The organism is Leisingera sp. ABD4_442, assembly GCF_056160905.1.
Genome location: NZ_JBSWYB010000023.1, coordinates 1 through 54,619, shown reverse-complemented (window position 1 = coordinate 54,619; position 54,619 = coordinate 1). Strand labels below are relative to the sequence as shown.

Annotated in this window: 57 protein-coding genes (1 of these 57 cut by a window edge); 30 read left to right on the top strand and 27 right to left on the bottom strand. The window is 65.2% G+C overall.

Translation table 11 applies throughout. The features are described from left to right. On the bottom strand, nucleotides 1-451 hold the 5' portion of the coding sequence (locus ACXAHG_RS16060; RefSeq protein WP_475058923.1) for a trypsin-like serine peptidase. It extends 260 nt beyond the left edge of the window; the window shows 451 of its 711 coding nt (coding positions 1-451); it begins with the start codon at nucleotides 449-451; its stop codon lies beyond the left edge, outside the window. A gap of 416 nt (nucleotides 452-867) precedes the next feature. Between ACXAHG_RS16060 and ACXAHG_RS16055 the strand changes: the two genes are divergently transcribed. Next, on the top strand, nucleotides 868-1,011 hold the full coding sequence (locus ACXAHG_RS16055) for a hypothetical protein (protein WP_475058920.1): 144 nt from the start codon (nucleotides 868-870) through the stop codon (nucleotides 1,009-1,011). Between the two features lie 63 nt (nucleotides 1,012-1,074). Here the strand turns inward: ACXAHG_RS16055 and arsH are convergent, their stop codons facing one another. Both arsH and ACXAHG_RS16045 read right to left on the bottom strand, forming a co-directional pair. Then, a complete protein-coding gene (gene arsH / locus ACXAHG_RS16050; RefSeq protein ID WP_475058917.1) occupies nucleotides 1,075-1,803 on the bottom strand; it encodes an arsenical resistance protein ArsH in 729 nt (242 codons plus the stop codon). Then, nucleotides 1,796-2,260 carry a hypothetical protein gene (locus ACXAHG_RS16045; protein ID WP_475030644.1) on the bottom strand — a complete coding sequence of 155 codons (465 nt, stop codon included), beginning with the start codon at nucleotides 2,258-2,260 and terminating at the stop codon, nucleotides 1,796-1,798. The genes arsH and ACXAHG_RS16045 overlap by 8 nt, the downstream gene beginning before the upstream one ends. A gap of 379 nt (nucleotides 2,261-2,639) precedes the next feature. Here ACXAHG_RS16045 and ACXAHG_RS16040 point away from each other — a divergent pair, with 379 nt between their 5' ends. Continuing rightward, entirely contained in the window at nucleotides 2,640-3,245 is a 606-nt protein-coding gene (locus ACXAHG_RS16040) for a thymidine kinase (protein ID WP_475058915.1), read from the top strand. Between the two features lie 72 nt (nucleotides 3,246-3,317). Here the strand turns inward: ACXAHG_RS16040 and ACXAHG_RS16035 are convergent, their stop codons facing one another. From ACXAHG_RS16035 to ACXAHG_RS16020, 4 genes are read right to left on the bottom strand one after another with little or no spacing between them, the layout of a single operon-like run. Then, nucleotides 3,318-4,271, bottom strand: a complete 954-nt coding sequence (locus tag ACXAHG_RS16035; protein ID WP_475058912.1) for a 2-hydroxyacid dehydrogenase — start codon at nucleotides 4,269-4,271, stop codon at nucleotides 3,318-3,320. 1 nt (nucleotide 4,272) lies between these two features. Then, complete coding sequence (locus tag ACXAHG_RS16030; protein ID WP_475058910.1) at nucleotides 4,273-4,611, bottom strand: tRNA-binding protein; 339 nt, start codon at nucleotides 4,609-4,611, stop codon at nucleotides 4,273-4,275. Continuing rightward, nucleotides 4,604-5,419, bottom strand: coding sequence for a pyrroline-5-carboxylate reductase (gene proC / locus ACXAHG_RS16025; protein ID WP_475058908.1), 816 nt, complete (start codon nucleotides 5,417-5,419; stop codon nucleotides 4,604-4,606). Before proC ends, ACXAHG_RS16030 begins: the two co-directional genes overlap by 8 nt. Before the next feature lie 39 nt (nucleotides 5,420-5,458). After that, a complete protein-coding gene (locus ACXAHG_RS16020) occupies nucleotides 5,459-5,959 on the bottom strand; it encodes a type III secretion system chaperone family protein (protein WP_475041954.1) in 501 nt (166 codons plus the stop codon). A 301-nt stretch (nucleotides 5,960-6,260) separates the two neighbouring features. Between ACXAHG_RS16020 and ACXAHG_RS16015 the strand changes: the two genes are divergently transcribed. Both ACXAHG_RS16015 and ACXAHG_RS16010 read left to right on the top strand, forming a co-directional pair. Further along, the gene (locus tag ACXAHG_RS16015; protein ID WP_475058905.1) at nucleotides 6,261-6,803 is read left to right on the top strand and encodes a sigma-70 family RNA polymerase sigma factor; all 543 of its coding nucleotides are present in this window, start codon (nucleotides 6,261-6,263) and stop codon (nucleotides 6,801-6,803) included. Nucleotides 6,804-6,870: 67 nt separating this feature from the next. Beyond that, entirely contained in the window at nucleotides 6,871-7,581 is a 711-nt protein-coding gene (locus ACXAHG_RS16010) for a glutathione S-transferase family protein (protein ID WP_475058902.1), read from the top strand. A gap of 116 nt (nucleotides 7,582-7,697) precedes the next feature. Here ACXAHG_RS16010 and ACXAHG_RS16005 read toward each other — a convergent pair whose 3' ends face one another. Continuing rightward, nucleotides 7,698-7,943, bottom strand: coding sequence for an accessory factor UbiK family protein (locus ACXAHG_RS16005; protein WP_019296037.1), 246 nt, complete (start codon nucleotides 7,941-7,943; stop codon nucleotides 7,698-7,700). Nucleotides 7,944-8,040: 97 nt separating this feature from the next. On the opposite strand from ACXAHG_RS16005, the gene lgt reads away from it, so the two are divergent. From lgt to ACXAHG_RS15980, 5 genes are all read left to right on the top strand, one after another. Next, nucleotides 8,041-8,940 carry a prolipoprotein diacylglyceryl transferase gene (gene lgt, locus ACXAHG_RS16000; protein WP_475041951.1) on the top strand — a complete coding sequence of 300 codons (900 nt, stop codon included), beginning with the start codon at nucleotides 8,041-8,043 and terminating at the stop codon, nucleotides 8,938-8,940. Then, on the top strand, nucleotides 8,937-10,004 hold the full coding sequence (locus ACXAHG_RS15995; protein ID WP_475041949.1) for a class I SAM-dependent methyltransferase: 1,068 nt from the start codon (nucleotides 8,937-8,939) through the stop codon (nucleotides 10,002-10,004). The genes lgt and ACXAHG_RS15995 overlap by 4 nt, the downstream gene beginning before the upstream one ends. Nucleotides 10,005-10,013: 9 nt before the next feature. Continuing rightward, a complete protein-coding gene (gene pgeF, locus ACXAHG_RS15990; RefSeq protein ID WP_475058899.1) occupies nucleotides 10,014-10,769 on the top strand; it encodes a peptidoglycan editing factor PgeF in 756 nt (251 codons plus the stop codon). A 289-nt stretch (nucleotides 10,770-11,058) separates the two neighbouring features. After that, nucleotides 11,059-11,193: a hypothetical protein gene (locus ACXAHG_RS15985; RefSeq protein WP_475041945.1), complete on the top strand. Its 135-nt coding sequence runs from the start codon at nucleotides 11,059-11,061 to the stop codon at nucleotides 11,191-11,193. A gap of 351 nt (nucleotides 11,194-11,544) precedes the next feature. Then, on the top strand, nucleotides 11,545-12,327 hold the full coding sequence (locus ACXAHG_RS15980) for a Hint domain-containing protein (protein WP_475058896.1): 783 nt from the start codon (nucleotides 11,545-11,547) through the stop codon (nucleotides 12,325-12,327). Nucleotides 12,328-12,418: 91 nt separating this feature from the next. Here ACXAHG_RS15980 and ACXAHG_RS15975 read toward each other — a convergent pair whose 3' ends face one another. Beyond that, a complete protein-coding gene (locus ACXAHG_RS15975) occupies nucleotides 12,419-12,919 on the bottom strand; it encodes an Lrp/AsnC family transcriptional regulator (protein WP_039129096.1) in 501 nt (166 codons plus the stop codon). A gap of 240 nt (nucleotides 12,920-13,159) precedes the next feature. Here ACXAHG_RS15975 and trxB point away from each other — a divergent pair, with 240 nt between their 5' ends. The 4 genes from trxB to ACXAHG_RS15955 all read left to right on the top strand — a co-directional run bounded on the left by trxB (nucleotide 13,160) and on the right by ACXAHG_RS15955 (nucleotide 18,518). Next, a complete protein-coding gene (gene trxB / locus ACXAHG_RS15970) occupies nucleotides 13,160-14,101 on the top strand; it encodes a thioredoxin-disulfide reductase (RefSeq protein ID WP_475041941.1) in 942 nt (313 codons plus the stop codon). A 5-nt stretch (nucleotides 14,102-14,106) separates the two neighbouring features. Beyond that, on the top strand, nucleotides 14,107-14,439 hold the full coding sequence (locus ACXAHG_RS15965) for a ribonuclease E inhibitor RraB (protein ID WP_475058893.1): 333 nt from the start codon (nucleotides 14,107-14,109) through the stop codon (nucleotides 14,437-14,439). A gap of 88 nt (nucleotides 14,440-14,527) precedes the next feature. Continuing rightward, nucleotides 14,528-16,207 carry an adenylate/guanylate cyclase domain-containing protein gene (locus tag ACXAHG_RS15960; protein ID WP_475041938.1) on the top strand — a complete coding sequence of 560 codons (1,680 nt, stop codon included), beginning with the start codon at nucleotides 14,528-14,530 and terminating at the stop codon, nucleotides 16,205-16,207. 235 nt (nucleotides 16,208-16,442) lie between these two features. After that, entirely contained in the window at nucleotides 16,443-18,518 is a 2,076-nt protein-coding gene (locus ACXAHG_RS15955; RefSeq protein WP_475041936.1) for a bifunctional sulfate adenylyltransferase/adenylylsulfate kinase, read from the top strand. A gap of 131 nt (nucleotides 18,519-18,649) precedes the next feature. On the opposite strand, the gene ACXAHG_RS15950 is transcribed toward ACXAHG_RS15955, so the two are convergent. From ACXAHG_RS15950 to ACXAHG_RS15930, 5 genes are all read right to left on the bottom strand, one after another. Next, nucleotides 18,650-19,861 (bottom strand): M10 family metallopeptidase, encoded by a 1,212-nt coding sequence (locus tag ACXAHG_RS15950; RefSeq protein ID WP_475041935.1) that lies wholly within the window; start codon nucleotides 19,859-19,861, stop codon nucleotides 18,650-18,652. 380 nt (nucleotides 19,862-20,241) lie between these two features. Next, nucleotides 20,242-21,492, bottom strand: coding sequence for a class I SAM-dependent methyltransferase (locus ACXAHG_RS15945; RefSeq protein ID WP_475058890.1), 1,251 nt, complete (start codon nucleotides 21,490-21,492; stop codon nucleotides 20,242-20,244). Nucleotides 21,493-21,625: 133 nt separating this feature from the next. Beyond that, nucleotides 21,626-22,510, bottom strand: coding sequence for a PhzF family phenazine biosynthesis protein (locus ACXAHG_RS15940; protein WP_475041932.1), 885 nt, complete (start codon nucleotides 22,508-22,510; stop codon nucleotides 21,626-21,628). Nucleotides 22,511-22,641: 131 nt separating this feature from the next. Next, nucleotides 22,642-22,866 carry a DUF1150 family protein gene (locus tag ACXAHG_RS15935; protein WP_475041930.1) on the bottom strand — a complete coding sequence of 75 codons (225 nt, stop codon included), beginning with the start codon at nucleotides 22,864-22,866 and terminating at the stop codon, nucleotides 22,642-22,644. Nucleotides 22,867-22,871: 5 nt separating this feature from the next. Then, the gene (locus tag ACXAHG_RS15930) at nucleotides 22,872-23,285 is read right to left on the bottom strand and encodes an Hsp20 family protein (RefSeq protein ID WP_027258134.1); all 414 of its coding nucleotides are present in this window, start codon (nucleotides 23,283-23,285) and stop codon (nucleotides 22,872-22,874) included. A 180-nt stretch (nucleotides 23,286-23,465) separates the two neighbouring features. Here ACXAHG_RS15930 and ACXAHG_RS15925 point away from each other — a divergent pair, with 180 nt between their 5' ends. Continuing rightward, nucleotides 23,466-23,690, top strand: a complete 225-nt coding sequence (locus tag ACXAHG_RS15925; protein ID WP_475041929.1) for a YdcH family protein — start codon at nucleotides 23,466-23,468, stop codon at nucleotides 23,688-23,690. Nucleotides 23,691-23,883: 193 nt separating this feature from the next. On the opposite strand, the gene ACXAHG_RS15920 is transcribed toward ACXAHG_RS15925, so the two are convergent. Continuing rightward, a complete protein-coding gene (locus ACXAHG_RS15920) occupies nucleotides 23,884-24,936 on the bottom strand; it encodes a helix-turn-helix domain-containing protein (protein ID WP_475041928.1) in 1,053 nt (350 codons plus the stop codon). A gap of 128 nt (nucleotides 24,937-25,064) precedes the next feature. On the opposite strand from ACXAHG_RS15920, the gene ACXAHG_RS15915 reads away from it, so the two are divergent. Continuing rightward, a complete protein-coding gene (locus ACXAHG_RS15915) occupies nucleotides 25,065-26,090 on the top strand; it encodes an alpha/beta hydrolase family protein (RefSeq protein ID WP_475058888.1) in 1,026 nt (341 codons plus the stop codon). Nucleotides 26,091-26,199: 109 nt separating this feature from the next. Here ACXAHG_RS15915 and ACXAHG_RS15910 read toward each other — a convergent pair whose 3' ends face one another. Continuing rightward, complete coding sequence (locus ACXAHG_RS15910; protein WP_475058886.1) at nucleotides 26,200-28,239, bottom strand: oxidoreductase; 2,040 nt, start codon at nucleotides 28,237-28,239, stop codon at nucleotides 26,200-26,202. 238 nt (nucleotides 28,240-28,477) lie between these two features. Here ACXAHG_RS15910 and ACXAHG_RS15905 point away from each other — a divergent pair, with 238 nt between their 5' ends. Together ACXAHG_RS15905 and ACXAHG_RS15900 are read left to right on the top strand one after the other, a co-directional pair. Further along, nucleotides 28,478-29,761, top strand: coding sequence for a uracil-xanthine permease family protein (locus tag ACXAHG_RS15905; protein WP_475058883.1), 1,284 nt, complete (start codon nucleotides 28,478-28,480; stop codon nucleotides 29,759-29,761). 209 nt (nucleotides 29,762-29,970) lie between these two features. Further along, entirely contained in the window at nucleotides 29,971-30,456 is a 486-nt protein-coding gene (locus ACXAHG_RS15900; protein WP_475058881.1) for a 2TM domain-containing protein, read from the top strand. Nucleotides 30,457-30,464: 8 nt separating this feature from the next. On the opposite strand, the gene ACXAHG_RS15895 is transcribed toward ACXAHG_RS15900, so the two are convergent. Further along, the gene (locus ACXAHG_RS15895) at nucleotides 30,465-30,779 is read right to left on the bottom strand and encodes a DUF1272 domain-containing protein (RefSeq protein WP_475058878.1); all 315 of its coding nucleotides are present in this window, start codon (nucleotides 30,777-30,779) and stop codon (nucleotides 30,465-30,467) included. Between the two features lie 281 nt (nucleotides 30,780-31,060). Here ACXAHG_RS15895 and purE point away from each other — a divergent pair, with 281 nt between their 5' ends. Continuing rightward, entirely contained in the window at nucleotides 31,061-31,549 is a 489-nt protein-coding gene (gene purE, locus ACXAHG_RS15890) for a 5-(carboxyamino)imidazole ribonucleotide mutase (protein ID WP_475058875.1), read from the top strand. Beyond that, nucleotides 31,542-32,618 carry a 5-(carboxyamino)imidazole ribonucleotide synthase gene (locus tag ACXAHG_RS15885; protein WP_475058872.1) on the top strand — a complete coding sequence of 359 codons (1,077 nt, stop codon included), beginning with the start codon at nucleotides 31,542-31,544 and terminating at the stop codon, nucleotides 32,616-32,618. The genes purE and ACXAHG_RS15885 overlap by 8 nt, the downstream gene beginning before the upstream one ends. A gap of 152 nt (nucleotides 32,619-32,770) precedes the next feature. On the opposite strand, the gene ACXAHG_RS15880 is transcribed toward ACXAHG_RS15885, so the two are convergent. The 8 genes from ACXAHG_RS15880 to ACXAHG_RS15845 all read right to left on the bottom strand — a co-directional run bounded on the left by ACXAHG_RS15880 (nucleotide 32,771) and on the right by ACXAHG_RS15845 (nucleotide 41,272). Next, the gene (locus ACXAHG_RS15880; protein ID WP_475058869.1) at nucleotides 32,771-33,919 is read right to left on the bottom strand and encodes an alpha-D-ribose 1-methylphosphonate 5-triphosphate diphosphatase; all 1,149 of its coding nucleotides are present in this window, start codon (nucleotides 33,917-33,919) and stop codon (nucleotides 32,771-32,773) included. After that, the gene (locus ACXAHG_RS15875; protein ID WP_475058866.1) at nucleotides 33,916-34,692 is read right to left on the bottom strand and encodes an esterase/lipase family protein; all 777 of its coding nucleotides are present in this window, start codon (nucleotides 34,690-34,692) and stop codon (nucleotides 33,916-33,918) included. Before ACXAHG_RS15875 ends, ACXAHG_RS15880 begins: the two co-directional genes overlap by 4 nt. A 46-nt stretch (nucleotides 34,693-34,738) precedes the next feature. Next, nucleotides 34,739-35,596 carry a DMT family transporter gene (locus ACXAHG_RS15870; protein ID WP_475058863.1) on the bottom strand — a complete coding sequence of 286 codons (858 nt, stop codon included), beginning with the start codon at nucleotides 35,594-35,596 and terminating at the stop codon, nucleotides 34,739-34,741. Between the two features lie 49 nt (nucleotides 35,597-35,645). Further along, nucleotides 35,646-36,959, bottom strand: a complete 1,314-nt coding sequence (locus ACXAHG_RS15865) for an alpha/beta hydrolase (protein WP_475058861.1) — start codon at nucleotides 36,957-36,959, stop codon at nucleotides 35,646-35,648. A 265-nt stretch (nucleotides 36,960-37,224) separates the two neighbouring features. Beyond that, a complete protein-coding gene (groL, locus tag ACXAHG_RS15860) occupies nucleotides 37,225-38,877 on the bottom strand; it encodes a chaperonin GroEL (protein WP_475058859.1) in 1,653 nt (550 codons plus the stop codon). A 65-nt stretch (nucleotides 38,878-38,942) separates the two neighbouring features. Beyond that, entirely contained in the window at nucleotides 38,943-39,230 is a 288-nt protein-coding gene (locus tag ACXAHG_RS15855; protein ID WP_475058856.1) for a co-chaperone GroES, read from the bottom strand. A 192-nt stretch (nucleotides 39,231-39,422) separates the two neighbouring features. Then, nucleotides 39,423-40,424, bottom strand: a complete 1,002-nt coding sequence (locus ACXAHG_RS15850; protein ID WP_475058853.1) for an isopenicillin N synthase family dioxygenase — start codon at nucleotides 40,422-40,424, stop codon at nucleotides 39,423-39,425. A gap of 176 nt (nucleotides 40,425-40,600) precedes the next feature. Further along, nucleotides 40,601-41,272: a DUF2161 domain-containing phosphodiesterase gene (locus tag ACXAHG_RS15845; RefSeq protein WP_475058850.1), complete on the bottom strand. Its 672-nt coding sequence runs from the start codon at nucleotides 41,270-41,272 to the stop codon at nucleotides 40,601-40,603. 174 nt (nucleotides 41,273-41,446) lie between these two features. On the opposite strand from ACXAHG_RS15845, the gene ACXAHG_RS15840 reads away from it, so the two are divergent. From ACXAHG_RS15840 to ACXAHG_RS15815, 6 genes are all read left to right on the top strand, one after another. Beyond that, nucleotides 41,447-42,430: a TraB/GumN family protein gene (locus tag ACXAHG_RS15840; RefSeq protein ID WP_475041902.1), complete on the top strand. Its 984-nt coding sequence runs from the start codon at nucleotides 41,447-41,449 to the stop codon at nucleotides 42,428-42,430. 35 nt (nucleotides 42,431-42,465) lie between these two features. Beyond that, a complete protein-coding gene (locus ACXAHG_RS15835; protein WP_475041900.1) occupies nucleotides 42,466-43,446 on the top strand; it encodes a TraB/GumN family protein in 981 nt (326 codons plus the stop codon). A 118-nt stretch (nucleotides 43,447-43,564) separates the two neighbouring features. Further along, nucleotides 43,565-44,485: a manganese-dependent inorganic pyrophosphatase gene (locus tag ACXAHG_RS15830; protein WP_475041899.1), complete on the top strand. Its 921-nt coding sequence runs from the start codon at nucleotides 43,565-43,567 to the stop codon at nucleotides 44,483-44,485. Between the two features lie 468 nt (nucleotides 44,486-44,953). Further along, entirely contained in the window at nucleotides 44,954-45,721 is a 768-nt protein-coding gene (locus ACXAHG_RS15825) for a helix-turn-helix transcriptional regulator (RefSeq protein ID WP_475058847.1), read from the top strand. Between the two features lie 52 nt (nucleotides 45,722-45,773). Further along, on the top strand, nucleotides 45,774-46,520 hold the full coding sequence (locus ACXAHG_RS15820; RefSeq protein WP_475058845.1) for a helix-turn-helix transcriptional regulator: 747 nt from the start codon (nucleotides 45,774-45,776) through the stop codon (nucleotides 46,518-46,520). 52 nt (nucleotides 46,521-46,572) lie between these two features. Continuing rightward, a complete protein-coding gene (locus ACXAHG_RS15815; protein WP_475058842.1) occupies nucleotides 46,573-47,319 on the top strand; it encodes a helix-turn-helix transcriptional regulator in 747 nt (248 codons plus the stop codon). Between the two features lie 130 nt (nucleotides 47,320-47,449). On the opposite strand, the gene ACXAHG_RS15810 is transcribed toward ACXAHG_RS15815, so the two are convergent. Then, nucleotides 47,450-49,387, bottom strand: coding sequence for a methyl-accepting chemotaxis protein (locus tag ACXAHG_RS15810; protein WP_475058840.1), 1,938 nt, complete (start codon nucleotides 49,385-49,387; stop codon nucleotides 47,450-47,452). Nucleotides 49,388-49,549: 162 nt separating this feature from the next. Here ACXAHG_RS15810 and ACXAHG_RS15805 point away from each other — a divergent pair, with 162 nt between their 5' ends. Together ACXAHG_RS15805 and ACXAHG_RS15800 are read left to right on the top strand one after the other, a co-directional pair. Continuing rightward, a complete protein-coding gene (locus tag ACXAHG_RS15805) occupies nucleotides 49,550-50,425 on the top strand; it encodes a TIGR01459 family HAD-type hydrolase (protein WP_475041893.1) in 876 nt (291 codons plus the stop codon). 200 nt (nucleotides 50,426-50,625) lie between these two features. After that, nucleotides 50,626-51,069 (top strand): MaoC family dehydratase, encoded by a 444-nt coding sequence (locus ACXAHG_RS15800; protein WP_475041892.1) that lies wholly within the window; start codon nucleotides 50,626-50,628, stop codon nucleotides 51,067-51,069. A gap of 473 nt (nucleotides 51,070-51,542) precedes the next feature. Here ACXAHG_RS15800 and ACXAHG_RS15795 read toward each other — a convergent pair whose 3' ends face one another. After that, complete coding sequence (locus ACXAHG_RS15795) at nucleotides 51,543-51,929, bottom strand: VOC family protein (RefSeq protein WP_475058837.1); 387 nt, start codon at nucleotides 51,927-51,929, stop codon at nucleotides 51,543-51,545. Nucleotides 51,930-52,053: 124 nt separating this feature from the next. Between ACXAHG_RS15795 and ACXAHG_RS15790 the strand changes: the two genes are divergently transcribed. Genes ACXAHG_RS15790 through ACXAHG_RS15780 form a run of 3 tightly spaced genes read left to right on the top strand, consistent with a single transcriptional unit; the run spans nucleotide 52,054 to nucleotide 54,521 of the window. Continuing rightward, nucleotides 52,054-52,986 (top strand): bifunctional riboflavin kinase/FAD synthetase, encoded by a 933-nt coding sequence (locus tag ACXAHG_RS15790; protein ID WP_475058834.1) that lies wholly within the window; start codon nucleotides 52,054-52,056, stop codon nucleotides 52,984-52,986. 5 nt (nucleotides 52,987-52,991) lie between these two features. Beyond that, nucleotides 52,992-53,462 (top strand): YcgN family cysteine cluster protein, encoded by a 471-nt coding sequence (locus ACXAHG_RS15785; protein WP_475058940.1) that lies wholly within the window; start codon nucleotides 52,992-52,994, stop codon nucleotides 53,460-53,462. A 24-nt stretch (nucleotides 53,463-53,486) separates the two neighbouring features. After that, nucleotides 53,487-54,521 carry a threonine aldolase family protein gene (locus ACXAHG_RS15780; RefSeq protein ID WP_475058831.1) on the top strand — a complete coding sequence of 345 codons (1,035 nt, stop codon included), beginning with the start codon at nucleotides 53,487-53,489 and terminating at the stop codon, nucleotides 54,519-54,521. Nucleotides 54,522-54,619 lie beyond the last annotated feature (98 nt).

Here is a 54,619-nt window from a genome sequence, read left to right as displayed (position 1 = left end):
TCACGTCAACCCGCGCACCGCGCTCCGGCGCGCCGGCCAGAGCCAGCGGGCGGATCACATCGCGGCTGATCGGCCGCTCCAGCCGCAGCACGGCAATATCGGTCCCGGCCTGGAACTGGCCGGTCTGCCCATGCCGGTAGCCCGGGTGGATCACCGCCTTGGCCACCCGGCGCGACGCCTTGGCCCGGCGGCCGTCCAGCCCGGCCTCAAACTTGATGCTTCGCGGGTTCACCGCCCGGCCGTCGCGGATCCCATACATACAATGCGCCGCCGTCAGCACAATATCCGGCCCGATCAGGGTGGCCGTGCACATGGCCTTGCCGCCGATGTTCAGACGGCCCACCGCCTCCCATCCCGGCACCGATTGCACCGGTGCGGGCTGCCCGGCGCTGACCGGCCCGGCGCTTGCGCTGATCAAAAGGGCGGCAGCAATTCCTAGCAATCGTCTCATAACCCACTCCATGTTCCCACTCCGCCAAACTGGGTGACGGCTGCGGCTGGAATGGGGCCTGCTGCGGTGCCGCGCTGGCAGAAAGATGGGCAGAATGAGACAGGATTAACAAAGGGTTAACGCAGCCTTTCCGGGTCAGGGCCAGACTGCGCAAACCCCTTATTTCCTTAACAGGCGCAAACAGGTTTCGGAAAAACCCGCTAAAAACACGGAAAAATCCTCCGTTCTTCGTTAGGAACCCGGTCCGGTTTTTCCCCGGTTTCCCGGCAAAAACAGCCCCCGGTGGTAACGTCACGGTGCAAATGAGGCGGAAATGAGCCTTAACAAATGCCTAAACAGCCGGAATCCGGCCGCCCAATTGCTTAACCGCCCCCTCCCCTTTTGCGGCAAAGGGCAAAAAGCCGCTCCCGCACCGCGTGTTATCTTGCGGCAGCGCTGCGGGCCGGGCAAGATCAGGCCATCGAGCAATCAACCCGGAGCCAATAATGCGCCTGCCCCTGTTTCTGACCGCCCTGCTGACCCTGGCGGCCTGCGACGTGCCGCTGATCCCGCTGATCTGAAACAACAAAGCCCCGGCAGCGCTGCCGGGGCTTTTTCTGATAAAGCTGAGGCGCCCGCCCCGCCTATTTCTGCGACACCCGCTTGTGGACCTCTTCCGCGCTTTCCACCCGTTCCGAGTAGCGGTCCACCAGATACTCCTTGCGGCCCCGCACCAGCCAGGTGAATTTCACCAGTTCCTCCATCACATCCACCAGACGGCGGTAGAACGGGCCGTCCGGCAGGCGGGCGCCCTCTTCGAACTCCAGCCAGGCTTTGGGGATTGAGCTTTGGTTGGGGATCGTCACCATCCGCATCCAGCGGCCCAGGATGCGCATCTGGTTGACCGCGTTAAAGCTTTGCGAGCCGCCCGAGACCTGCATCACCGCCAGGGTCTTTCCCTGGGTGGTGCGGATGCCGCCCTGCAGCGACAACGGCAGCCAGTCGATCTGCAGCTTCATGATACCGGTCATTGCGCCGTGGCGCTCCGGGCTGGACCAGACCATGCCCTCTGACCAGACTGCCAGCTCGCGCAGCTCTGCCACCTTGGGATGCTCCGCCGCACCCGCATCATCGGGCAGCGGCAGGCCGGATGGGTCGAAAATCCGCGTCTCGCAGCCCAAGGCGCGCAGCACCCGCGCCGCTTCCTCCGCCGCCTTGCGGGAATAGCTCACCTCGCGCAGGGACCCGTACAGCAGCAGGATCCGCGGCGGGTGGCGCGGGTCGCCGGGCGCGGCCAGCAAATCCACGTCGGCCGGGTGCAGCTGCCCCTCGGCAATTCCGGGCAGATCGCCCAGATCAACTGTCTCAGGCACTTTCTTCTTCCAGGTGCAGTTTCATGTCCAGCAGCACCTGCTGCAGCAGCACGGTTTCGCGCAGCAGCCGCTTGGCCTCATTGACAGTGATGATGCCGTCCTCGATCGCTTCCTGGTATTCGCTCATCAGCTGCGCAAAGCGCTGGCTCAGCGCGATCACATCCGCATTCACCCCGCCGCTGCGCCCGGTCTCCTCGGCGCTGCCGTTGCCATTATAGGACAAGGTGATGTTTTTCAGATCCGCCAGCGCGGAGGTGACATGCGGGTAAGACGCCGCGCCCTCCAGCTTGGCCACCGCATCCACCGGCATGAACCGGTCCGCGTGCTCGGCATTGTCCGAGTAATAGCGCCCCAGCGTCGCCTTGGATTTACCGGTGATCTGGCAGGCGGCCTCGATGCCGACATCCTTCACCAGCGCCTCGGTGTGTTTCTTCAGATACGTGCCGATTTCAGCCATATACGTCCTACCTGGCTTGACCGCCGCCCCCTGCCGGGGAACGAACTGGTTAATTTCCCATGTCCGAGTTGTAGAGGAATTGCGATACCTTATCCATCCCTTTGGTTTTCTGGGACTTAGCGAGTGGCATGGTGCAATTGGCATCTGTTGTCCAGTGCAAAGCGGGATGGGTGAGTGACGTTCCGCGTTTTGGGTAATTGGTCTGCCCGGAACTTGTGCTCTCCGGGGCGTTTGGCGCGGTTTTTAAACGGGGTTTGTTCCACCCTTGCCGCGCTGGCCCCGGTGAGCCTTCCTTTTCCCCTGCAAACCTGCCGCAAACCGGCAAATTCCGCGCGAATCCGGTTCCACCCGCGGCCCTGCCCGGATAAAACCCGGCGCCATGGCCAAGCTCTATTTCAACTATTCCACCATGAACGCGGGCAAGTCGACGGTGCTGTTGCAGGCGTCGCACAACTACCGCGAAAACCGCATGGACACTTATCTGCTGACCGCCCGGCTCGATGACCGCGCCGGCAAGGGCAGAATCGCTTCGCGCATCGGCATCGGCGAAGAGGCGGATATATTTGCCGCGGGCGACGATCTCTTTGCCCGCATCAAGACGCGCCTCTCCCGCGGGCCGGTGGCCGCGGTTTTCGTGGATGAGGCGCAGTTTCTGGAGCCGGATCAGGTCTGGCAGCTGGCCCGGGCGGTGGACGACCTGCGGGTGCCGGTGCTGGCCTACGGCTTGCGGGTGGATTTCCAGGGCAACCTCTTTCCCGGCTCCGCCACACTTTTGGCGCTGGCCGATGAGATGCGCGAGGTGCGCACCATCTGCCATTGCGGCAAAAAGGCCACCATGGTGGTGCGCCAGGACGATCAGGGCCGGGTCATGACCAAGGGCGATCAGGTGCAGATCGGCGGCAATGAGACCTATGTCTCGCTCTGCCGCCGCCATTGGCGCGAGGCCGTGGGAGACCTGCCCAAAAGCAAAACAGCAGCGGAATAATCCGCTGCCGCTTCTTTCTGGTTGAAAATACTCCTGGGGCCCGGGGCAGCGCCCCGGTTCCGAAGGCCGGCCTCAGACCCGGTTCGGCAGCTCTGTTCCGGCCAGATAGGCGGCGACATTGTCCAGCGCCATATGGCCCATGTTGCTGCGCACCTCCTCGGTGGCGGTGCCCAGATGCGGCAGCAGGGTGGCGTTATCCAGATCAATCAGCGCCTGCGGCACCTTGGGCTCGAACTCGTAGACATCCAGGCCCGCGCCGCCGATGCGGTTGTTCTGAAGCGCCTCGATCAGCGCCGCCTCCTCCACCACTTCACCGCGGGCGATGTTGATCAGATGCGCATGGGCCTGCATCGCGTTCAGCACCCCGGCGTTGATCAGGTGATAGGTCTCCGCCCCGCCCGGCACCGCCACCACCAGGAAATCCACTTCGCCAGCCATCGCAATCAGACTTTCGGCGCGGTCCGCCGGAAAGTCGAGCTGCTTTTCAGAACGGGCCACATAAGACACATCCATGCCAAAGCCGAAATGGCAGCGGCGCGCGATTGCCTGGCCGATGCGGCCCATGCCGGCAATGCCGACGCGTTTGCCGGTGGCGTGCAGCCCCAGCATCTGGGTCGGGTGCCAGCCCTGCCACGCGCCCTGGCGCAGCATCCGCTCACCCTCGGAGGCACGCCGCGCCGACATCAGGATCAGCGTCATCGCGATATCGGCGGTGGCATCGGTCACAGCACCGGGCGTGTTGGTCACCTCGACGCCCGCCGCGCGCGCGGCCTCCACGTCGATATGGTTGTAGCCAACCCCGAAGTTGGCCAAGAGCTTGCAGCGCGGGCTTCCCGCCTTGGCGAAGATCTCGGCTGAGAACTTGTCGCCCAGCGTCGGCACCACAATGTCGAACTCGGACAATGCCCGCAGCATCTCCGCCTCGCTCATCACCGCATTGGTCTCACGGATCTCCAGGTCGCCGAACGCCTCCCGCGCCCGGGCCTCCACCGCGGCCGTCATCGGCCGCGCAATCCAGATTTTCATTTCAGTGCATCCTCCCGCCCAGCGGGACCTGTCCATCGGGACCCGCCAGGAATATTTCTCCATCCTCATCCGGCAGGCCCAATACCAGGACTTCTGACATGAACGTGCCGATCTGCCGCGGCGGGAAGTTTACGACGGCCAGAACCTGCTTGCCCACCAGCGTTTCCGGCATGTAATGCGCCGTAATCTGCGCTGAGCTCTTTTTTACGCCAATATCCGGCCCAAAATCGACCCAGAGCTTGATTGCCGGCTTGCGCGCCTCGGGAAACGGCTCCGCGCGGACCACTTCGCCCACCCGGACATCGACCTTCAGGAAGTCGTCAAAGGAAATCTCAGCCACGCGACAGCTCCTTGGAGCGGCTTGTTGCCGCCGCCACTGCCCGGTTCAGCAGTGCAGGGAAGCCGTCGTCATCATCCATCAGCACTTCCAAAGCGGCCTGGGTAGTGCCATTGGGGCTGGTCACATTGATGCGCAACTGGCTGGGGCTCTCGTCCGCCGCCTCTGCCAGCGCGCCGGCGCCTGCCACGGTGGCCTTGGCCAGCTGCATCGCCAGCTCCGCAGGCAGCCCTTGCGCCTCGCCCGCAATAGCCAGGGTCTCGATCAGGTGGAACACATAAGCGGGGCCTGAGCCGCTGACGCCGGTAACGGCATCCATCTGACCCTCATTATCCAGCCGCACAACCTGCCCCACCGCCTGCAGCAGCCCTTCGGCGCGGTCCAGATCGGCGGCGCCGGTATGCTCATTGCCGATAATCGCGGTGATGCCGCGCCCCACCGCAGCCGGCGTGTTCGGCATCGCCCGCACGATTGGCGATTGCGCCCCCAAAACATCCTCAAAGGTTGCAATCGAAGTGCCGGCGGCCACGGAAATGAACAGGGTGGAGCCGTTGCCATAGCTTTGCAGCGTGGGCAGCGCTTCGCCCATCATCTGCGGCTTCACCGCAATCAGCACGATGCCCGGCGCCGCCGGCGGCTCTGCATTGATATGGACGCCGGTGCCCTGCAGCCACTCCGAAGGGCGCGGGTCGATCACCCAGACCGAAGAGGCGGGCAACCCGCCCTCCAGCCATCCGGCCAGCATCGCCGATCCCATCTTGCCGCAGCCCAGCAGTACCAGGCCGCGCGCGGCAATTTCCTGCATATCCATCTTTCGCCCCTCCCCAAATCTTAGGTTCAGGGCAAAGTCTTACGCCCGCCCGTAGGCCTCTGCAATGGCGACCTGCATCGCATCTTCCGGGCTGCGCTGGCCCCAGACCGCCAGCTGGATCGCCGGGTAATAGCGCTCCGCATTTGCGACGGCTGCATTGATCATCGCATCAATCTGCTGCGGGCTCGCCATCTGGCCGCCAGCCAGAACCAGCCCGTAGCGGAACAGCATCAGCTTGTGATCCGCCCAATAGGTAAAGGAGCCTTCCCAGCACTGGTCGTTCATCCGGTTGATCAGCTCATAAAGCCGCGGCAGCTCCGCCTCCGGCGGCTCCATCTCAAAGCTGCAGACCAGCCGCAGGCATTCCTCATAGCCCGACCAGGCCAGCGTCAGCGAATAGGTGCGCCACTGCCCTTCGACCGACATCGCGATCTGATCGTCACCGACCCGGTCGAAGTCCCAGTCGTGGTGCGACGCCAGATGCTCAACAATGTCGATCGGATGGACGTCTTCTTCCAGGTGAAGCTCGGATAGTGCCATGATGCCACCTCTCTTTTTGCCTAGCACACCAGGCACAAGGACGCCCTACAGCTAGGTTTTTCTGCTATGGGCCGGGGAGGCATCCCCGCTCCCATACTAGATATGGTGGAGCTGAAAAGGTGATCTGGCAACCCTTTATTTTGGGGATATCTGCAATAACTTGTGGATGAACTATCCACAGCCCCCTAAATGCCGGCTGCACGACTATGGGGCGGCGGCTGCCGCAGGTAAAGCCTGAATTGCCTGGCCGGCGTTGATTTCCTCACTCCCCGTCCCCATACCCTGCAAAGGAGGCATGCGCATGACGATCGAAGACATCTGGCCCAGGTACCAGGCCCGGCTGCGGGCCTTCCTGCGCGCCCGGGTGGCAAACCCGGAAGACGCCGAAGACCTGCTGCAGGACATTTCGATCAAGGTCTTCACCGGCCTGCCCGCGCTGCAGGACAGTGCCAAGCTGCAGCCCTGGCTGTTCCAGACCGCCCAGCGCACGATCATCGACCACTACCGCAAGAGGGGCCGCCAGGCGCCGCCGCACCCCGATGACCTGTGGTACGCCAAGGAGGATCCCGGGATCCGCCAGGATCTGGAAGCCTGCGTCGAGCCCTTCATCCAGTCGCTGCCGCCGGAAACCGCCCGCATCCTGATGGCCGTGGACCTCCAGGGGATCCCGCAGCGCGACTACGCGGCCGCGGCCGGCATCCCCTACTCGACCCTCAAATCCCGCGTGCAATCGGGCCGCGCAGAACTGCGCAAAGCCTTCGAGGCCTGCTGCGGCTTTACCCTGGACGCCCGCGGGGGCATCGCAGAATACCACCCGAAATCAGACAGTTGCAAAAAATGCTGAGCTAACGGCCGTCTTTTCCCCTTGCCGCGCGTCTTACAGGGCGAACCATCGGAAAAAGGAAAACACGATGATCCGGATAATCAGCTTCAAGATCTGCCCCTTTGTACAGCGGGTGACGGCCCTCCTGGAAGCCAAAGGCGTGCCCTACAGCATCGACTACATCAGCCTCAGCGACAAGCCGCAATGGTTCCTGAACCTCTCCCCCACCGGGCAGGTGCCGCTGCTGGTGGCTGAGGACGGAACCGCGCTGTTTGAGTCCGACGCCATCACCGAATACGTGGATGAAATCACCGCCCCGCTGCAGCCCGGCCTGACGCCCGAACAGCGCGCCCTCAACCGCGCCTGGAGCTATCAGGCCAGTAAGCACTACCTGGTGCAGTGCTCAGCCATGCAAAGCGCGGACAAGGCCATTCTGGACGAACGCATGGCCAAACTGAGCAAGGCTTTTGACAAGGCGGAAGAGCAGCTTGGCGACGGGCCCTATTTCTCCGGGGCGGAGCTTGGCAATGTGGACGTCGCCTGGCTGCCGCTGCTGCACCGCGCCGCACTCGTCCGGGCGCACAGCGGTTATGACATGCTGGCAGGCCGCCCCAAGCTGCAGGCCTGGCAGCAGGCGCTGCTGGACACCGGCATCGCGCAGAAATCGGTGCCGGAGGATTTCGGGCAGAAATTCGCGGAGTTCTACCTGGCGGAGCGCACCTGGCTCGGCCGGGGTGCCAATCTGAACGAGGCACCGGGCGAAGCGCCCGCAGCCGCCAAATCCGGCTGCTGCGGATAGAAATACAAATGCAAGGCAGGCAATTTGCCCGCCGCTGCCCTGGAACACCCGAAACAGAAAAAGCCCGCTGCAGCATCAAGCTGCAGCGGGCCTTGCATCCACCTGGGCAGCACCGCTTACTTCTGCGCCGCCTCCAGCGCGTCCAGACGGGCCTTCAATGCCTCGTTCTCCTCCCGCGCCTTCTGCGCCATCGCCCGCACCGCATCGAACTCCTCCCGGGTGACAAAATCGCGGTCGGCCAGCCAGCGGTCGATCATGCTTTTCAGCGCCGTGTCCGCCTCATCCTTGGCGCCCTGGGCCACGCCCATCGCATTGGTCATCAGCTGGGAAATATCGTCCAGGATCTTGTTGCGGGTCTGCATGTTCTTCTCCGTCTCGGGGTTGATCCCTATATGGGGAAGCGCGCGCGCGGCTGCAAGCCGTTGACTTCCCCCGAAGAGCAGAGGCATTCAGACGCACATGCAGGCCATGATCCAATTCCCCGACCTCTCGCCAGAGATTTTCTCGATCTCCATCGGCAGTTTCGAATTTGCCCTGCGCTGGTATGCGCTGGCCTATATCGCGGGCATCGTCATTGCCTGGCGCCTGGCCGTGGCCGCCCTGCGCCGCCCCGCGTTGTGGCCCGCAAATCAGCCGCCGATGCAGCCGCAGCAGGTGGAGGATCTGCTGACCTGGATCATCCTCGGCGTCATCCTGGGCGGGCGCCTGGGTTTCGTGCTGTTCTACCAGCCCGCCTATTACCTGGCGCACCCTGCGGAAATCCTGAAGATCTGGCAGGGCGGCATGGCCTTTCACGGCGGCCTCATTGGCGTAATCGCCGCCTCCTGGATCTATGCCGCGCGCCACGGCATCCCGCGCCTGCAAATGGCCGATCTGGTGGCCCATACCGTGGCCCCCGGCCTGCTGCTGGGGCGGCTCAGCAATTTCATCAACGCCGAACTTTGGGGCCGTCCGACCGGTCTGCCCTGGGGCGTGGCCTTCCCGGGCCAGGCGGCGCAGGACTGCGGCCAGGCGCTGGGAGAGATTTGCGCCCGCCATCCCTCGCAGCTTTACGAGGCACTGATGGAGGGGCTGATCCTCGGCGCGCTGCTCCTGTACCTTGCCTGGCGGCGGGGCGCCTTCCACACGCCGGGCCGCATCTTGGGCGTGTTCCTGGCGGGCTACGGCCTTGCCCGGTTCATTGTCGAGTTCTTCCGCCAGCCGGATGCCCAGTTCGTCACCCCCGGCAACCCGCTGGGGCTGGCCTGGCAGATTGACGGCATCGGCCTCACCCAGGGCCAGGCGCTGTCGCTGCCGATGATCGCCATCGGCCTCTGGTTCCTGATCCGCGCCCGCCACGCGGCCCGGAGCACCGCATGAGCCTGCTGGACCATCTCCACACACGCATCCGCGCCGATGGCCCGATGTCCGTGGCGGACTACATGGCCGACTGCCTGCTGCACCCGCAGTTCGGCTATTACACCACCCGCGACCCGCTGGGCGCCAAGGGCGATTTCACAACCGCGCCGGAGATCAGCCAGATGTTTGGCGAACTCCTCGGCCTCGCCCTCGCTCAGGCCTGGCTCGATCAGGGATCGCCTGCCCCCTTCACGCTCTCAGAACTGGGACCGGGCCGCGGCACCCTGATGGCGGACCTTTTGCGCGCCACCCGCGGCGTTCCGGGATTTCATGCGGCGATGCAAATCCGCCTGATCGAGGCCTCGCCCGCCCTGCGTGCGGCGCAAGCCAAAACGCTGCAGGGTTATGCGCCCGAATGGCTGGACAGCGTGGACGCCTTGCCGGACCAGCCGCTGTTCCTGGTGGCAAACGAGTTCTTCGACGCCCTGCCCATCCGCCAGTTCCTGCGCGCAGGTGATGGATGGAGCGAGAAACGCATCGGCCTCACGGACAACGCCCTCACCTTCGGCCTCAGCCCCGCCGCGCCGCAGCCTGCACTGGCGCACCGGCTGCAAGACACAAGGGACGGCGACCTGGTCGAGCTCTGCGAAGCCGCCGCCCCCGTCACCCAGGCCATCGCCGCCCGAATCGCTGCCCACGGCGGCGCCGCGCTGATCGTCGACTACGGCGACTGGCGGGCCCTGGGGGACACGCTGCAAGCCCTGCGCGCGCACAAACCCGCCGATCCGCTGCAGCACCCGGGCCAGGCCGACCTGACGGCGCATGTGGATTTCGAAGCCCTGGCATTGGCTGCAAAAACCGCAGGTTGCGCCCACAGCCGCCTCACCCCGCAAGGGGTCTTCCTGGAACGGCTCGGCATCACCGGCCGCGCCCGCGCCCTGGCCGCCCCCCTCCAGGGCGGAGGTCTGGAAACCCTGATCGCCGCACATCGGCGGTTGACGCACCCCGATGAAATGGGAAACCTGTTCAAAGTTCTCGGCCTCTATCCTTCGCAGGCCGCCCCTCCGCCAGGATTGAACCCATGATGGTTAACAATGACGCTTGAAATTCTCACGTCCGATCTGCTTGGCCCGGTGCGGCACGGGTTTTTCACCCGCAAGGGCGGCGCCTCCTCTGGCATCTACCACGGCCTGAACTGCGGCCTTGGCTCGACCGACCAGCGCGAGGCAGTGCAGATCAACCGCAACCGTGCCGCCGCCGCGATGGAGGTGCCGCCGGAGCACCTCAGCGCCGTGCATCAGGTCCACAGCGCCGATGTGCAGGTGGTCACCGAACCCTCACCGGAACGCCCCCGGGCCGACGCGATGGTCACCAATGTGCCAGGGCTGGCGCTGTCGATCCTGACCGCCGACTGCCAGCCGGTGCTGTTCTGCGACCCGGAGGCCAGCGTCATCGGCGCCGCCCATGCGGGCTGGCGCGGCACCCTGGACGGGGTGCTTGAGGCCACGCTGGAAGCCATGGAGAGCCTCGGCGCCAGCCGCGAGAACACCGCCGCGGTGATCGGCCCCACCATCTCCCAGCGCGCCTATGAGGTCGGCCCCGAGTTCTTTGACGACTTCATGACGCAGGACGACGGCTACGCCCGCTTCTTTGCCAATGGCGAAGGCGACCGCTACCTGTTCGACCTGCCGGGCCTCGGCCTGCACAAACTGCGCCAGGCCGGCATCGGCGCCGCGGAGTGGAGCCGCCACTGCACCTATTCGGATGCGGAGAAATTCTTCTCCTACCGCCGTGCCACCCACGCAAAAGAAGCCGACTACGGCCGCCTGATCTCCTGTATCCGGCTTTAAGCCCCTGTTAACCAGCGCAATTGTGGCGGATTTTAATGAATTGCGCCGCAATCTGGGCTTTCCCCTGGGTCAACTCCACGGCGAAGTCAAAAATTCCCACTAAATAACAACGTCCTGCAGCGATTTACTCCCGGCAGCCCTGCACGGTTCCGCGGCCCGGAACCACCGGCAAAATGCCCCCTGCCGGTCACATTCGCGGCGCAATGATTACCCATGATCAGGTCAGAACATAACAAACAGCAGCAGCCCGGCGCAGGGCGCAGCTGCCGGGCGAAGGACAGACCAGACCATGAAGATGAACAAGCGTTTCATTGCCTCCATCATCCGCTCCGCCAAGAGCGAAACCGTGATCCTGCCGTGGACCGCCGCACGCCGCCGGGCCAGCCAGGCACAGGCTGAAGCACCAAAACGGAAACTGGGTTAACGCCGGGGACGGGTGCCCGGGCAGCGGCTTACCCCTGGCGCAGCAGCGCCAGCCCGGCCGGCCGCTGCCTGGGCATCTGACCGGGGTTCCAGGGGTTCTGCGCCCCTTCCGAACACATCCTGAGCCGCCCCGTCCGGGCAATTGCGGCCGTTGGCCCTGCATCCTGCCAGGGCCGCGCGCCCGGCTTCAGGCCCCGGATTCAGACCCGCCTTCTGTTAACCAGTTTGCCTCAGTTTTTTTGACAATTCGAATTAAATCCCGCCTTATCCATCGCATACATATCGTTCAAGCGCGTCTGTGTTGCCGGTGGGGGCCGATGCAAACGGGCAGTTTGAAAGGAGAGGTCCGCCGATGACCATTCCCCAGTCGCTGCAAAGGGCAGCTGCCAATGCTGTTGAAGCCAACGCCTTCCTGCAGGATCCGGCGGAGCTGCGCAGCGCCAGCAAGCCGCAGCTGCGGCGCTATGAGGTTGCCAGCCTGCTGCCCAGCGGCGCCATTTCCGAAACCCGCCATATCGCCCCGGCGCTGCCGCTGTTCGAGGATGCCTTCTGCGCCTTCTCCCGCGGTTCGCTGGTGGAAACCGCCCAAGGGCCGATCGCGGTTGAGGACCTGCTGCCCGGCGATGAGATCCTGACCAGCGACGGCGGCAGCCAGCCGCTGATCTGGGTCGGCCGCACCAGCCTGCTGCCGTCCCGCCCGGACAGCCGCGGCCGCAGCCACCGGCTGACCAGCTTTATGGCCGACAGCCTGGGCCTGCAGAAACCTGCCTCCAGCCTGGTGGTGGGCCCCGCCGCCCGCCTGTTGCGCACGCCGCCGCAAATGCAGGGCGCCGCGGACGGGCCGCTGCTGACGCCGGCCGCGGAATTCCAGGACGGGATGAGCATCTTTGAAACCGCGCCGCCAACGCCGGTGGACATGTACCACCTCTGCCTGCCGCGCCATGCGGTGATCACCGTGGGCGGCCTGGCGTTTGAGACCTACCACCCGGGCCCTGACGCGCTGAAGCTGGCCAGCTATGCAATCAAGACGCTGTTTTTGAACCTGTTTGCCCATACCGACAGCATCCAGGGCTTTGGCCCCCTGGCGCATCCCCGGGCAGACAGCGGCACGGCGCCTGGGCCTGCGATTTTGTAAGATTGTGCTAACCGGCCAGCGGCGGGCGGAAACGCCCGCCTTGCTATGGCACGATCACAGGATCGGCAGTTGCGCCCGCCACTGCCGGCGCTCAGGCCTCGCGGGCCAGCCGCTCTTCCAGCACCTCAAACGGCACACCCGGCTCATCCTTGGCGCCGCGGATCACCAATGAGGTTTTCACACTGGCCACATTCGGGGTGGTCAGCAGCTCACCGGTCAGGAAGCTCTGGAAGGTGCTCAGATCAGGTGAGACGCATTTCAGGATGAAATCCACCTCGCCGTTCAGCATGTGGCACTCGCGCACCAACGGCCAGCTGCGGCATTTCTCCTCAAAGGCGCTCAGCTCCACCTCGGCCTGGCTTTCCAGGCCCACCATGGCAAAAACCTGCACCTCAAACCCCAGCTCGCGGGAATTCACATCCGCGTGGTAGCCGTGAATCAGCCCGGCCTCCTCCAGTGCCCGCACCCGGCGCAAACAGGGCGGCGCGGAAATCCCAACCCGCTTGGCCAGCTCCACATTGGTCATCCGCCCATCGGCCTGAAGCTCCGACAGAATCTTGCGATCAATCGGATCAAGACGGGTTGTGACCATGCCGGAAACTCCTGTGATTTTTGCGTTTCTTATAGCACTGCCGCCGGGCCGCGCAATAATCTTTCATCGCCGCGCAATATTCTTTGCGCCGCAAGGGCGCAAGACGCAATGCGCAGATCGCGGGCAAATTTGCATCCCGCCGCATACCGGGCCTAGGGGGTTTAAGCCTGCTGGCCCTGCCGCTATATGCATTGCCTGACGGCGGCACGCCCGCCAGGCTGCATTACGTGGGGAACACACATGAGCGAGACGCGCCACACCAAGGTTCTGATCATCGGCTCCGGGCCTGCCGGCTACACCGCGGGGGTCTACGCGGCCCGTGCCATGCTGGAACCCGTCCTGGTCCAGGGGATTGAGCCCGGCGGCCAGCTGACCACCACCACCGAGGTCGAGAACTACCCCGGCTTCACCGAGGTGCAGGGCCCCGACCTGATGATCAAGATGCAGGAGCACGCCCAGGCGATGGGCTGCGAAGTGATCGGCGACTACATCACCTCGCTTGACACCTCCGCCCGCCCCTTTGTGGCCAAGGCCGACAGCGGCACCACCTTCACCGCTGACGCGGTGATCCTGGCGACTGGCGCACGCGCCAAATGGCTGGGCCTGGAATCGGAAGAGAAGTTCAAGGGCTTCGGCGTCTCCGCCTGCGCCACCTGCGACGGCTTCTTCTACCGCGGCCAGGAGATCGTGGTGATCGGCGGCGGCAACACCGCTGTGGAAGAGGCGCTGTTCCTCACCAACTTCGCCTCCAAGGTGACCCTGATCCACCGCCGCGACGAGCTGCGTGCGGAAAAGATCCTGCAGGACCGCCTGATGAAGAACGAAAAGATCGAGACGCTGTGGTTCCACACCCTGGAAGAAGTTGTCGGCACCGACAACCCGCTGGGGGTTGAGGGCGTCGTGGTCAAGAACGTGCAGACCGGCGAAGTTAAGGAAATCCCCTGCAAGGGTGTCTTTGTCGCCATCGGCCACGCGCCGGCCAACGAGCTGGTCAAGGACGTGCTGGAGCTGCACAACGGCGGCTATGTAAAAGTGAAGCCCGGCTCCACCGAGACTTCGATCCCCGGCATCTATGCCGCGGGCGACCTCACCGACCATAAGTACCGCCAGGCGGTCACCTCGGCCGGCATGGGCTGCATGGCGGCGCTGGATGCGGAACGCTTCCTGGCAGAGCAGGAGTAAACCTGATGCCGCATGATTTCGAAACCCAGCGGGCTGAAACTGTTGCGGCATTCAACGACCTGCAGGCCAAGCACGGCCTGCCTGAGGTGGCGGACGTGGATTACTTCTTCGTCCCCGCCCGCGACGGCGCCGACTGGCGCCCGCTGGCCGAGGAACTGAGCAAGGAAGGCTTTTCCTGCGAGTTCTTCGAGGCCGAAGGGCAAGACCCGCCCTATCTGAGCGCCACCCTGCCGGAGCAGATCATCTCTGCCACCGGCATCTGGATCGGCGAGGAGCTGGCCACCCGCGCCGCCCTCTCCCACGGATTTGCACCCGACGGCTGGGGGCTGGAGGGCTGATCCCCCCCGCCCCGCCTGCAGCCGGCCATTGACCCGGGCCGCGCTGCCCCGCAGTCTGCACCCCAAAACCGCGAACAGGAGAACCGGGGTGGCAAGCGCGCTCTGGCAAGGCAACTGGATCACCCGCACCCGGATCATCACCGGGCTGGTGCTGCTGACCTTCGCCTTCTTTCATTTCCTCAATATCGGCCTCGGCCTGATCTCCCCCCAGTGGATGGACGAATTCCAGGACGCCCGCCAGGTGATCACCCGCAGTTTCCTGGGCAGCCTTATCCTGGGCACCTCGCTGCTCCTGCACGCAGGGCTTGCGCTGTGGAACCTGGCCCGCCGCCGCACCCTGAGGATGCGCTGGGGCGAGGCGCTGCAGACCGTGCTCGCCCTGCTGATCCCGCTGCAGCTCATCGCGCATCTGGTCTTCACCCGCTACTCGCACGAGGTCTACGGCACCAATGACGAGATGCCCTATCAGATCATCCTGATGTGGGCCTCGCCCGAGGTCTGGCAGCAAAGCCTCCTTTTGCTGGCGGTCTGGATCCACGGCTGCATGGGTCTGCACTACTGGCTGCGGCTCACCCGCTGGTGGCGCCCGCTGATCCCCTGGATGACCGGTGTCGCCGTCTTCATCCCCGGCTTCGCCTTTGCCGGCCTGTTGACAGAGGGCCGCCGCATCTACGGCCTGTTTGTCGAAGGCACCGAGCGCGCCGCGCTGATGGAGGATTTCAACTGGCCCAGCCGCGAGGCCTTTGCAGAGATGTTTGCGGTCGAACAGCTCTGGCTTTCGATCTTCTATGCCCTGCTGGGCCTCACTGCCGCCGCCTACCTGCTGCGCAAGCTGATCCGCCGCCGCCGCGCTGTCACCATCCGCTATGCCTTCGGCCCCGAAATCCGCGCCGAACGCGGCATGACGCTGTTGGAAATGTCGCGCGCGGGCGGCGTTCAGCACACCTCGCTTTGCGGCGGCAAGGGCCGCTGCACCACCTGCCGTGTGGTGGTGGACGAGGGCGGCGAGCATCTGCCGCCGCCAGAGCCGCCCGAGGCCCGCAGCCTGGAACGCGTCAAGGCGCCCGCCAACATGCGGCTGGCCTGCCAGATCCGCCCGCAGGCGCCGCTGACCGTGACCCGTCTTTTCCGTTCCGACGGCCAAATGGGCCGCGCCCACGCCAGCCAAGGCAGCGAGCAGCAGCTGGCTATCCTGTTCCTCGACATGCGCGGCTTCACCGCCCGCACCGCGGCCCAGCTGCCCTACGACGTGGTGTTCCTGCTGAACCGCTTCTTCGACGCCATCGTGCCCGCCATCACCGGGGCCGGCGGCACGGTGGACAAATACCTCGGCGACGGCCTGCTGGCCCTGTTCGAGGCCCCCTCCCCCGCCCTCTCCGCCCGTGCCGCACTGGAGGCCGCCGCCGCCGCCGGCGCTGCGCTGCAGGACTTCAATGCCCAGCTGGCCAGGGACGGCGAGCCGGAAATCCGCATCGGCATCGGTATCCACCTGGGAGAGCTGGTGCTGGGCGAGATCGGCAGCGCAGGCCACGCGCCCCGCACCATCATCGGCGGCAGCGTTAACACCGCCAGCCGCCTGGAGGCCAAGACCAAGGAACTGGGCGTCGAGCTGCTGATCTCCGCCCGCGTGCTGGAAGCTGCAGGCTATGATTCGGGCCATCTGCCGCTCGAAACCTTCCAGCTGCGCGGCGTCTCCCGCCCGCTGGCCGCCCTGCCAGTCGAACACGCCGCCGCCCTGCCGCGCACCCTGGCCGGAGAACAGCGTTAGGCGATCTGGCTGCCGCGCAAAACACCTGTTTCTCCCGCCGCCCATGCCGCACGCCGCCCATCCGGCCCGGCACGCAGCAGGAGAACAAGCCGCCCCGCCACCCGCACCCGTTGCAACACGGCAACGCAGCAGAAAATCGCCAATTCAAACCAGTTTGCTCTTTGCATTGCAGCCGAACCATGCAATGCGTTCACGCGTGAACACACTTTTGACCTGCTGACTGGCCTGCTGACCCGTGACCGAAACCCTGACTGCATCTACCCCGGACGGCGAAGACCTGCTCTTCCGGCTCCTGCGCCAGCTTGATGCGGCGCCGGATGCATCGCAGCGGGCCACCGCCGCGGCCCTGGGGATTTCGCTCGGGCGGCTCAACACTCAGCTGCGGCTGGCCGCAGACAGCGGCCTGATCACCATCAGCAGCCGCCCCGGCCCCGACAAACGCCAGCGGTTCGCCTACTCGCTGACCACCCGCGGCGCCGCGGAGAAAATGCGTCTCACCGATCAATTCCTCGCCCGCAAGCTCGCAGAATACAACGCGCTGCACGCGGAACTCACCGGCACCGCCAGCGGCCTGCCGCCCCTCAAACACAGGACCCATCCAATGCAAAGCAACCTGGCTCCGATCCCTGAGCTCTATGTCTCCTACGAAAGCGCCCAGAAACTGAAGGTCGAAGCGGCCGATCTGGTCAGCCACGACCTGACCCCGCGCCAGATCTGCGACCTGGAACTCTTGATGAACGGCGGCTTCAACCCGCTCAAGGGCTTCCTGTCCGAGGAAGACTACAACGGCGTCGTTGAAAACATGCGCCTGGCCGACGGCACCCTGTGGCCGATGCCGATCACCCTGGACGTCTCCGAAGATTTCGCAGGCTCGCTGGAAATCGGCCAGGACATTGCCCTGCGCGACCAGGAAGGCGTGATCCTCGCCACCATGACCGTGACCGACCGCTGGGAGCCGAACAAATCCCGCGAGGCCGAAAAGGTCTTTGGCGCCGATGACGACGCCCACCCGGCGGTGAACTACCTGCACAACAGCGCAGGCAAGATCTACCTGGGCGGCCCTGTCACCGGCATCCAGCAGCCCGTCCACTATGATTTCCGCGGCCGCCGCGACACCCCGAACGAGCTGCGTGCCTATTTCCGCAAGCTGGGCTGGCGCAAGATCGTCGCCTTCCAGACCCGCAACCCGCTGCACCGCGCCCACCAGGAGCTGACCTTCCGCGCCGCCCGCGAAGCCGAAGCCAACCTGCTGATCCACCCGGTGGTCGGCATGACCAAGCCGGGCGATGTCGACCACTTCACCCGCGTGCGCTGCTACGAGGCGGTGCTGGACAAATACCCGGCCGCCACCACCACCATGTCGCTGTTGAACCTGGCGATGCGCATGGCCGGCCCGCGCGAGGCGGTCTGGCACGGCCTGATCCGCAAGAATCACGGCTGCACCCATTTCATCGTCGGCCGCGACCATGCAGGCCCGGGCAAAAACTCCGCAGGCGAAGACTTCTACGGCCCTTACGACGCGCAGGAGCTGTTCCGCGCCCATGAGGACGAAATCGGCCTCAAGATGGTCGACTTCAAGCACATGGTCTATGTGCAGGAGCGCGCCCAGTACGAGCCCAACGACGAGATCGCCGACAAGGATAACGTCACCATCCTGAACATCTCCGGCACCGAACTGCGCCGCCGCCTGGCCGAGGGCCTGGAGATCCCGGAATGGTTCTCCTTCCCCGAGGTGGTCGCCGAGCTGCGCAAGACCAAGCCGCCGCGCTCCAAGCAGGGCTTCACCGTGTTCTTCACCGGCTTCTCCGGCTCCGGCAAGTCCACCATTGCAAACGCTCTGATGGTCAAGCTGATGGAAATGGGCGGCCGCCCGGTGACCCTGCTGGACGGTGACATCGTGCGTAAGAACCTGTCGTCTGAGCTGGGCTTCTCGAAAGAGCACCGCGACCTCAACATCCGCCGCATCGGCTATGTCGCGTCCGAGATCACCAAGAACGGCGGCATCGCCATCTGCGCCCCGATCGCGCCTTATGCCACCACCCGCCGCGCCGTGCGCGAGGACGTGGAACAGTTCGGCGCCTTTGTCGAAGTGCATGTCGCCACCTCGATCGAGGAATGCGAGCGCCGCGACCGCAAGGGCCTGTACAAACTGGCCCGCGAAGGCAAGATCAAGGAGTTCACCGGCATCTCCGACCCCTACGACGTGCCGCAGAACGCCGAGCTGGTGGTTGAGACCGAGAACGTCGACGTCGACAACTGCGCCCACCAGGTTCTGCTGAAGCTGGAAAGCATGGGCCTGATCACGGGCTGATCCGGACGGCAAAGTAAAACAAGGACGGCCCGCCATTGGCGGGCCGTTTTTTTACTTTGTTGCGCGAGCCTTTTGCGCATTTCCCACACGCCTTGCCAGTCAGAATAGCCGCCGCAACCCACCTGTGAAGCTCAGAACAGAAAGTTGTCAGCGTCCATCATCTCAGCCAGGCTGGTGTCCCGGATCAGCATATCCGCGCCGGCTGCTTTGATCACAACATTTTGCCCCGCTTTCCTGAACCCCAGGCCGTCAAAGTCCAGCCCAGTGCCGCTTAAGTCGATCCGGTCCTGCCCGATTCGGAAATCCTGCACCACATCCCGGCCCTTTGACTGCGAGAACACAAAAACGTCCGCCCCTTTGCCGCCGGTCAGCTTGTCCTTGCCGCCCCCGCCGTCCAGCCGGTCTGCACCGCCGCCGCCATCCAGCCGGTCCCGGCCATCGCCGCCGGACAGAAAGTCGCGGCCACCGTCACCATTCAGGCGATCGCCGTCACTGCCGCCGTAGAGCGTGTCCGCCCCCTTGCCGCCAAAAATCCGATCCCGCCCGCCGCCACCCAGAACCTGATCCGCACCGCCAGCAGCGCGGATAATGTTGTCGTGATGCGCACCGTCAATGGCGTCCCCCCGGCGCGTGCCTTCGATCTCAAGAGCAGACTTCCTTACGCTCCAGAACGCCTCAAGCGATGCGTCGCTGTTCCCGTACAGATAGGTCAGCGCCTCAACATCCGCCCAGCCCAGGCTGACTGCCGCAGCCGACCGGTTGTAAGCCATCACGGTCACTGACCCATTATTGCTTGCAGCCGGTATCAGCGGCTCCCCCTCAAATGGATGCTTGAACCCCAGTGCATGACCGATTTCGTGCAGAAGAATGGAATACCCCCGGACACCGGGTGCCAAAGATCCATCGCTGCCAGCAAAAAATCCGGCATGCATAAAAATATCCCCTCCCCATCCGTCATGTTCACTGTGCTGCACGCCCTCGCTGCTGAAGACCGCATCAGAGATCCAGGGAAGGTAGCCGAAACCACTTACCTGCCCCCCAACCGCGTTTGTGTACCCAGTCAGATCAACCATCGAAAAGCGGATATCCCCGACCGCGCTGTCCGGCACTTCGACAAAGGTGATCCCTGCCACCGCTTCCCAAGTGTCCAGCGCAGCGCGTACGTGTGCTTTTTGCGTATCGGAATAGGCCGTATAGCCAGTGTATCCGCCCTCAGCATAGTCCGCCTCCTCAGTGGCAAAACTATAGCTGATCACAACCGGCGTGCCTGGCTCCGCGTGCCCATTCCAACGGTTGTCCGGTGCGGTGCCGATCAATGATTGAGCTTCTGCTGAAAGCGCCATCTCAAACCCCATAAAATAAATTGCAGCAGCCGGGGCAGAGGCCCTGGCGTTTCTTATGAATCAGAACCTCACCTTAAGAATTAGGCAGCTCAAATCAACACCCGCATAACGGGCAAAACTAGAATAGCTGGCGAAATCTGCAAAGCATCGCTACCAGCCAAAGCGGCAGGCGTGCGGCAAACCCGCCGTGCTGCGCATCAGCACCAACCCCTTGACCGGCAGCCCCGCCCGCCAAGCCTGCTGAAGCTTCACAGCACGGATCTCTGAGCCTGACGGCAGCCAGGAACAGGAGCGGCGCGCCAATTGGCGCGCCGCATCCGTTTTCCGCGCCGGAAAAAAGAGCCGGAATTACCTTAAAATTCCAGCGCCAGCAGTCCGGGTTAGTGCAAAGATGGCATCTGCGGTGCCGCCCCTGCCTCTGCCGGGGTCCAGACCGCCTCTGCCGGTGTTTCCGCGTCCGGCAACGCCGCTGCCCCGCCGCGGCCGCGCAGATCGCCGCCGCCGCTCCAGGCCGGCGTCATCCACAGGGCAGCGGTGCCCGCAGCCTCAGCCGCCTGCGGCTGCAGCCCCTGCACCGCGAGGCTCAGATGCTCCGTATCATGCTGGGCGGTGAAGCGCAGACGGTCCCCCGCCGCCGCAGCCGCCGGCTGGTTCATCAGGAAGGCCGTGCGCCCCCAATGGCCGCCGGACTGCAGCCCGTTGGACACTCTGATGCCCGGTGCCAGCTCCATCGTGAAGCTCACCAGCACCGCATGAACAGCGCCCGCCGCGGCACAGGCCAGATCCTGCACAGCCCGCCCCGGGGTCAGCTCCGGCCGGGTGAAATCAAACCGGAACAGCTCTGCGGCCGGCCCCAGCGGCCGCATCCGGCAGGCGTCCAGATCGTTGGGCGTCAGCTGCGCCACCCGGGCAAAGCGGTGAAACGCACTCAGATCAAATCCTTCCGCCTCCTGCGGCCGCCACTGGTTCAGCAGGTCAGCGCTTTCTACTAGTTCCGCCAGCAGCCTGCCCGTTTCCGGCACCGCCCGCGCGCCCGACTTGGCCAGCGCCGCCATCGCATGGGTCAGCGTCGCCAGCGCTCCCTCGCCCAGCAGCACCGTGTCGACGATCTCCGAGATCACCACATCCGCCGGCTCCGGCATGTCCTGCCCGATCACAATCTCATGCGACCATTTGGGGATCACCGTGATCCGGCTGCTCAGCCCGTTTGCGGCAATCACCCGCTCCGCGGCCTGCGCAATCAGCGGCTGCTGCTCGCAGGTATAGACATGTTTGGCACCCGCCCGCGCCGCCAGCATCGCCGTCAGCCCGGCGCCGCAGCCGATATCCAGCACCACATCGCCCGGGCGCACCTTGGCGGCAATCGCTTTGGCATAGGCCCGGTTGCGCGCGGTATCCGCCAGCATCGGGAAATGCCAGCGCGGCACAAAAGCCTGATGCAGCCGCTCCTGCAGCAGCTGCGCCTGGTGATGGCAGGGGTCTTTCTCCAGCGCCGCCGCAAGCAGCTCTGCCGTCCGCAGGCCGCCATCGGCCAGGGATTGGGATTTTGCCTGCAGGACAAGCTGCTCCGCCTCCAGGCCAGCAGTATGAGACAGGTCTTGCGCGGGATCAGACGTCTGATTTTGAAGCAATTCTTACTTTCCCTTATTTTCCGAAAATGCGGTTTACCGGTATATTCACGGACCGCTTCTAAAATTCGGTAAAGGAAAGCCCTGCAAAAACGCCGCCAGGGCGGCCTGTGCCAGCCGCCGCCCCGCTCCCCGGCTACAGCGCGCCCGGCAAGTCCACCGTGCCGCGCATCAGCACAAAGCCCTCGCCGGCAACCCGCACGCCTTCAATCGCGTCCGGCGCGCCAACCCGCGCCACCCGCGCCTGGCCCGGGCGGCCCAGCCCATGGCCCTGCTCCGCGGTGAATTCCGCCTTCGCCATCAGGCCATGCTTCCACAGGTAAGAGGCCATTGCCCCGGTGGCCGACCCGGTAAAGGGATCCTCCGGCGGGCTCGGCGGCGCCATCAGCAGGCGCGAGAACGTGTCACCCGCCGCCGTCGCGCCCTCCAGCGTGACCAGGAACGGCTCCATCATGTCGATGCCATCGGCGCCCAGCGACTGGCCCAGACGCTCCAGCGCTGCCAGGTTCAGCACTGCCGCCTCCAGCGCCGCACGGTCGCGCAAAACGGTCACGCAAAACGGCAGCCCGGTGGACACCTTCTGCGGCTGCCCCACGATCGCCTCCGCCGGCAGCGACACCGCGGCCGCCACCAGTTCCCGGTCGGCAAAAGGACCGAACTCCGGCGCCACCTGGGTCATCTCGATCAGATCGCCGTCCAGCCGCACCGGCACGATCCCGGCGCCTGTTTCCAGGGTGATGCTTTCGCCCTGAAACAACCCCCGGTCCCGCATCGCCGCCACCGTGGCGATGGTCGGATGGCCGGCAAAGGGAATTTCGCGGCTGGCCAGGAAATAGCGCACCTTGACGTCCGCAACCTCAGACGGGCCGGTAAAAGTGCATTCCACCAGCGAAGTCTCCCGCACGTAAGCAGTGCAGACCGCTTCCGGCAGATGCGCAGCCCCATGCACCACGGCACAGCCGTTGCCGCCGAACGCGCGGTCCGAGAACGCGTCCACCCAGTCGAAATCATAGCGCGCCATTTGCATCTCCCGGCATTGAAAGCATCAAAAAAGGCGGGCCCGTGCCCGCCTTCCCAATACTGGCCGCCGCCAGCGCAGTGTCAATGCGCTGGCCTGCAAGGCGGCGGCGTTCTGGACTTAGGGCCAGGCCCTTAATGCACCGGCACCGGCGTCATGTCGTTCTGCCGCGCCAGCACAAAGGCCAGGCGCCGGTCCGCAACCAGCGCCAGCTGGCCGCCCTCGGCATCGTGAACTGCATAAAGCTGCTCATAGCCGTCCGCGCTTTGCTGCACGTCCTCGGGAAGATCTGCCACCGCGACCGCCTTCACATAGACGGTCCGGTCAGCGCCATCCTTGAAGTCAAACGGTGTATGCATTGCTCTTACCCCTTTTTGATGCTGATTGTCTGAACCACGGTTTCGGGCCGCGCACGGGTAAGATCCACATGCAAAAGCCCGTTTTCCATCACCGCCTCACCCACTTCGACGCCGTCGGCCAGCACGAACATGCGCTGGAACTGGCGCGCCGCGATGCCGCGGTGCAGGAACACCCGCCCCTCGCTGTCGTCGCGCTGGCGGCCGCGGATCACCAGCTGGCGGTCTTCGACGGTGATCGCCAGGTCCTCTTCGGCGAAACCGGCCACAGCCAGGGTGATGCGGTAGGAATGGTCTGATGTCTGTTCGATATTATAGGGGGGATAGCCCTCATTGCCCGACTTGGCCGAGCGTTCCAGGAGGCGTTCCAGCTGCTCGAACCCCAGCATATGCGGGTAGGAGCCCAAGGTTAGTTTCGACACGTTGTACGTCCTTTTGCCAAAGCGACGGATGCGCGCGGCCCCGGTCCCGGCAGCCGCTTCCAGAAGAATATGGGAAGTTCCTGCTGGATTCACAAGAGCATGTGCCCATAGGTCTAGCGGAAAAGCCGTTAACGAAGTATCTTCACCCTCACTTCATTCATCAGCCTGATTGAGTCGCCCATGAATGCACCCACTGATGTGTCGATGAAGACCGATGAGGTCCTGAAGGTTGAGCTGGAGGTTTTCCGCAGGCAGCACCGTGATCTGGACGAAGCGATTGGCGCGCTGGAAGAGCGCGGCACCGCCGACCAGCTGACCATCCGCCGCCTGAAGAAGCAAAAGCTCATCCTAAAGGACAAGATCGCCTTGATCGAAGACCGGCTGACGCCGGATATCATCGCCTGACACGGTAACCAGTTCCGGCACCGGACCGTTCCGGCACGCCGCCCGCTGCCAAAGCTGCAGCGGCCCCAGCTGCAGAAAGCAGCGTTTCACAAGTTCCCCGGGCACTCCCGCCCCTCCTCCGCGCAGGCCAGCTGCGCCGGACGGCGTTGGGCGTGGCAGCGCGCCTTGCGGCGCGCTGCGGGCCGGCACGCGGTCAGCCGCGGCTGGCGCCCTGCCCCGCGCGGGTTTTGCGGTATCCGGCCGGCGTCAGCCCATAGACCCGCTGGAACTCGCGGTAGAAATTGGACCGCGACAGAAAGCCTGACCGGGCGGCAATCTCCGTCACGCTGCCGCCGCTGCCCGCCAGCAGCTCTGCGGCATGGGTCAGGCGGAACCCGTTCACATATTGCGAGACATTTTTGCCCTGGGTCCGGTTCACCGCCGCCGACAGCTCCCGCGCGGGGACGTGCAGACGGCGGGCCAGCCGCTGCACGGACAGGTCTGGATCCAAATACAGCTGCTCCTTCAGCAGCAACTGCCGCAGCCGCGCTTCTGTTGCCGCAGCCGCCTCATCGCCGGGCGTTGCGGCTGCCAGCGGCCGCTGCCGCGCCGCAAACACCGCGGGCAGCACGCACAGCGCAGCCAGCAGCATGATCAGCAGCGGCACCGTCCCCGCCGCGATCAGCGCCGGAACATGAGCACCGCCGAAAAGCGCAAAATCGGCGGCAATCGCGGTGTCGAGCAGCAGCACAAAGACCAAAAGCCCAATCGCCCGCAGCATCCACCGGTGCAACGGGGCCGCGCGGTCCAGCCGCGCCTGCGCCAGCGCGTCAGGCCCCTTGCGCCACAGCCGGGCCAGGGCTGCGGCATAGGCCAGATAGCTGGCGCTGATCAGCCAATCCAAATACCGAAGGTCCGCAACCAGCAGCCAAAACAGGGCCAGCGCCGCAGCGGGCCCTGCCAGATGCAAGGCCGCCCGGCGTTGCAAAGACCACTCCCCCGGCGCCAGCGCTGCAAAGCCAAGGTACAGCAGTGGCCCGAAATACACCGGCAGGATGCGCTGCAGCGGGATCAGGCTGCTGATGCCGTAGCCGAACCGCAAGCCGACCAGCAGCGCGGACAGCGCGCACAGACCGAAAAAGGCGGCAAACAGCAGATTCGCCCGGCGGCAGCCAAGCTCCGCCCGCCAGATCAGCACCGCCAGCGCGCAGCACAGGGCCGCGGTCATCACCGGCAGCGGAAATGAAAGCACTGCGCCGCTGTCCATCTGTCCTCTATCCCTGCTGTCCTGTCCTGCATCAGGTTTCAGGACAGCTATAAGCCGCTGAGGCCATTGCTGCAATTACGCGCACCGCCCAGGGTCAGAGGTATCGGAAACACACCCCGGAGACCCTCATGAAATCTCTTCTTTTTGCCCTGGCCTTCATCTGCACCGCCACCGCCGCCACGGCGCAAGCCTACCTGCCCGGCCTGCAGGACCTGAAGATCCCCGCCACCGAAGACCACCGCCCGCTGGAAGGCCTGCTGTGGTACCCCGCAACAGGCGCGGCCCCGCTCACCCCGCTCTATGACAGCAAGGTTTGGGAAGCGCCGCTGGCAGCGCGGGACGCAGCGCCGGCCCCCGGCCCGTTCCCGCTGGCGGTGCTGTCGCATGGCCTGTACGGCAACGCCCTGAACCAGGCCTGGCTGGCGGAGGCGCTGGCCCGGCAGGGCTTTGCCGTGGCGGCCATCAGCCATCCCGGCACCTCCACCTGGTCGCGCGAGCCCGCGCTCAGCCGCCAGCTGTGGCAGCGCCCGCGCGATATCTCCCGCGTTATTGACCACCTGCTGACCGCGCCGGAGCTGGCCGGCCTTGCCGACCCGGACCGCATCTATATGGCCGGGCACTCGCTGGGCGGCTTCACTGCGGCGCTGCTGGCAGGGGCGCGCTATGATGCAGAGAGGGTTGCGCAAATCTGCAGCCAGCTGCCGGATGAACTGGTCTGCGGCGTCCTGAAAGGCTGGAAGATCGCTGAAACGCCTGAGGACCGCGCCCGCATGGAGGCGGATCTGTCCGATCCCCGGATCAAGGGTTTTGCCCTGTTCGACCTGGGCGGCACCCAGAGTTTTAACAAGGACAGCCTGGCCCGGATCACCCGCCCGATGCTGGTCTACGGCGCGCCAATCATGAACTCCGGCCTGACACTGGACATCGAATCCCGGGCACTGGCCCAGGCCCTGCCCGGCAGCAGCCTGCGCTACATCGAACCGCAGACGCTCTCGCATTTCGATTTTCTGGGCGTCTGCACTCCCGACGGTGAGGCCATCCTGGCAGCCGAAGAACCCGGCGACGAGATCATCTGCCGCGGCGGCGGGGCGGAGCGGGCAGCCAAGCACAGGCAGATCATCACGGAAGTTGCAGCCTTCTTCCGCGGCAACTGAACCACCAGCCGGGTCTCCCGCCCCCTGGCCGTGCAGCAAAGCTGCGCGGCCGAGGCGTTGGGCCTGGCAGCGCGCCTTGCGGCGCGCTGCGGGTCCGCTGTGCCGCAGGTTACAGATCCTTGCAGAGCCGCAGCGCGTCATAGACGGCGGCATGGATATTGCGCCCCGCCACCGCATCGCCCGCGCGGGCCAGCCAGTATTTCCCTGCCGGGTTCACCTCCGCAAAGGGGCTCCGGCCCGCAATCATCTCCTGATGATCCAGCTGCCCTAGGTTGCGCGATCCGGGCTTCAGCGCGTGATACAGGTCCTCAGCCGGCACCACCCCATGTTCCGAGACCACGTGATCCACGGTCCTTTCCTGCACCTCTCCGGTCAGCACATGACGCAGAGTGATGCATTTGCGGTTGCCCTCGGCAGCCACAGACACCGGTTCCAGCAAGCTCTCGAACACCACCCCCTGCCGCGCCAGATCGCGCAGGACCACGGCTGAATTGGTCGGCCCCAGATCATGCCCCGCCATCCGGTCCGGCGTTGCCAGCGTGACGCTGCAACCCGCGCGCGCCATCACATCCGCTGCCACCAGCGCCGCGTGGTCGCCGACCTCGTCCAGCAGCAGCACCTCACCCGCGACCCGCGCCTCACCGCCCAGCACCTCCCAGCTGGAGGTGATCAGATGCCCGCCGGGAATGTCCAAACCTTCCGGCCAGCCGCCGGTGGCCACGATCACCGCATCCGGGTTTTCCGCCAGCACATCTCCCGCCTCAGTGTAAGAATCGAGACGCACGTCCACACCCAGCCGCTCAACCTCCGAGATCAGCCAGTCCGCAACACCCCAGATCTGCCGCCGGGTCATGCCCTTGGCCGCCAGCGCAATCTGGCCGCCCAGGCGCCCGCTGGCCTCAAACAGCACCACCTGATGACCGCGCTCCGCCGCCACCCGCGCGGCCTCCAGCCCCGCCGGGCCGCCGCCGATCACCACTACTTTGCGCCGCACCTCTGCGGGCGCGATCACATGCGGCATCACCGCCTCGCGCCCCGTCGCCGCGTTATGGCCGCAGACCGCGGGCTTGCCCTGATTGACCCGGTCGACGCAATAGCCCAGCGCCACGCAGGGGCGGATGCGCTCCTCCTCCCCCTGCCGCAGCTTCTGCACCAGATAGGGATCGGCCATATGCGCCCGGGTCATGCCGATCATATCCGCCTGCCCCTCGCGGATGGCATGGCGGGCCGTGGCGATATCCGCCACGCCGCCGGCATGAAACACCGGCAGATCCACCGCCGCGCGGATTGCGCCTGCCACATTCAGATCCGGCGCCGCGGGCATCCCCATCGGCGCCACCCAGCCGGCCAGCCCCAGATCATCATAAGGCGCGCCCGCCAGCACGTTCAGGAAATCCACCGCGCCCGTCGCGGCTATCTTCTGCGCCGCCTCAATGCACTCGGCAGCACTGAGCCCGCCCTCCGCCAGCTCATCCCCGGTGACCCGCATCCCCAGGATCAGATCCGGCCCCACCGCCGCGCGCACCGCCTCCAGGACCTGCAGCGTCAGCCGTAACCGGTTGTCGAGCGAGCCACCGTAATCATCCTCCCGGCAGTTCACCAGGGGCGACAGGAACTGCCCCAAGAGATGCGAGTGCGACAGCAGCTCAATCCCGTCAAAGCCACCCTCCCGGCACCGTTCTGCCGCAGCCGCGAAATCCTTGATAACGCGGGAGATATCTTCCATCTCCATCACCTTGGGAAACGCCCGGTGCGCCCGCTCCCGCCGCCCTGACGGCCCCAGCACCGGCAGCCAATGGCCGTCGTCCCAGGCGGTGCGCCGCCCCATATGGGTGATCTGGCACATCACCGCCGCGCCATGCTTGCGCACCCCGTCCGTCAGCCGCTGGAACCACGGGATGATGCTGTCATCGCCTGCATAAAGCTGCCCGAACACAGACGGGCTGTCCGGCGCGATATTGGTCGAGCCGCCAATCATCGTCAGCGCAATGCCGCCCCGCGCCTTCTCCTCGTGATAGAGGCGATAGCGGTCGCGCGGATGCCCCCCTTCCTGGAACGAGGGCGCATGGGCCGTGCTCATGATCCGGTTGCGCAGGGTCAGATGGCCCAGCTGCAGGGGCTGGAGGAGCGGATCGGTTTGCTGGGTCATGGGAAGGCTTTCCGGGCATAATTTCCCCGCCAGCACAGCCGCCCGCCCCCCGCTTGGCTTGCAGAAAACCGGCATCTGCCTCCCCCTGTTGCGACACCCTGCCCACAGGCACAGAAAACGCGCCCTGACCGGATGGTCAAAGGAGGCTTTTCCGTTTAGGAGCACTGCAATTTTGCCCGCGGCGCCGGCAGCTGCCTGCCCCGGGCCGGAATGCAGACCAACGATACGAGCGAGAAGAATGACCGCCACAAGCGACCACACTGACGCGCCTGCCGCCCAGAGCGCCGACTACAAATTCACTCCGAAACAGGCCCTTATCGGCGCCCAGATGCTGTTTGTCGCCTTTGGTGCGCTGGTACTGGTGCCGCTCTTGACCGGCCTCGACCCCAGCGTGGCGCTGTTCACCGCAGGGCTTGGCACGCTGATCTTCCAGATCGTGACCCGCGGCCAGGTGCCGGTGTTCCTGGCCTCCTCCTTCGCCTTCATCGCGCCGATCATCTACGGCGTGCAGACCTGGGGCATGGCCGCCACCACCGGCGGCCTCGCTGCTGCGGGCCTGCTTTACGTGGCGCTCTCCTTCGCCATCCGCGCCTTTGGCTCCGGCTTCCTGCACCGGCTCCTGCCGCCTGTCGTGGTCGGCCCCGTGATCATGGTGATCGGCCTGTCGCTGGCGCCGGTGGCGGTCAACATGGCCACCGGCCTGGCGGGCGATACCCAGATAATGCCGCGCAATACCGCCCTGCTGCTGGCCGCCATCGCACTTGGCACCACCATGCTGACCGCCATCCTGGGCCGCGGCATCATGCGCATCGTGCCGATCCTGGCAGGCGTCGCCGCAGGCTATATCGCCGCCCTGGTGATCGGCGCCGTGACCGGCGAGAGCCTGATCAGCACCGCCGCCATCGCAGACGCCCCCTGGTTCAAGATCCCCGGCTTTGTCGCGCCCGAGTTCAACCTCGCCGCCATCCTGTTCATCCTGCCGGTCGCCATCGCCCCCGCGATTGAGCATTTCGGCGACATCCTGGCGATCTCCAACGTGACCAAGCGCGACTACATGGAGAAACCCGGCATCCAGAACACCATGCTGGGCGACGGCCTCGCCACTGCCGCCGCGGGCCTTTTGGGCGGACCGCCCAACACCACCTATTCCGAGGTCACCGGCGCCGTCACCCTGACCCGCGCCTTCAACCCGGCGATCATGACCTGGGCGGCGCTCTTTGCCATCGCGCTCTCTTTCGTGGGCAAGCTCTCAGGTGCGCTCTCGACCATCCCGATGCCGGTGATGGGCGGCATCATGATCCTCTTGTTCGGCATGGTCACCGTAGTTGGCCTCTCCGTGCTCGCCAAACTGGGCGAGGCCCTGTCCGAGGCGCGCAACATGGTGATTATCTCCACCGTGCTGATCATCGGCCTCGGCGGCCTCACGCTGCAATTCGGCGAAGGCTTCACCCTGGCAGGCATCGGCCTGTCGGGTGTTGCAGGCCTGGTCTTGAACCTGATCCTGCCGCAGCAGCGGGATTGATCACGAACCAGAGCGGAGCCGCCAGACCGGCGGCTCCGATTGCCTCTTCCCCCTTTGCCCCCTGCCGGCTGCCCTGCCATCGGCGCCCCAGCCGGAACCAGCCAGGATCACCCATGCCGCGTTATTGTCGGGCGCGTGTCAGGGAAGTGTCGTGGCCGGATCTTCGCTCCGGCGACACTGTCAGCATGTGAACAGCAGGATTACTTACAGTGATTGTCAGAAAGCTACGCCTCGAAAAAGGCCTGTCCCAGGAGCAGCTTGCCGGGATGGCAGGCATCAGCACCCGCACGCTGCAGCGTATCGAACGCGGCGCCAAGGCCAGCCCTGAAACCCTGAAGTGCATTGCCGCTGTTCTGGAAACGGAGTTCTCCAGTCTTCGAAAGGAACAGGACATGCAGACCACCCCAGCAGCAGCCGCGCCGGAACTGAGCCACGAGGAACAGGACGCCATGCAATACGTGCGCGACACCCGCGCCTTTTACACCCATGCCATCCAATACGCTGTGGTGATGGCCGGCCTCCTGGTGCTGAACCTGCTGACCAGCCCCGGGTATTTCTGGGTTGTCTGGCCCGCGCTCGGCTGGGGCATCGGCCTCGCCACGCACGGGCTCAGCGTCTATGAGGTGGTCGATCTGTTCGGCCAGGACTGGGAAAAGCGGCAGATCGCACGGCGCCTGAAATCCCGCCAGGGCTGAACGGCACCCTAGCGCTCTTCCGGCGGCAAGTGCCTGATCCGCGCCACATGGGCATCAATATCCGCGCGGCTGAACTTGGAATGCACCCGCCGGGTGGACGCCGGATGGTTCCCCAGCCCCAGCTTCAGCGCCTCCCGCCAGGCCCGCTTAGGCCGGATCGGCCGCGGCGCAAAACCGCCGCCGCAGGTCGGGCAGACATTGTGCAGCTCCCGCTCAACGCAGTCCGCGCAATAGGTGCACTCATAGCTGCAGATCCGCGCATCCGCAGCCTCCGCCGGCAGATCCTTATCGCACAGCTCGCAATTGGGGCGCAGCTCCAGCATCGCAGTCTCCCTGTTTCCGCCGCCACCCTGCCGCGCTGCCGCTGCCAGTGCAAGCCACCCGCGCCGCGCGCCAGCGCGGCGCCACGCCCAACGGCAAGGCGGTCCGGGCCTGCCCGCATCCCGCGCGGGCGGGAGCCCTCCCTTGCCCACAGGCCTGCGGCATAGCGCCAGCCCTTGCAAAACAGGGCAATTCCCGCCGTTTTCCAGCGCGGCCCGCATTGCGAAAACCGCAACTTTCCCTATAGTGCGCGCTCCACAAGCCGCGACAGGAGCCACCATCCATGGGTGACATCAAAGTGGGCATCATCATGGGCAGCCAATCCGACTGGCCCACCATGAAGGAAGCCGCCAATATCCTCGATGAACTGGGCGTTGAATACGAGGCCAGGATCGTCTCCGCCCACCGCACCCCGGACCGGCTGTGGAGCTACGGCAAATCCGCCGCAGACCGCGGCTTGCAGGTGATCATCGCAGGCGCCGGCGGGGCGGCCCACTTGCCCGGCATGGTCGCCTCCAAAACCCGCGTCCCCGTCGTGGGCGTGCCGGTCCAGACCCGGGCGCTGTCCGGCGTCGACTCGCTTTATTCCATAGTGCAGATGCCCAAGGGCTTCCCGGTTGCCACCATGGCGATCGGTTCCGCCGGTGCCGCCAACGCAGGCCTGATGGCAGCGGGCATCCTGGCGCTGCAGGACCCCGCCCTGGCCGAACGCCTGGACGCCTGGCGCGAGGCCCTCTCCGCCTCCATCCCTGAGGAACCCTCCGATGACTGATGTGCTCGCCCCCGGTTCCACCATCGGCATCCTCGGCGGCGGCCAGCTGGGCCGGATGCTCTCGGTTGCAGCCTCCCGCCTCGGCTTCAAGACCCATATCTTCGAACCGGGCGCCAACCCGCCCGCAGGCCATGTCGCCGACCGCGTGACAACCGCCGGCTATGAGGACGCAGAGGCACTGGCCGCCTTTGCAGCCTCTGTCGATGTGATCACCTATGAGTTTGAGAACATCCCGACCTCCGCGCTGGACCTCTTGGAATCGCAAAAGCCGATCCGCCCGGGCCGCGAGGCGCTGCGGATCAGCCAGGACCGCCTGACGGAAAAGACCTTCCTGCAGGACCTCGGCCTGCAAACCGCGCCTTTTGCCGACATCACCGACCAGGCCAGCCTCGACGCGGCGCTCGCAGACATCGGCGCGCCCTCGATCCTGAAAACCCGCCGTTTCGGCTATGACGGCAAGGGCCAGGCCCGCATCAAGGCGGCTGAGGACGCAGGCGAGGCGCTCGCCGCCATGGCAGGCGCCCCCTCGATCCTGGAAGGCTTCGTCAATTTCAGCCACGAGGTCTCGGTCATTGCCGCCCGCGGCACCACTGGCGAGATCGCCTGTTTCGACCCCGGCGAAAACGTCCACCGCGACGGCATCCTGCACACCACCACCGCGCCGGCAAAGCTGAGCACCGGCCAGCGTATGGACGCAGTACTGATGGCGGGCAAGATCCTGAACGCGCTGGAATATGTCGGCGTCCTGGGGGTTGAGCTGTTTGTCACACCCCAGGGCCTGATCGTCAACGAGATCGCGCCCCGGGTGCACAATTCCGGCCACTGGACCCAAAACGGCTGCACCGTGGATCAGTTCGAACAGCACATCCGCGCCGTGGCGGGATGGCCGCTGGGCGACGGCCAGCGCCATTCCGACGTGGTGATGGAAAACCTGATCGGCGACGACGTGGACCGCATCCCGGAACTGGCCAAAGAGGCGGACTGCGCCATCCACCTCTATGGCAAGGCCGAGGCCAAGCCGGGCCGCAAGATGGGCCATGTGAACCGGGTGGTTCGGACGGAAGGCTGACGGTTTGGGGCGCAGCCCCAAACCCATCCTCGACTTGGGGCTCTGCCCCAAAGCCCGGGATATTTCCAGCCAGAAGAAACAAGCCCGGTGAAAGCGGCCCCGCCGGTTTAACGCGCCGCAAGGATGGCATTTTGGCCTGACGCGCGGCGCAGCTACCCCAGGAACCTGGACGCAACCTCGCCGGACAAATAGCTCACACGCCCGCCGGACAGTGTCGCCGCAACCCGCAGGCTCTCCTTGTCCAGCACCACGATATCCGCCCGTTTGCCTGCCTCCAGCCTGCCGCGGTCCGCCAGCCCCAGCACCTGCGCAGGGCCCTCTGACACCAGCCGCCAGGCCCCCGCCAGATCCAGCAGGCCGGAACGTTCCAGCATCAGCGCCGCACGGCGCGGGCTGGGGTAGTGATAATCCGAGGCCAGCGCATCGCACAGCCCCATGGCGATCAGCTCCACGGCAGAGGCGTTGCCCTTGTGCGAGCCGCCCCGCACCACATTGGGTGAGCCAAGGATCACCGGGTCACCTGCCCCCCGCGCAGCTTCCGCCGCCTCCAGCGTCTCGGGGAATTCGGCAATCCGCGCCCCGCGTTCGCGCCAGACGGCACGGTCCTCAGACGTCTGGTCGTCATGGCTGCCCAGCCGCACATCCAGCGCCGCCAGCTCTGCGCACAGCGCATCCAGCCTGCCCGGCACCTCATCCCGGCGCGCGTGCATGTCCTTCAGCATCTGCCAGTGCACCTCCGGATTGCGCCCCGCCTTCAGCGCCTGGCCGGTCAGCCGCGGCGGCTTCTTGCCCTCCGCCAGCCGCTCATGCGGCAGGTGGTCGTTGAACACCACATAAGGCACCTGCCACGCCGCCACTTTCGCAGCCAGCCCGGCGTAATCCTCTAGCATATGGATCTCGAACCGCAGCTGCGGCATCAGATCAGTCACGACAGAGCCGCGCACCGCCTGGATGCCCTCAAACACCTGCGCCGCAAACTCAGGGCCGCGCAGGCCGCCCTCCCAGGAGTAGAACTGCGCCAGCACCGCAGTGGTGATGCCGTTGGCCGCCAGCTCAGCCTCCGCAGCCACAATGCCCTCGCCCATCTGCTTCATAGCGCCGCGGCGCGGTGCCAGGTGGCGTTCAAACCCGTCGCCATGCGCATCCACGATCCCCGGCAGCACCAGATAGCCCGAAAGGTCCACCACACGCCCCGCAGGCGCATCCGCCACCAAACCACCGGCAATAGCGATCCCGCCGCAGCGCTCCAGCCCGCCGGGGCGCAGCACATCACCGCCCTGCAGGGTCAGTTCCAACGTCATTGTTCCGCCTCATCGCAGCCGCCATTCAGCTGGCAGGCCTCGCTGATAATTTCTTCCACCGCCGCCAGCCAGCCCAGGCTTGGCTCGAACCGGCCTTCCTCCAGGAAATGCAGCGCCTGCGCCATCACTTGGGGATTGTTCATCATGTAGGTATGGGTGACCGGCAGCGTCAAATGCGCCGCCATGCCCGCAACCTTGGTGCTCTCGACCGAGACCTTGCCATCATCCGCCCCTGGAATGAGCGCAGAGAACAGCGGGTTCAGCGTCTCGCTGCCCGCAATCACCCCCAGCTCGAACGCCACCGGAGGCAGCTGCTTGGGCAAGCTGTTCTCACCTGTGCCCAGCTGCAGCCCGGCGGGGCCGTTCAGATAGCCGAAGACCTCCCAGCCGCCCAGCTCATCCACCAGCTCGCTGCCCTGGTTCGGCGGGCCCATCATCACCACCCGCCCCAGGTTTTGCGGCTGGTTGTCCTGCAGCCAATGCCGCAGCAGAATGCCGCCCATCGAGTGGGTCACCACATGCGCTGTCTCCCCGCCGCAGGCAGCAAAGGCCGCGGGCAGCGTCTCATCAGCCAGCACCTCCACTGGCTCCTCCGTCGAGGGATAGCCCGGCCGCACCACAGAGTATCCGCGCGACTGCAAGACCTCCTCCATCACCGCAAATGACGTCTCGGAACGCGCCAGCCCATGCAGCAGGATCACGCAATCGGCTGCCGCAGGCAGCGGCAGCAGCACCGCAGCGGCGGCAAGGAGGGGTTTCAGAACATCACGCATGAGGCCCAGATAAGCGCAAGCGGCGGCACAGGGAAGCCCCCGGTTCCTACTTCGCCGCCTGAACCTTGCGCGCAGGCGCCCGCAGCACCACCAGCGCAATGCCGCCCAGCACCGCCGCGCTGCCAAAGACCAGCCGCAGGCCGATGCTTTCCCCCAGCAGGGCAGCCCCGGCGAGGATCGCAATCACCGGCACGCTCAGCTGCACGGTGGCCGCCACCGCGGGAAGGATCTGCGGCAGCAGCCGGTACCACAGCGCATAGCCCATGCCTGAGGTCACCGCGCCCGACACGACCGCCAGAGACGCGCCGTAAACGCTCACCGTGCTGCCGCCGATCCACAGCGCAACCGGCAGGAACATCGCGGTGGACCACAGGAAATTCACCGCCGTTGCCGCCAGCGGCTGCACCGCGCCGCGCCCCAGGATGCTGTAGATCCCCCAGCCCAGGCCTGCCGCCGCCATCAGCAGCGACGCGCCCAGCGGCACCGCACCGGAGCCATCGGGCCAGACCACATAGGCCAGCCCCAGAAAGGCCAGCACCGCCCCCGCCACCTGGCCGCCGCTGACGGGCGTGCCCCGCAGCGCGCCCCACAGGAACATCGACACCTGCACCACCCCGAACAGCACCAGCGCGCCAAGCCCCGCATCAAGTCGCTGATAAGCCAGTGAAAACCCGGCAATGTACAGCGTCAGCGCCGCCCCGCCCTTCAGGCTTGCCCCCAGGCCCTGGCGCACCGCCAGCCCCTGCATCCGGCACAGAAGCACCAGCACCGCCGCGCCTGAGGCCAGCCGCAGCAGGCCAAAGCTGCCCGCATCCATATGCCCGGCACCAATCGCCATCCGGCTGAGGATGGAGTTCGCGGCAAAGGCCGCCATGGTCAGGGAGACAAGCAGAAACAGGCGCATGGCACAGGGCTACCGCGCCGCGCCGCAAGGGGCCAGCGCAAACCGCATGTCAGCGCCCCTCTCTGGCGTATTCCAGATCCAGGTCCGGCAGCCGCTCCAGCGGGTAATCGGGGTGCAGCGTCCAGATGTTGTCCTGGTCCAGCTCCAGCGGCCGCAGGGTGCCGCCGGGGAACGCCCGCGTGCGCAACGCCAGCGCGATATCCGACATCGCACCCGGATTGTCGCGGAAATAGGAATGCCCGGCCCCGCCCGCCCCCTCGACGCGGATGAAATGCACCAGCCCCACCTTCTTCAGCGAAGCCAGCTCTCCGGGCGCAAAATCCTCTGCATCCAGCCGTCCGAACCGCGCCTCCCGCGTCAGGATCGAGGCAAAGGCCAGCGCCTGGTCGTCCGGGTTGATATAGACATTGACCTGCTCGAAGGCCGCAAAGACCCGCTCGCTCATCAGCCGCTGCCGCACGATGCCCACATCCAGGTCCGGCGCCGCCAGGATAAGCGTGCCCGTTTTCAAGGTCAGTTTCGGCTGCCGGCCCCGGCCGCGCTCGCGGATCACCAGTTCGCGCAGGGCGGTGGTGGCCAGGTCCGAGCCGCGGGAATGGGCCACGATGTCGATATCCTCCACCTCCGGCACCGAGGCCAGAAGGTCCAGCGTCTCCTTCAGGTGAAACACCGAGAAATCCCCCGCCTCCCGGTCGCGGAAATACTTCAGCAGCCCGGGATTGCCCGCAGGCCAGGAAAACGCCATCGGCACCGACCGCCGCCCGGCGTAGTGCCAGATATTGGCCAGCGTGGTCAGCGCCTCCTCGAAATCATTGTTGAACCCATGCACGAACAGCAGGATGCGCCCGGATCCTGCCCGCCGCACCTCTGCCGCCACCGCGCTGCGGAAGGCCGCCGCATGGGCAGCGTAATCCCGCGCCGCCTGCGCCTCCGTCACCACCCGGCCATCGCGGCGCTCTGCCGCCAGCGGCGTCTTGGCAAACCGGATGCTGTCGCGAAATCCCGCCACCTTCAGCCGCGGCAGCCGCCCGCCGCTGCCCGCATGGGTCAGCGCCACCAGCTCCGGCCAGTCCGCAACCCTTGTGAACTGCACCTCGGCGGTGCCGAACCCCATGGAATCCGACCGTTCGGACAGATAATTCACTGTGCCGTCCCCGTTCAGCCGCTGCGAGCGGTTGGTGACATAGAGCAAACGCGGCGCAACGGTGCGCTGCGCCGGCGGCACCCGCTCCGCCTGGTAGTTCTGCCCGGTTGAATAGAGGTTCGGCGGCTTGGCCAGCCGGTCCACCGGCGACACCGCACAGCCCGCAACCAGCAGCGCAAGCAGCAGCCGGGCCAGCCTCCGCCCTGCCGGTTTTGCCATCTGCCGGACCCTCCCTGTTGCGCGTCCCCTAACAGCTAGCGCGCAACCGCCTGTCCAGCCAATGAAAACTTCGTGTCAGCAGATGCCCCCCGCTGCACAGGGGAGAACGCCGCACAGCACTGCCGCTTTCCTAACCCCCCGCTTCTTTCTGGTCCAAAATACTCCCGCCGGAGGCAGGCCCGCAAGGCGGGCCACCCTTACCGAAAAACGAAAAGGGGCCGCCTTTGCAGGCAGCCCCAAAGTCATCCGGATGGATGGCTGATGATTACATCATGCCGCCCATGCCGCCCATGCCGCCCATGTCGGGCATGCCGCCGGCTGCGCCTGCGCCTTCTTTGGCGGGCTTGTCGGCAACCATGGCTTCGGTGGTGATCAGCAGGCCTGCAACCGATGCCGCGTCTTCCAGCGCGGTACGGGTCACTTTTGCCGGGTCGATCACGCCGAAGGAGAACATGTCGCCATATTCATCGGTCTGCGCGTTGTAGCCAAAGGCGCTGTCTGCGGATTCGCGGATCTTGCCCGCAACAACCGCACCGTCGACACCTGCGTTTTCAGCGATCTGGCGCAGCGGCGCTTCGATGGCCTTGCGCACGATGGCGATGCCTGCGTTCTGGTCGGAGTTTGCACCCTCGATGCCTTCCAGCGCCTTGCCGGCCTGAACCAGGGCAACACCGCCGCCAACGATCACGCCTTCCTGCACAGCTGCGCGGGTTGCGTTCAGCGCATCGTCCACACGGTCCTTGCGCTCTTTCACTTCCACTTCGGTCATGCCGCCGACGCGGATCACGGCAACACCGCCTGCCAGTTTGGCAACGCGTTCCTGCAGCTTCTCACGGTCGTAGTCGGAAGAGGTCTCTTCGATCTGGGTGCGGATCTGGGCAACACGTGCTTCGATCTCGGCCTTCTCGCCAGCACCGTCGACGATGGTGGTTTCGTCTTTGGTGATTTCGATCTTCTTGGCGGTGCCCAGCATGTCCATGGTCACGGACTCGAGCTTCATGCCCAGATCTTCGGAGATCACCTGGCCGCCGGTCAGGATCGCGATGTCCTGCAGCATGGCCTTGCGGCGGTCGCCGAAGCCCGGTGCCTTGACAGCAGCAATTTTCAGGCCGCCGCGCAGTTTGTTGACAACCAGGGTTGCCAGCGCTTCGCCTTCAACGTCTTCGGCGATGATCAGCAGCGGCTTCTGCGACTGGATCACCTGCTCCAGCAGCGGAACCATCGGCTGCAGCGAGGACAGTTTCTTCTCGTGCAGCAGGATCATGCAGTCTTCCAGATCTGCAATCATCTTGTCCGGGTTGGTCACGAAGTAGGGGGACAGGTAGCCGCGGTCGAACTGCATGCCTTCCACAACGTCGGTCTCGGTGTCGAGGCCTTTGTTTTCCTCAACGGTGATGACGCCTTCGTTGCCGACTTTCTGCATCGCGTCTGCGATCTGACGGCCGATTTCGGCTTCGCCGTTGGCAGAGATGGTGCCAACCTGCGCAACTTCGTCGCTGTCTTTCACGTCACGGGCAGAGGCCTTGATGGCTTCGACAACTTTCGAGGTCGCCAGGTCGATGCCGCGCTTCAGGTCCATCGGGTTCAGGCCGGCAGCAACCTGCTTCAGGCCTTCTTTGACGATGGCTTGCGCCAGAACGGTTGCGGTGGTGGTGCCGTCACCGGCTTCGTCGTTGGTGCGGGAAGCAACTTCCTTCACCATCTGGGCGCCCATGTTCTCGAACTTGTCTTCCAGTTCGATTTCCTTCGCCACGGACACGCCGTCCTTGGTGATGCGCGGTGCGCCAAAGGATTTGTCCAGAACCACGTTACGGCCTTTCGGGCCCAGGGTCACTTTCACGGCGTCGGCCAGAATGTTGACGCCTTTCAGCATGCGGTTGCGGGCATCGGTGTCGAATTTGACGTCCTTAGCAGCCATTTTTCACTCTCCTAGAGAAATTCTGTGTAATTCAGCGATATGGGGGATCAGAGAAGCCGGGCGGCTTACTCGATGATGCCCATGATGTCGCTTTCCTTCATCATCAGCAGCTCTTCGCCGTCGACGGTCACTTCGGTGCCGGACCACTTGCCGAACAGGATGCGGTCGTCAGCTTTCACCGCCATTGCGATCAGCTCGCCGCTGTCCTTGCGCGCGCCTTCGCCGGTGGCGACAACAACGCCTTCGCTCGGCTTTTCCTTGGCGGAATCGGGGATGATCAGGCCGCCCGCGGTTTTTTCTTCGCTTTCGGTGCGGCGCACCAGCACACGGTCATGAAGCGGTTTCAATGCCATCTTTGCAGCTCCTTAAAGGCTCAAAGGTTGTTATCTCATTCCGCCCCCGCTCCCTGGCAGGGGCCGTTATCACTCACACCCGGCGAGTGATAACGAGGGGAAGCTAGGAATGCCCCGCGGCCTTGTCAACAGGGGAATCGGCAAAAAATGAGGGGCGCCGCAGCGCCCCCTGTTTTTCCTTGATTTACCGGCTCAGGCCGCCTTGTCTTTAAGGTGCGGAAAGCTGTCCTTGAAGCGGCCGAACTTGTGCACGCCGCAGGTCACCGGCTGATAGCGCGCAGGGTTCTCTGCACTGACGCAGCTGTCCAGCGGCTGGAACACCGCATCCGCATCCGCATCGATAAAGAACGGAATCGAATAGCGCTCCCGGCCCGAGGCATTCACCACCCGGTGCAGGTTCGCCAGATACAGATCATTGGTCAGCCGCTGGATCAAATCGCCGATATTGATCACAAAAGTGCCGGCAATCGGCGGCCCCTCGATCCATTGGCCGTCGCGGTTCATCACCTGCAGCCCGCCCACATCATCCTGCGCCAGGATGGTCAGGCTGCCGTAATCCGTATGGGCGCCGATCCCCATCACGCTCTCGTCGATCTGCCCTTCCTGCGGCGGGTAGTGCAGCAGCCGCTGGATGGTGATCGGATCCTGCATCCTGGGCGCAAAGAAATCCGCCTCCAGATCCAGGCTGACCGCAATCGCCCGCATCAAGCGCTGCGCCAGGCCTTTCATCTCCTCATGGTAGCCATAGACCGCCTGCTGGAATTGCGGCCGCGCCGAGGGCCACAGGTTGGGGCCAAAGAACGGCGTGCTGCCCGCCGGGCATTCCGGCCCGATATCAAAGCATTCCTTCAGGTCCTTGGTCTTCTTCGGATCGGTGTTCTCGCCGAAGATCTCGATATAGCCGCGCAGGGCCATCCCGGATTTCGAGATATGCAGGTCCATCTTGTCCTGCAACGGCAGGTCAAAGAACGCCCGGGTCTCGTCAAAGGCGCCATTCACAACCGCCTCCGGCACCCCGTGGTTCTTGACGTAAAAGAACCCGACGTTGGTCAGCGCCCAGCGGATTTCCCTGGCCACCTCAAACAGGCTGCCGCCCGTGTTCAGCGCGCCGATGTCGATCACCGGGATCTTGTCGAAAGAGACCCGCTGTGCCCGCAAGCGGTCCTGAAGCCGGTCGATGTCCTGAGTTGCCATTGCTGTCTCCCCTCGTGCAAAGCTGGCGCAGTCATCGGCGCAGACCCGCTATTGCTCAACAGGAAAAAAATGCAATTCGCATGAGCTGAATTAAACCGAAACTTATGAACCCTTATAAAAACAAGGTGATCCCTCCAGCGTACACATTAGCACACCAAAGGCGCATCCGCAGATCATCATTCCGCCTCCCAGCTCTCTGCCCAATGCACCAGCCCCTCGCGGCCCGCCTCGGTCAGCTGGTAGACGCCGGTCTCCACCCTCTCGAACCAGCCGTAATGGTTCTTGGCCATCAGCTGGGTGGCCCGCGCCACGCCAGTGGCCTTGGCCACATGCGCGCCCTTGCTGGCGCCCGCCCCGGCCAGATGCGCCGCACAGGCCAGCGCGTCCTGGCGGTATGCGGTGACAATCCCGTGCCGGGTGGCGCCGCCCGCGTTCGGGTCGCCGCGCAAGGCCTGAAACTCGCGCAGCAGCCGCGCCTGCTTTTTCTTCGACTTGCGCGGGGCATAGGGGCCGGGATCGCAATGCACCTCTGCCCGCCCGTCCGCCAAGACCGTGATCAGCCCCAGCCCCAGCCGCCGGCACATCGCCAGATTGTCCTTCATCATCCGCCGCGCCTGCCGCCCCCCGGGCCGCGGCACCGCGATATAGACATGATCGGTGATGGCCAGCCGCGCAATCGCCTGATGAAACAGCGACAGCGAAAACTTCAGCTTCAGCTCGACAATCACCGGCGGCTCCTGGCCGCGCACGGCCACCACATCGGCCGCCCCCACCTCGCCCTTGACGGCATAGCCCTGGGCTTCCAGCAGCGCCTTCACCGGCGCATAAAGCTGATCCTCGCGTTCCATGCCCCATGACTGGCAGGAAGCGCGCGCCTTGGCAACTCAGCACCGCGCGCCGCAGGGTTTTGGCCGGGCCCGGGGCGTTTGCCATTGCCGCGCCCCCTGCCCCGCCCTAGGGTCATATGTTCAGGCCGCAGTTTGCTCAGGCCTGCGTTCCGGAACCCGGGGAAAGGGCATTAGATGAAATCCATTGCACTGGCACTTGCCCTGGCCCTGCAGGCCTCTGCAGCGCTGGCCGCGTGCCGCGGCATCGACTACCGCGACCACCTGCCCGCCGCCACCCAGGAACGGCTGGAGCGCGAAATGGCCGCCACCCCGTTTTCCCGCGGCAACCACTGGGTCGCCACCAAGGGCCCCCGCACCATTCATGTGATCGGCACCATGCACGGCGGCGACGCCCGCATGGCCAAGGTGATGCGCACCCTGCGCCCGGCGCTGGCCGCGGCCCAGGCAATCTATCTGGAAACCGCAAACGAGGATCTGGAACGCCTTGAAACCATGCCCGCCGCGATGACCCGCAGCTTCCTGCTGCCCAAGGGCCAGGAGCTGCGCCACCTGCTGCGCCCCCAGGCCTGGGAGCGCTTCATCCTCACCGCCCAGGTGGCCGGGGCCAATCCGGAAACCATGAACCGGATGCAGCCCTGGGCGATTTCCATGTTCCTGGTGCAAAGCGGCTGCCGCCCCTACGGTTTTGGCCTGCGCCGCGGCCTGGACGACCGGATCGCCGGCTTCGCCCAGCGCAAGCGGATCCCGCTGGGGGCGCTGGAAACGCCGGAGCAGGCGCTGAAGGCCATCGCCAGCCTGCCGCTCAGCGACCAGGCCCGGATGCTGGAGCTGGAACTGGAGCTGGTGCAGTCGGACAAGCCCGAAGACGCCACCCCGGTCGAGGCTTATTTCGACCAGAGCGTCTGGACCTCCTTCATCCTCGCCCCCTGGATCAGCGCCCAGTACAGCAGCTTTTCCGGGGCCGAAACCGCGCGGCTGTGGCGCCAGTACAACCGCCGCCTGCTGGATGACCGCAACCGGCGCTGGATGGCGCCGATTCTGGCGGCACAGCAGGACCGCATTGTGGTCGCCGTCGGCGCCGCCCATCTGCCGGGCAAAAACGGCGTTTTGAACCTGCTCAAATCCAAGGGCTTCAGCCTCTCCCCGGCGCCGTGGTAGGCAGGCCTTCCCGGCAAATTCAGGACCAGACAATCATGCGGCTCATTTTTTACGTGTTTTTTCTGCTGCTGCCCGCCGCGCTGTGGGCGGGCTGCACCGGCACCGATCTGCGCACCACGCTGAGCGCCCCGGAGCGCGCCCGGATCGAAGCCCTTACCGCGGCCGCGCCCTTTGCCGAGGGCAACCACTGGATCGCCCGGCGCGGCGCCCGCACGGTGCATGTGATTGGCACCCTGCATATCAATGACCCGCGGATGGAGGCCCTGGCCGCCCGGCTGGCGCCTGTGGTCCGGCAGGCAGACGTGCTGCTGATGGAGGCCAGCCCCAAGGACAAGGCCGCGTTTGAGGTCGAACTGGGCCGCACGCCCTCGCTGGTGCTGATCACCGAAGGCCCCAGCCTGATCGACCGGCTGCCCGCCGCCGAATGGGAGGATCTGGCCGCCAGGGTCCGCAGCCAGGGCATCGCCCCCTGGATGGCGGCCAAGATGCGGCCCTGGTTCCTGGCAATGTCGATGGCCTTTCCGCCCTGCCTGCGCCAGGACAAGGACGTCAAGCGCGGCCTTGATCTGCGGCTGGGCGTGCTGGCCGAAGACGCCGGCGTGCCGGTGCAGTCGCTGGAAGACCCGATGAGCGTTATCAGGATGATGGACGCCGACCCGCTGGAAGAACAGGTCCGCCAGCTGCGCGCCTTTACCGCCCTGCTGGGCAGCGGCACCGACGGGTTCATCACCACGGTCGAATCCTATTTCGACCAGCAGTCGCTGTCCGCCCTCCTTGTCAGCGAAAGGGACTTCCTGAACAGCGGCGCCCTGACCCGCGCCGAACGCGAGACCCTGTGGGCTGAGGCGATGGACGGGCTGATCGACCAGCGCAACCGCGCCTGGATCCCGGTGATCGAGGCCGCCCGCGGCAACCGCATCGTGGTCGCCGCCGGCGCCCTGCACCTGCCTGGCGAGGCCGGCATTCTGAACCTGTTGCAGCAGCAGGGCTACAGCCTGGAACGGGCCCCGTTCTGACCCCTGCCCTGAACACAGTGCCGCATTGCAGCATCAGCGGGGTGACAAGCCTGCGCGCCAGCCCTATAAGGCGCGCAAATCCCGCATTTCCGACCTTATGCATGAACAGGACAGCCCCATGACCATCCAAGTTTTCGGCCACAAATCCCCCGACACCGATTCCACCGGCTCCCCCATTGTCTGGGCCTGGTACCTGAACGAGGTGAAAGGCGTGGCCGCCGCCCCGAAACTGCTGGGCGAACCGAACACCGAAGCCGCCTTCATGCTGCAGCGCTGGGGCCTGGAGAAACCGGAAATCATCGCCGACGTGGCCGATGATGCGGCGGTTGTCATCGTCGACACCAACAACCCGGCAGAGCTGCCCGCCAACATCAACGGCGCTGACGTGCAGGCGATCATCGACCACCACAAGCTGGTCGGCGGCCTGGAAACCAAAGGCCCGATCGACATCACCATCCGCCCGCTGGCCTGCACCGCCACCATCATGCACGACCTGATGGGCGACGATGCTGCCAAGATGCCGGAAGCCATCAAGGGCGCGGCGCTGACCTGCATTCTGTCCGACACGCTGGAGTTCCGCTCCCCCACCACCACCGCCCATGACAAGGCCGTGGCCGAGAAGCTGGCCGCGGATCTGGGCATCAACATCTCCGAATACGCGGCTGAGATGTTTGCCGCCAAGTCCGACGTCTCCTCGTTCTCCGATGCAGAGCTGATCCGCATGGATTCCAAGGAATACGAAGTCGACGGCACCAAGTTCCGCGTCTCCGTGCTGGAAACCACCGCGCCGGGCGTGGTGCTGGACCGCAAGGCCTCGCTGATGGAGTCGATGGTCTCGGTTGCGGCTGAGGACGGCGTCGATCAGGTGCTGCTGTTCGTGGTCGACATCCTGAACGAGGAAGCCACCCTGCTGGTGCCGAACGACCTGGTGAAAACCGTGGCCGCCAAATCCTTTGGCGCCGATGCCGTCGGCGACACCGTGGTGCTGCCGGGCATCATGTCCCGCAAAAAGCAGATCATCCCGAACCTGAAAGTCTGAGCCCGCTTGGACCGGACAGTAAAAGGCGCCCCGAGGGGCGCCTTTTTTCTTGTCAGGAGAGTCTTGGTCCGCTCTCGAAACCGCTGCCCGGCTGCCCCGGCCAAAGACGGGCAGCCGTGTAATACAGGCCGCAGCTTTGCAGCAGCGGCCCGGCGGGAAAATACCGGTGCCTGCCGCCGAAAATGGTTCCCGGCAAGTGCGCAGCCAGAACCCGCCCTTCGCCAGGCCCGGGATCATCTGTAGCCCCGTCAATAAGGGGCTGCCACCACTCACTCAAAACTCGCGCACCCGCCGGAAACGCTGGTCCGGGCCAATAGCCGGACGCGAAAAAGACATTGCCTGATCGCCTTTGACGGGCCAACCTAGGGATATTCATAGGGCTATGAATTCTTCTAAGGCTGGACGCCGCACCGGCCTGCCCGGTTAAATTGCGGTAGATTTTTGGTTGGTGCCCTTATGAAAAACGCCTTGATTGATGCTTTGGACAAGCTGCTGCATCCGCAGGATCCCGGCGCGCGCTGGCAGGCGGCGCAGGATCTGGCCGGGCAGATGGGGGTAAAAAGCATCCTGGTGGCGGAGATCAACGGCACGCTCAAGGAAATCGGCTGGATGAACACCGATATGCCCAGCGCCTGGATGGACGAATACCTGAGCCAGGACTACGTCAGGGTGGACCCTTTTGTCCAAGGCCTGGCGGACCGGCCAGGCAGCATGCAGCTGGACTGCGGCGTGCTGCGCCGGGATCAGGCGGGCAGTGTCCGGGAATGGGCGCTGAACCACGGCATGAAGGACGCGGGCTTTGGCGGTATGCATTGCGCGCGCTACGGCGGGGCGGACAGTACGGTGGACAGCGCGGCAGACGGGGCAGCAGGCATTGCGGGCGGGACCGGGAAATTTGTAACCCTCGCCTTTGAGGACAGCACCGCAGGCGCCAAGGCGGCCTCGCCGCTGGAGATGCAGCTGTTTTCCGCCCTGCTTGCCAGCACCATCGGACAGGATGCGCCGCCGCCTGCGGAACGCTATGGCGGGGGGCCTGCGCCGCTGCTGACCACCCGCCAGCGCGAGGTGCTGTCTTTGCTGGCCGAGGGCATGATGACCGCCCGCATCGCCGAGAAACTGGGCCTGTCGGAGGCCGCGGTCTCGCTGCATTTTTCCAATGCCCGCAAGGCATTGGGGGCCACGACCCGCGAACACGCTCTGGCCCTGGCGCTGAAACAGGGGCTGGTGCCGCTCTAGCCAGAGAGACGGGCGCACAGAGCAAGGCGCAAGCATTAAGGGGCTGAAAGTGATGAAAAATGCTCTGATCGATACATTGGACACCCTGCTTTGCCCGCAGGATGGCCAGGGCCGCTGGCAGGCGGCGCAAAACCTGGCACGGCAGATGGGCATCAACAGCCTCCTGGTGGCCGAGGTCAACGGTACTTTGAAGGACATCAGCTGGATCAGCACCGACATGCCGGACAGCTGGATGGAGGAATACCTGTGCGAGGGCTATATCGAGGTGGACCCGCTGGTCGAGGACCTGGCGCAACGCTCCGGCAGCATGGTTCTGGAATGCGGCGCGCTGCGGCGCGGCGCGGAGGTCGCGGACGAGGTCGCGGACAAGGCCCGGGCCTATACCCACGGGCTTAAGGCTGCCGGGTTCACCACCCTGCATTGCACCCGCTTCGGCCCGCCGGGCGGCGCCGGAAAATATGTCACGCTGGGCTATGAGGCGGATTTCCGCACCGCCAGCAGCAGCAGCCCGCTGGAGATGCAGCTGTTCTCCGCCCTGCTTGCCAGCACCATCGGACAGGATGCGCCGCCGCCTGCGGAACGCTATGGCGGGGGGCCTGCGCCGCTGCTGACCACCCGCCAGCGCGAGGTGCTGTCTTTGCTGGCCGAGGGCATGATGACCGCCCGCATCGCCGAGAAACTGGGCCTGTCGGAGGCCGCGGTCTCGCTGCATTTTTCCAATGCCCGCAAGGCATTGGGGGCCACGACCCGCGAACACGCTCTGGCCCTGGCGCTGAAACAGGGGCTGGTGCCGCTCTAGCCAGAGAGACGGGCGCACAGAGCAAGGCGCAAGCATTAAGGGGCTGAAAGTGATGAAAAATGCTCTGATCGATACATTGGACACCCTGCTTTGCCCGCAGGATGGCCAGGGCCGCTGGCAGGCGGCGCAATACCTGGCACGGCAGATGGGCATCAACAGCCTCCTGGTGGCCGAGGTCAACGGTACTTTGAAGGACATCAGCTGGATCAGCACCGACATGCCGGACAGCTGGATGGAGGAATACCTGTGCGAGGGCTATATCGAGGTGGACCCGCTGGTCGAGGACCTGGCGCAACGCTCCGGCAGCATGGTTCTGGAATGCGGCGCGCTGCGGCGCGGCGCGGAGGTCGCGGACGAGGTCGCGGACAAGGCCCGGGCCTATACCCACGGGCTTAAGGCTGCCGGGTTCACCACCCTGCATTGCACCCGCTTCGGCCCGCCGGGCGGCGCCGGAAAATATGTCACGCTGGGCTATGAGGCGGATTTCCGCACCGCCAGCAGCAGCAGCCCGCTGGAGATGCAGCTGTTCTCCGCCCTGCTTGCCAGCACCATCGGACAGGATGCGCCGCCGCCTGCGGAGCGCTACGGCGGGGCCGCTACGCCGCTGCTGACCACCCGCCAGCGCGAGGTGCTGTCCTTGCTGGCCGAGGGCATGATGACCGCCCGCATCGCCGAGACGCTGGGCCTGTCAGAGGCCGCGGTCTCGCTGCATTTCGCCAATGCGCGCAAGGCACTGGGGGCCACAACCCGCGAACACGCTCTGGCGCTGGCGCTGAAACAGGGGCTGATCTGGCTGTAACAGGTTCAGCCCCGCTTAGAGGGCAGTCCTGAAAACGAGGCCGCAACGGGCCTGCGGCAGCCCGTTTCCAGACTGCCGCAAACTGTCATTGCCTTTTGGCCCCGCCGCCCCTTCGGCCTGCCGCCTGCCCTCAGGCAGAGCGGGCTTCCGGTGCGTCCTCTGCCGGCGGCCAGGCCTCGCTGCCGTCGTTGAAATCTTCCCAGCGGGTGTCCCCGGCCGCATCACCGTATATGCCTGCGTCCGCTTGCGCGGCAAAGGCCGGCTCCGCCTCTGCCGGGACGTCCGGCTGCTGCCAGGCTGCAGCGTCCGGCTGCTGGGAACCGGCGGCCTCCAGCCCGGCCCCGCCCTCGCGCAGGACGAACTGGCCGACCAGCCGGTTCAGCCCCACCGTTTCGCCGTTCATGGAGCGGATCGCAGCACCGGACTGCTCCACCATCGAAGCGTTCTGCTGGGTGACCGAATCCAGCTGCGAGACACCGATGTTGATCTCGTTGAGCCCCTGCGCCTGTTCGGCGGATTCGGAGGAGATGCCTGCGACCAGATCGGCGATATTGGTAACCTGGGTGACCACCGTGGTCAGCGCCTTGCCGGCGCCATCCACCTTTTGCACCCCGTCCTGCACATGGGCAGAGCTGGCGCTGATCAGCACCTTGATTTCATTGGCCGCATCCGAAGACCGCTGCGCCAGCGCCCGCACCTCGGAGGCGACCACGGCAAAGCCGCGGCCGACCTCGCCCGCGCGCGCGGCCTCAACCCCTGCGTTCAGGGCCAGAAGATTGGTCTGGAAGGCGATGTCATCAATCACACCGATGATCTGGCTGATCTGGTTGGAGGAGTTCTCGATCTCGTTCATCGCCGCAATGGCGCCCTCGACCACCCGGCCGCTGTGCTCCACATCGGTGCGCGCGGTCTCCACCGCGCCCTGCACCTGCTGCGCGTTGCGGGCCGAGGAGTTGACGCTGGCGGTCATCTGCTCCAGCGCGGCGGCGGTCTGTTCCAGCGTGGCCGCCTGGCTTTCGGTGCGCGCCGACAGGTCCTCCGACGCGGTCCGGATGTCGTCCGACTGGCGCTGAATGCGGGCACCGGACTGCACCACGTCGGACATCAGCTCATTCAGCTTGTCGACGGTTTCATTATAGTGTTCCCGCAAGGGGCCGTAATCGCCGCTGAATTCCTCGGCAATCCGGTCGCTGAGGTCGCCCTGGGACAGGCGCTGCAGCCCGCTGCGCAGCCGTTCGATGACCTTTTCGCTCTCTTCGCGCAGGGTGTTCTGCTCCTCCAGCGCTGAAATCACCCGGCCCGACACGGCGTCGATATCCTTGGCGATTTCCCCGAAATCATCGGCCCGCATCCGGTCTGCGACCTTGAGGCCCAGGTCGCCCTCGGCCACCTCGCGCAGGGCGCTCCGCAGCCGGGCGATGGGACGGATGATGGTCAGGGTCACCTGGCGGGAGTTGCGGGCAATCACCAGCAGTGCCAGCGCGGAAAACCCGATCAGAATATACAGCAGCTGCATGTCATGGGCGCGGGCGCTTTGCGCGGTCTCCTCGGCATAGGTTTTGATATCCTTGCCCAGGGGCGCCAGCAGCTGGTTCAGGGCGCCGTATTCTGCCTGCAGCTGAGGCAGCGCCGCCTGTGCCGCTGCGGTGTCCTGAAAGGCCAGGCCTGCAACATTCCGGGCCGCCTCGATAAATGTTTCTGACGCGGGGGCGAGGGCCGTTACCTGGCTGCGGATTGCCTCCGACATCTCAACCTTTTGCAAGGCGGCAACAGAGTCCCGCAGGCTGCGGATGTCGCTGGCGAGCTTGGCCGTCAAATGATCCCTCTTGGCCGCCGGCGCCGCCGGGCCGGCCAGCAGCGCATGCACCACGCCTGCCTCAATCGCGTCGTGCATCTTGTCGGCCATCAGCTCATGCCGGATGATCGTGGTTGCGCTGATCTGCCGTTCCAGCTCCAGCTCGCTTTGCCACAGGCTGTAGACGGCCATCGCCGCAAGAACCAGGACAGAGACTGTCGACATCACACCGGTAAAGACCAGCCGCGTTTTAATGGGAAGATTTCGGAACATCGCTAACACACCATAGAGTTGCCTGACGATCACCCTATGCGAGAGTTATTAAGAAACCCTTGGGCCGCCGCCGCGGCGCCCTGCCCGGCCCTGCGCCACTGGCCTTCCGCCGCCGTCTCTGCCATAGCTGGCCGCAACCGAAACACGCGCGAAGGCCCGGCCATGACCCAGATCGTCACCTCCCTTTCCGACATTTCCAGCCGTTACAAGGCGCTGTTCGTGGATCTGTGGGGCTGTGTCCACAACGGCATCACCGCCTTTCCCGATGCGGTGGCGGCGCTGAAGGCCTACCGGGCGCAGGGCGGCATCGTGGTGCTGGTGACCAACTCGCCCAAGCCGCGCGCAGGGGTGGCGGCGCAGCTGGGGCAGTTCAACGTGCCGGATGATGCCTATGACACGATCTCCACCTCGGGCGATTCTGCGCGGGCGGCAATGTTCACAGGCGCGGTGGGAAACAAGGTCTATTTCATGGGCGAATGGCAGCGCGACGCCGGGTTCTTTGAGCCCTTGCACGTGATCCATAACCCGGTGAAAATCACACGGGTGCCGCTCAAGGAGGCTGAGGGCATCGTCTGCTGCGGCCCCTTTGACACGATGGCGGATCCGGAGGTGAACCGGGCGGATTTCCTCTATGCCAAGCAGATGGGCATGAAGCTCTTGTGCGCCAATCCCGATATCATCGTCGACCGCGGCGAGACGCGGGAATGGTGCGCGGGGGCGCTGGCGCGGCTTTATACGGAGATGGGCGGCGAGAGCCTGTACTTTGGCAAGCCGCATCCGCCGATCTATGATCTGGCCCGGCTGCGGCTGCAGGAAGTGGCCCCGGGGATTGCCGATTCCGAGATCCTGGCGATCGGCGACGGGCCGCATACGGATATTGCCGGCGCCATGGGGGAAGGCATCGATTCCCTGTTCATCACCGGGGGCCTTGCGGCCAGAGAGACAAAGACATCAGTCCAGCCGGATGCGGATGCGCTGGCGGCCTATCTGGCGCAGGAGCAATCCGCACCCACCTATGCCATTGGTTTCCTGCGGTAAACCCGGCAGCAATCATCGCTCACGGCCAAGCTGGCCCTGCACCCCTGCCCGCATCGGGCGGGGTTTTCCTTTGTCAGAAATCACTTGATTTTCTGCAGCTGCAAAGTAATAAAGTTGCGCAAGCGGCCAATCCGGCGCGCAAAAGTTACAACGCCGAGCGGTCAAGTGATGCGATCAGGGCCGGGCGAACGGAGGATGAGATGTTGGACAACATGCCGCGCGGAACCATCTGCATCGAAGACATTGAGATGGGCATGGTGCGCTACCTGCGCAAAGTCATCACCGACGAGGACATCGAGAAATTCGCCCAGGTGTCGACCGACCGCAATCCGGTGCATCTGGATGACGATTACGCCCAGGACACGATTTTCGAGGGCCGCATCGCCCATGGGATGCTGACCGCCGGGCTGATCTCGGCCGTGATCGGCGAGCAGCTGCCGGGACATGGCACCATCTACATGAGCCAGTCGCTGAAGTTCCTGGCGCCGGTGCGGCCGGGCGACCTGGTGCTGGCGGAGGTCGAGGTGACCGACATCGTGATCGACAAGCGCCGGGTCAAGCTGGACTGCCGCTGCATGGTGGACGGCAAGAAGGTGCTGGTGGGCGAAGCCATGGTGATGGCGCCCTCGCGCAAGTTCGACTGAGCCGGGTGCGGAGCCTGGGCAGGGGGCGTTGCCCCCTCGCGCCTCTGGCGCTCACCCCCAGAGTATTTGCGACCAGAAAGAAGCGCATGGGTGCCTGATGCCCCCTGCGCGCAGCAGTATGAGCCGCCGGGGCGGTATGCCCTTGGCGGTTTTTCTGTGCCGGTTTGTGCTGTTTCGTTCTCTTCCGTTGTTGCGCTGTGTCCCAATTAAGGGGGCGGCGCCGCCGGGTGGAGGTGGACAGACCCCGCCGGGGGCCTGCTCGGACAGGATCTCCTGGACGACCCCCTTTTTATCAGGGCCGGTCTCCGGGTGTTACGCAGGCAGCCTCACAGATGCCTGCGCCTCGTATCATGGCCCATGCGCGGAGCCATGGCGGGTGAACGCGATCAATTGGGAGTATGGCATTTACACGTGAGGATTGCGTGAAGGGGGCGTACGGCGGGTGCGCAACGGGAGGCGGCCTGAAGAAGGCGTCAGTCAGGCGGGTTGTGGCATACGGCCTCAATGTTATGGCCGTCTGGATCGCACACAAAGGCGGCATAGTAATCCCTGTGGTAGTGCGGCCGCAAGCCGGGCGGGCCGTTGCAGGAACCGCCCGCTTGCAAGGCCGCGGCATGGAAAGCCTCAACCGCAGCGCGGTCCGGCGCCGCCAGCGCGACGTGCAGCATGCCGGCCGTTGCGTTCTCCTCTGCCAGCCAGAACCAGGGCCGGGCATCGCCAAAGCCGGCCAGATTGACGCTGCCGGGGTCAATCTTGGGCGCCGTAAACAGCCGTGTGATGCCCAAAGGGCCAAACGTCCGGTCATAGAATGCCACAGATTTTGAAAAATCTGCCACGCCAAAGGTGATGTGATCAATCATGTGTCGTTCCCGGATCCACCGCAGGGTAAGGTGTAGCCGGATTTGCCGAGGCGGGGAACCGGCTTTGGTCCTCCCCCGCCACTGGCCGCTTGAACCGCCGCGCGGGTGCGGATAGGCATGCGCTATGCGTATCGTCAGAGATTATGAATTCGTCGAAGACCAGGACCGGGGCGCCACTGTGGCCATCGGCAATTTCGACGGCGTGCATCTGGGCCATCAGTCGGTAATCGAGCTGGCCCGCAAGGCCGCCCCCGGGGCGCCCTTGGGGGTGATGACGTTTGAGCCGCATCCGCGCGAGTATTTTGCGCCCGATGCGCCGCCGTTCCGGCTGATGCGGGCCGAGACCCGCGCCCACCGGCTGGAGAAGCTGGGGGTGGAGCGGCTTTATGAGCTGAATTTCAACACCGCGCTGTCGAGCCTGAGCCCTGAGGAGTTCGCCCGCGACGTGATTGCCGGGGGGCTGGGGCTGCGCCATGTGGTGGTGGGCGCCGATTTCTGCTTTGGCAAGGGGCGCGCGGGCAATGCCGCGGACCTGCAGCGCTTTGGCGCTGAGTATGGGTTCGGCGTCACCATTGCACCGTTGATGGAATATTCCGCCCATGCGGTCTCCTCGACCGCGATCCGCAATGCCTTGAGCGAGGGCCGGCCTGCGGATGCCAAGGAGATGCTGGGCCATTGGCACCGGATCGAGGGCGTGGTGATCGGCGGCGAGCAGCGCGGGCGGGAGCTGGGCTTTCCGACCGCGAACATGTCGATCGACGGGCTGCATCAGCCGCGGTTCGGGGTTTATGCGGTGCTGGTTGACGTGCTCGACGGGCCGCATGCGGGCAGCTACTTTGGCGCGGCCTCCATCGGGGTCAGGCCGATGTTTGACGGCGAGGTGCCCAATATCGAGACCTTCCTGTTTGATTTTTCCGGCGACCTTTACGGCGCGACGCTGTCGGTGGGGCTGGTCGCCTTCCTGCGGCCGGAGCTGAAGTTTGACGGGCTGGATGCCTTGATTGAACAGATGGACGCGGATTGCGCCAAGTCGCGCAACCTGCTGGCGGCGCTATGAAACCGGTGAAGGACGTCATTGACCGCTCTGGCCTGGGCAAGCGGTTCTGGGAGAACAAGCCGCTGGACAAGCTGAACCAGAAGGAATGGGAAGCGCTTTGCGACGGCTGCGGTAAATGCTGCCTGAACAAGCTGGAGGATGAGGAGACCGGCGCGGTGGCGCTGACCCGGGTGGCCTGCCGCCTGCTGGATGACAGCACCTGCCGCTGCGCCCAGTATCCGATCCGGCACCAGTTCATCCCGGAGTGCATCGTGCTGACGCCGCAGAATCTGGATACCCACGCCTATTGGATGCCCGAGACCTGCGCCTACCGGCTGCTGTGGCAGGGCAAGCCCTTGCCCGAATGGCATCCGCTGCTGACCGGCACGCCTGAAAGCGTGCATGAGGCCGGCGTTTCGGTGCGCGGCTGGACGGTGTCGGAGTTCGAGATTTCCGAAGACGAGTGGGAAGACCACATCATCGACGAACCCACCTGAATTTCATCCGCAGGAGTAACCCCCATGCATTTCGCCTCTGACAATTCCGGCCCGGTTTCGCCTCAGATCATGGAGGCCCTGGCCAAGGTGAACAGCGGCTATGCCATGGCCTATGGCGCGGATCCGGAAATGGCGGCGGTCACGGCGCGGATCCGGGAGATCTTCGAGGCACCGGAGGCGGCGGTCTATCTGGTGGCGACCGGCACCGCGGCCAATGTGCTGGCGCTGTCGACGCTGACCCAGCCCTGGCAGACCGTGTTCTGCACCAAGCCCGCCCATATCAACATGGATGAATGCAACGCGCCGGAGTTTTTCATGGGCGGCGCCAAGCTGACGCTGGTGACGGAAGCCGACAAGATGACCTCGGCGGATCTGCGCGCCGCCATTGAGGGAGAGGAAACCCGCGGCGTGCACGGGCCGCAGCGGGGGCCGGTGTCGCTGACCCAGGTGACGGAATTCGGCACCGTCTACAGCATTGCGGAGCTGGAGGCGGTTTGCGCTGTTGCCAAGGAATACGGGCTGCCGGTGCATATGGACGGCGCGCGCTTTACCAATGCGCTGGTGTCGCTGGGCTGCACACCTGCGGAGATGACCTGGAAGGCGGGTGTGGATGCGGTGTCCTTCGGCGGCACCAAAAACGGCTGCATGGGGGTGGAGGCTGTGATCTTTTTCAACCCTGCACACGCGCAGGAGTTCGAGTACCGGCGCAAGCGCGGGGCGCAGCTGTTTTCCAAGCACCGCTATCTGTCAGCGCAGATGCTGGCCTATCTGAGCGGGGATCTGTGGCTGGAGAATGCCCGTGCCGCCAATGCCAAGGCTGCATTGCTGGCCGAGGGGCTGCGTGCGGCGGGGGCGGAATTCAGCCATCAGCCGCAGGCCAATATGATCTTTGCCGCCCTGCCCCGCGCCACGCACCGGGCGCTGTTTGAGGCCGGTGCGGCCTATCACCTGTGGGACGGCGGCATGGAGGGGCCGGACGCGGAGCTGGTCACTGCGCGCTTTGTCTGCGACTGGTCGCTGCCGGAGGAAGATATCCGGGCGTTCCTGCCGCTGCTGTGAGTCTGCAAAGTCCGTATGTCTCCTTGTGCGGCGCCAGCATCATTAGTCTGGCGGCGTCACAGAGGAGGCGGCCAGATGAAGATCACATACGTTGGCTT

Bases quoted from the DNA above. Each gene is read 5' to 3' on its own strand.
- ACXAHG_RS15925 (WP_475041929.1), top strand. From the start codon at position 23,466: ATGAATGCACCCACTGATGTGTCGATGAAGACCGATGAGGTCCTGAAG.
- ACXAHG_RS15815 (WP_475058842.1), top strand. From the start codon at position 46,573: ATGAAAAATGCTCTGATCGATACATTGGACACCCTGCTTTGCCCGCAG.
- ACXAHG_RS15840 (WP_475041902.1), top strand. From the start codon at position 41,447: ATGAAATCCATTGCACTGGCACTTGCCCTGGCCCTGCAGGCCTCTGCA.
- ACXAHG_RS15835 (WP_475041900.1), top strand. From the start codon at position 42,466: ATGCGGCTCATTTTTTACGTGTTTTTTCTGCTGCTGCCCGCCGCGCTG.
- ACXAHG_RS15795 (WP_475058837.1), bottom strand. From the start codon at position 51,929: ATGATTGATCACATCACCTTTGGCGTGGCAGATTTTTCAAAATCTGTG.
- ACXAHG_RS15810 (WP_475058840.1), bottom strand. From the start codon at position 49,387: ATGTTCCGAAATCTTCCCATTAAAACGCGGCTGGTCTTTACCGGTGTG.
- ACXAHG_RS15985 (WP_475041945.1), top strand. From the start codon at position 11,059: ATGAAGATGAACAAGCGTTTCATTGCCTCCATCATCCGCTCCGCCAAG.
- pgeF (WP_475058899.1), top strand. From the start codon at position 10,014: ATGACGCTTGAAATTCTCACGTCCGATCTGCTTGGCCCGGTGCGGCAC.
- ACXAHG_RS15950 (WP_475041935.1), bottom strand. From the start codon at position 19,861: ATGGCGCTTTCAGCAGAAGCTCAATCATTGATCGGCACCGCACCGGAC.
- ACXAHG_RS15855 (WP_475058856.1), bottom strand. From the start codon at position 39,230: ATGGCATTGAAACCGCTTCATGACCGTGTGCTGGTGCGCCGCACCGAA.
- ACXAHG_RS15935 (WP_475041930.1), bottom strand. From the start codon at position 22,866: ATGCATACACCGTTTGACTTCAAGGATGGCGCTGACCGGACCGTCTAT.
- ACXAHG_RS16020 (WP_475041954.1), bottom strand. From the start codon at position 5,959: ATGGCACTATCCGAGCTTCACCTGGAAGAAGACGTCCATCCGATCGAC.
- ACXAHG_RS15790 (WP_475058834.1), top strand. From the start codon at position 52,054: ATGCGTATCGTCAGAGATTATGAATTCGTCGAAGACCAGGACCGGGGC.
- ACXAHG_RS16015 (WP_475058905.1), top strand. From the start codon at position 6,261: ATGACGATCGAAGACATCTGGCCCAGGTACCAGGCCCGGCTGCGGGCC.
- trxB (WP_475041941.1), top strand. From the start codon at position 13,160: ATGAGCGAGACGCGCCACACCAAGGTTCTGATCATCGGCTCCGGGCCT.
- ACXAHG_RS15940 (WP_475041932.1), bottom strand. From the start codon at position 22,510: ATGGCGCGCTATGATTTCGACTGGGTGGACGCGTTCTCGGACCGCGCG.
- ACXAHG_RS16040 (WP_475058915.1), top strand. From the start codon at position 2,640: ATGGCCAAGCTCTATTTCAACTATTCCACCATGAACGCGGGCAAGTCG.
- groL (WP_475058859.1), bottom strand. From the start codon at position 38,877: ATGGCTGCTAAGGACGTCAAATTCGACACCGATGCCCGCAACCGCATG.
- lgt (WP_475041951.1), top strand. From the start codon at position 8,041: ATGCAGGCCATGATCCAATTCCCCGACCTCTCGCCAGAGATTTTCTCG.
- ACXAHG_RS16005 (WP_019296037.1), bottom strand. From the start codon at position 7,943: ATGCAGACCCGCAACAAGATCCTGGACGATATTTCCCAGCTGATGACC.
- ACXAHG_RS16010 (WP_475058902.1), top strand. From the start codon at position 6,871: ATGATCCGGATAATCAGCTTCAAGATCTGCCCCTTTGTACAGCGGGTG.
- ACXAHG_RS15905 (WP_475058883.1), top strand. From the start codon at position 28,478: ATGACCGCCACAAGCGACCACACTGACGCGCCTGCCGCCCAGAGCGCC.
- ACXAHG_RS15980 (WP_475058896.1), top strand. From the start codon at position 11,545: ATGACCATTCCCCAGTCGCTGCAAAGGGCAGCTGCCAATGCTGTTGAA.
- ACXAHG_RS15910 (WP_475058886.1), bottom strand. From the start codon at position 28,239: ATGACCCAGCAAACCGATCCGCTCCTCCAGCCCCTGCAGCTGGGCCAT.
- ACXAHG_RS15875 (WP_475058866.1), bottom strand. From the start codon at position 34,692: ATGCGTGATGTTCTGAAACCCCTCCTTGCCGCCGCTGCGGTGCTGCTG.
- ACXAHG_RS15995 (WP_475041949.1), top strand. From the start codon at position 8,937: ATGAGCCTGCTGGACCATCTCCACACACGCATCCGCGCCGATGGCCCG.
- ACXAHG_RS16035 (WP_475058912.1), bottom strand. From the start codon at position 4,271: ATGAAAATCTGGATTGCGCGGCCGATGACGGCCGCGGTGGAGGCCCGG.
- purE (WP_475058875.1), top strand. From the start codon at position 31,061: ATGGGTGACATCAAAGTGGGCATCATCATGGGCAGCCAATCCGACTGG.
- ACXAHG_RS15805 (WP_475041893.1), top strand. From the start codon at position 49,550: ATGACCCAGATCGTCACCTCCCTTTCCGACATTTCCAGCCGTTACAAG.
- ACXAHG_RS15920 (WP_475041928.1), bottom strand. From the start codon at position 24,936: ATGGACAGCGGCGCAGTGCTTTCATTTCCGCTGCCGGTGATGACCGCG.
- ACXAHG_RS15870 (WP_475058863.1), bottom strand. From the start codon at position 35,596: ATGCGCCTGTTTCTGCTTGTCTCCCTGACCATGGCGGCCTTTGCCGCG.
- ACXAHG_RS15845 (WP_475058850.1), bottom strand. From the start codon at position 41,272: ATGGAACGCGAGGATCAGCTTTATGCGCCGGTGAAGGCGCTGCTGGAA.
- ACXAHG_RS15915 (WP_475058888.1), top strand. From the start codon at position 25,065: ATGAAATCTCTTCTTTTTGCCCTGGCCTTCATCTGCACCGCCACCGCC.
- ACXAHG_RS15975 (WP_039129096.1), bottom strand. From the start codon at position 12,919: ATGGTCACAACCCGTCTTGATCCGATTGATCGCAAGATTCTGTCGGAG.
- ACXAHG_RS16045 (WP_475030644.1), bottom strand. From the start codon at position 2,260: ATGGCTGAAATCGGCACGTATCTGAAGAAACACACCGAGGCGCTGGTG.
- ACXAHG_RS15885 (WP_475058872.1), top strand. From the start codon at position 31,542: ATGACTGATGTGCTCGCCCCCGGTTCCACCATCGGCATCCTCGGCGGC.
- ACXAHG_RS15850 (WP_475058853.1), bottom strand. From the start codon at position 40,424: ATGGCAACTCAGGACATCGACCGGCTTCAGGACCGCTTGCGGGCACAG.
- proC (WP_475058908.1), bottom strand. From the start codon at position 5,419: ATGGATATGCAGGAAATTGCCGCGCGCGGCCTGGTACTGCTGGGCTGC.
- ACXAHG_RS15780 (WP_475058831.1), top strand. From the start codon at position 53,487: ATGCATTTCGCCTCTGACAATTCCGGCCCGGTTTCGCCTCAGATCATG.
- ACXAHG_RS15965 (WP_475058893.1), top strand. From the start codon at position 14,107: ATGCCGCATGATTTCGAAACCCAGCGGGCTGAAACTGTTGCGGCATTC.
- ACXAHG_RS15895 (WP_475058878.1), bottom strand. From the start codon at position 30,779: ATGCTGGAGCTGCGCCCCAATTGCGAGCTGTGCGATAAGGATCTGCCG.
- ACXAHG_RS15830 (WP_475041899.1), top strand. From the start codon at position 43,565: ATGACCATCCAAGTTTTCGGCCACAAATCCCCCGACACCGATTCCACC.
- ACXAHG_RS15880 (WP_475058869.1), bottom strand. From the start codon at position 33,919: ATGACGTTGGAACTGACCCTGCAGGGCGGTGATGTGCTGCGCCCCGGC.
- ACXAHG_RS15865 (WP_475058861.1), bottom strand. From the start codon at position 36,959: ATGGCAAAACCGGCAGGGCGGAGGCTGGCCCGGCTGCTGCTTGCGCTG.
- ACXAHG_RS15800 (WP_475041892.1), top strand. From the start codon at position 50,626: ATGTTGGACAACATGCCGCGCGGAACCATCTGCATCGAAGACATTGAG.
- ACXAHG_RS15820 (WP_475058845.1), top strand. From the start codon at position 45,774: ATGAAAAATGCTCTGATCGATACATTGGACACCCTGCTTTGCCCGCAG.